Here is a 57,100-nt window from a genome sequence, read left to right as displayed (position 1 = left end):
AGACAAGCAGCTATTCAAAAGCCTTAGTTTAAGGACAAGTTACAAACGTACAGCCCCTCACAAATAGGGTATTTTCAAAACATTCGTTAGCAGCATGGAGCAATGAAATGGAATTGGTGATTGGTAACAACCCAGAATTGATAACGAAAGCACAATCCATTCGTCATCAAGTCTTCGTTGTTGAACAAGGCATACCGCACATATTGGATCTTGATGGGCTCGATCCTGTCTCACATCATGCACTAATCACCGATGAAGATAATTTAGTCGCGACTGCACGCTTGCACATTGATGAATCAGGGCACTCAACTATGGCGCGTGTTGCTGTTCTACAGCCTTATCGAGGATCAGGTATCGCATCTGAAATTGTTATGGCACTTCTAAAACATGCTTCTGAACATGGTGTTAAAGTCATTGAAATCCACGCCCATCAATACCTAAAGAATTACTATGAAAAGTTTGGCTTTGAGTTCATTCGTGAAGTAGAAATCGTCGGGGAACACCAGCTCATTGAAATGAGATACAACATAAGTTCGTAGCCAAATATTCAATAAACAACAAGATATCACTACTTATCTGAACTAAAACTGCTTATCAAATAGCTACCACCTCCACACACCTAAAACCACACTGATAACAATTCTAAATAGCCCTACTTTTGGTTGGTTTTTGTCCTTCCTTGGCTTGGTTATACTGCGGCGGATTTTAATAAGCCAATATGGGCAAACCTGAGTAAATCAAACTCAGTATGTATCATAAAAGGCAACCGCTCTGGATTTACGTTCCAGCTCGCAGAAAGGAAAAACCATGTCTCAATATGTTGTATGTGCTCTGTATAAATTTGTAGCACTTGATGATTACCAAGAAATTCGCCAGCCACTCACTGACGTGTTAGAAGCCAACCAAATCCGCGGTACTTTGCTACTTGCGAGTGAAGGTATCAACGGCACCGTTGCAGGTAAGCGCGAATCTATCGACGCTCTTCTTAAATGGTTCAAACAAGATTCTCGTTTGGCTGATGTTGTTTACAAAGAGTCGTTCAACGAAGAACAACCATTCAACCGCACCAAGGTTAAGCTTAAGAAAGAGATCGTAACCATGGGCATTGAGGGTATCGACCCACGCCACGTTGTCGGCACTTACGTGAAACCAAACGAATGGAACGCTCTGATTTCTGATCCTGATGTAATTCTGGTTGATACTCGCAACGACTACGAAGTCGATATCGGTACATTCAAAAATGCTGTAAACCCAAACACAGAAACCTTCCGTGAATTCCCTCAATACGTTGAAGAAAATCTTGATCCTAAGAAGCACAAGAAAGTCGCGATGTTCTGTACTGGCGGCATTCGTTGCGAAAAATCAACAGCCTACATGAAAGAGCAAGGCTTTGATGAGGTTTACCACCTTGAAGGCGGCATTCTTAAGTACCTAGAAGAAGTACCAGAAGAAGAGAGCATGTGGGAAGGCGACTGCTACGTATTTGATGGTCGTGTTGCAGTAAACCACCAGCTAGAGAAGAGCGGTTACGATGTGTGTAACGCGTGTCGTCTGCCAATCACTGACGAAGACAAAGCCTCTGAGCACTTCGAGAAAGGCGTAAGCTGCCCTAAGTGTATTGATAAGCACAGCGACGAGCAGAAAGCCCGTTTCCGCGAACGTGAAAAGCAAGTTCAACTGTCGAATGCTCGTGGCGAAACCCACGTAGGTGGCGAAGCCGCTCATCTTATCGATCAACGTAAGAAAGAAAAGCTAGCACACAAAGAGCAGCAACGCTCTGGTAAGAAAGCGAAGTAGTTTTTAGTATTACGAAAATAACAAAGGGCATCAGCGAATCCACAATGGAACGTTAATGCCCTTTTTTGATCCTGTTCTCGCTTTGTGTTTTGAGCCACATTTCTTTCGATAAATTGCTTCTATACTGTTAATAATCCGACTAGAGAGGAAGTGCCAATGCTCAATGAAAACCATGCCTTTATCTTAGATTTCCCAGATCTTAAATTAGACATTGTTCAGCTCAACCACGACGACGAAAAATTCAAAGCAGACATGCAGAAATACCACCAACTCGACTACGACATCCGTCAGCTAGAAATCTCTGGCAGCCCTATCGATGACGACAGCATGCACAACCTCAAAGTTGAACGCATGGCGCTAAAAGACTCGCTACACAAACAGCTCACGCGCCACCACGCACTTAAGATCGTTTAACAGAATACACTTGTCCTCAAAAACGTTTTTATAAACAGCCCGTTGACGGGCTGTTTATCACAAATTTACGCAGCTAATTTAGTGAAAATCTGAATGATGGCGGTCGGTAATTCAAAATCTTCAGATACTAAGAAGTTGATAATTGCTAATACTCTCTCAGCTACGTCTAACAAAATACTAATTTTGTTCATCATGAACTGTACTCTCTATTTTATATAAATTGAGCACATTGTTTTTTGCGTGGACTTTGATATGATTCGCCTTGAAACAAGTCATCATAATTGTTGTCCAGAAGTTTTAAGACTTTGTAGGAGAAGACTCTAAACTTTGCTTATTACAACGTGCATGATACAGATAAAAAAGCCTACCTTGTGTAGGCTTTTTTACATCTCAAACATTGTCATTTTCACCTCCTACTTAAATATCAAAAAAACACTATATGTTGTGCATTTACCTTAGCGATAGCACAATCTGATGTACTGCATAACCTCTTCATTTTCCCGTATTTAACGAGAACCACCAACTTTGAGTATTGATTTGGATCAATAAAACTCTCACGCTGATAAAGATCAATCCAATATTCTTACGTTAGTTCTCCATTTAGAAAAAAACCAAGAAAACTAATAACATACCCATTAATTGGTTGAATTTATTGGAAGCGTTATAGGAAAAGGGCTACGTCAACATCTGGGCGCTAACTAGATAGATTCAGTAAATAGTACACAGTATCTATATAAATATTTTAGATAAATGCTCCAAGTAAGCACAAAAAACGCCCAATACATTATGTTACTGTTTGCTTATTCTAGGCGTTTGATAAGGAAGCAAGCCGAGTGGTAATAGAAGAAGAGAACATACAATTCCAGCTCGTTTCAAATCATGAATTCGAAGAACTATTTGCGAGTGTGAAACAAGGTATATTCATACACGTAGATGACGTTTTCGGTTGGGATGATGACTTTCAACGTCAACGACTTTTAAACGATTACCATCCCTCTTGGTTTCATTGGGTATACCGAGGAGAAGAGAGGATTGGACTTGTGTGTTTTAAGCCTTATGACAACGCATACCATATTCATCTGCTGATCATTTCCCCTCAATACCAAGGTCATTCGCTAGGTAAACAAGTCATGTGCCTCATACATAAGAGAGCCACGGAAGAGCGACGTGAGCAAGTCACCTTGTCGAGCTTTAGAAGTAACACTCGCGCCATTAGCTTTTATCGTTCACTTGGCTACCGAGTTGTTGATGAAGGAGATGATGATTTTGTGGGATTGGCTCTCAACCTAGCGAACTCTCAGCCTCGCTAACCATAGAGAAAATACAGATAGCGAGTAGGTAGAGAGCGTTTACTTTAGCGCGCGCTTGAAATATCTAATTTCTCAATCAACGACGGAAAACCCCAACCGTTCTCGCCTTCGACCACAGGTTCTCCGGTCAAATACTCAAACAGCGTTGGCGCTAAAGATCCGTTAGCTTCGATTTTCAATTGCTGAGAGTTATCGCCAATTGGCGCTCCCCAGAATCCGATGAAGGCATCTTTCTCTAAGTAATCCTCACCAGCATGACGCCCTGGCACCTTGGTGTTGTAGCCAATTCCCGCTTTAGGGAACAAGTTAACCGTGCCAGCCCTATCTTCAAGGTAGATATTAGCCAGTTGATTCACTGAATCTGGTCGAGGTGTGGGTTGCGTTAATGAAGTCCACTCAGCACTGCTACACCACGTTGTCACATCCGCTTTAACCGCTCGGTTAATACACTTGTCGACCAATTGAGAATATTGTGAAAAATCAGCTTCGCTTGGCGATGCTAGGTATGGATTTAACCTTTGCGTATTGAGCAAAATCGGCGCTCGATTGTCTTCCAATGACTCATAGAAAAGCTTGTCACCTTCACGTGTGATCAATTCATCGACCCGTTTTAAATCACGATTGCCAATCACACGAACAGCGCAACGTTGTTGATCACATGTGCTTTCTCTTACGACCATATAATCAAGACTTTCAGGCAAGCGTTGCGCTATCTGATTAATGATGTCGATATTCTGACCAGCTGACGCTGCAATCGGAGACCACTGCGTGAGTTCTTGGTAAACAGGCTGAACCTGCCACCCTTGAGCCGAATTAAAGAAATCCATCATGAAGTTACCACCAGCCGTCGAGGCAACCACCACATCCAATTCCTTCGAGCTTGGGTAGCTTAGCGCATTGGTGATTTTAGGCCCCTCCCCCTCGTCTGAAGATATCTTCTTAACCACAATTGGATACTCTAGCTCTGCTTGTAAGCCTTCAAATACCTGCTTTTCGGGATTGAGCGCGTAGAACACCGGCGTTAAACCATGATCCCCAACCATGCCCCATAGCGTTTTATCGTAAACGCCGGCACTGCGGTAGGTCGCTTCAATCTGGCGAATCCAATAGTCCAGTCGGTTAAGCTCTCCAGTCGGCATCAGAATTTCGTCACTAAAAGGGCCGGTAAAGTGCGCGAAGTGATCCGGCCATGGGTTATACACCAAGGTGTAGTCTGGCATCCCTTTCCCATCTAACTCGGCAAACTGAGTGATCGACTGTTTAACCTGAGCTCTCTTTGAAAACTTAGTGAAAAAATCAAAGCCAGATATAGACTGATACGCTTCAATATCTTCAATCAAGGCTTGACGCTTTTCTTGCAAAACCACTTCGACTTCTGAACGTTCTTGAAGCTCTTTCACGCAGCGTTTCTCACCATAATCACGCAGTGACTCACCCAAACCTAGGTTTACTAGCCCGTCGTAAGTGGTGTGAGCATTCCAATCATATTGAGCGTTGCAGTTCAGCGTTTTGAGGTAATCAAGGCGATCAAACATGGTCTGAACCTTGTTGTTTGCCATCAATACATCCAACTGCAGGGCATCATTACCAAAGAAGTAATACGCTCGGTCGATCTCTCGGTCGACAAAGTGGAAATTAGGGATACCCGTACCACCGTTACCAGACACTTTTGCGCCCGTTTTGATGATCGGTAGATTACGTACGCTGATCGTCGGAGTAGAAGAGATACCCACTCGGCTTATATTATTTCGATTCTCTTGATAAAGTTTTTTGAAGAACGGAAGATAATTCGGATCACGGTAGGTTTGTTCAGAAAGAACCTCCATGAACCTCACCTGTTGTTGATGCTCAGGCTCAATCACCGTTTCTAGCTTAGGTTTGTATTGCGCTCGGCTTTTATGATTTTGGTAAGCAACAGAAATGAAAGATGAATCTTCATCGACCAAGCCTTCGATCAACCCCTGCTGTAAACCATCGACAGTCACTTGGACCGCAAAGCGCTTGTGCTGTTGGGATTCTAAGAATTGAATGAGCGCATCAGGCTGGTCACTGAACGCTTGCTGCATCCAATCATCGAGCGCTTCTGCACGTTCTTCTTTAAACACAAACTGTCGGTAAGCTTTAAGCAAGTTTAAGCGCACAAAATCAATGAGAGTGATAGTAAGAGCTTGTGCTTTGTTGTTCGGCTTATCAGCGTTTTCTGGTTTACCATCTTCTGCAATCGCCAACATTGCAGACTTCATGTCGCCGTCATCCATTCCCAGTGCCGCTTTACCGATCAAATCAACGATGATCGGTTGAATCTGAGCGATGATCGCTAGATCTTCAGGGCTATTGGTTAAGTATGTGTAATTCGCAGGGAGCGTGTCCATATCCTGCCAAACACCGATTTCGAATAACGCATCGTAGATAACCACCATGTTGGCAATGAACTGTTCATCGATACGAATACCTTCATGATGTCCCGTTGCTTCAGTCGAGGTATCTGGCTCGTGATGCTCTGAGGTTGGCTTATCTCCAACATGATAGAGGCTATGTTCAAAGCCCTTTAGCGCCTGCTTATCATAAACTGTCGACAAGTAAGATTTGAACACATCTTCACTGCCCAAGCCCGAATAGCGGTCGTAATAACTATAGAGAAAATAACCCAAAGGAATTGAGTACGTCGGGTTAGATAACTGAGCAACGACTCTGGCTTTTGTTTTGACATCTAAAGGGAGAGCGAGAATATACGCATCTAATGTAACGCCACCAATGGTGAAAAGTGCCGCATCGCGAGTGAGTTTGGCAGAATAACTTAAGCTTGAAAGCACCTGATTTTTCAACACTTCACTGGAGCTAAACACGCCACCAATGACGGGCGTTGTTGATATATCAGCGGCACTCGGAGCTGACGCAACCGCCAACGATAAGACACTGAATAAACTGGCGTAACTGCGAACGTGAGAATAAGAGCTCATCAAATTTCCTTTAGATCAACACACTTCTATAAATGCGACTTATTGTTTCAGTTTGCATTTATTAGTCAACCTATGAAAACGTTTGTTTTCTGATTCGAAGAGCTCTTATTGTTATGAAATGTTCATTCTTACTAATATCTCTACGACTTTACCGCATACCCAAAGCCCGAAAGCTTTCTAATGTTAGACGACAGCTATTCCCTTAATTAAACGCTCTGGCCACTCGGCCGTTACTGCTCAATTCGTAATGGCCAATATAGGCTGGGATAAATACCGATTGCCCTTTGGTGAGTGTCAGGTGTTCACCTTTCTGACTCATTAACGTTAAATCATCATCTATCGCCATTAAAATTTCAGCACCGCTTGTGATCACTTCTTCTTGCTGAGGGCGATGAAAGATATTGAAATCAAAATCACTGACAGGAATATCATAACTATCACATTGACCCAGTTTTGAGGGCGCTAACAACAAGCGTTCAAACGGGATCGGTTTGAACTCTGTACAGGCAACCAACTCGGCGACATCAATGTGCTTTGGCGTTAAACCTGCTCGCAAAACGTTGTCTGAATTTGCCATGATCTCGAGCCCAGTTCCCTTAATGTAAGCATGCGGAGTATTCGCATTCAAATACATCGCTTCACCCGGGTTCAATGTGATCAAGTTAAGAAGCAGAACACAAAATAGACCAATATCGTTTGGATACTGATGACTAAGCTCAATAACCAAAGCAAACTCAGATTGACCTTGGTGAGCGGCTGCGTAAGCCAGAAGTTGCTCTAATGCTCGGTGTTTACGTTGGTCGTCCAGAGTTAATAAATCACGGAAAAACGCCTCTAAACCTAGAGAATCAAGGTGGTTGCCAAACTCTTCAACTAAACCAGCCAGCTCGCTCGAATTCAACTTTCTGAACAACCCTAATATTTCATCGAATTCTCGAAAGCCATTCATTGCTTGATATTCAGTGATCGCGTAAACCAATTCAGGTTTGTGGTTAGAGTCTTTGTAATTACGATGTCCTGCAGTCAGAGGGATTCCTGCTTGCTCCTCTCTTGCAAAGCCAACCTCTGCTTGGCGCTTGTTTGGGTGAACCTGAACAGACAACGCTTTTTCTGCTGCCAAGATCTTAAACAAGAACGGCAGCTCACCAAACTCCTGCGCAATATCGCTTGATAGATAGGCCGGTTTATTCTTGTTAATCAGCTCAGAGAGAGGCACCAAGTGCTGGTCAAGCTTAACCATTGAGCAACCTTTTGGATGCGCTCCCATCCAAACTTCCGCTTGCGGCTCTTGTGACTCATTCTGAAAGCCAAACAGTTCACGTATCGAAGAAATGCTCCCCCATGCATAATTTTGGATGGTGTTTTCCATTGGGAAAAATGAGTGTTCTGAGAGGTGGCTGAGTGACATGGCGTTTTCCGTAGTGAGCCCTTTGAACACAATTCAGAGAGCTGATTTCTAATAACGTAAATAATTAGAAAGACTACAGAGCTCGGCTAGAACCCACATGAGATGAGGTCTTAGACGCAATAGGAAAAATTCTTAGAAACAGGTGAGACCGATGAAAAGCGTGAAAATAGTCACATTTGAATATCACGTATAGAAAGCGCCGAAAATAAGATAGCGGCTTGTATCGCACTGGTTACAGCAGCGATACAAGCATCTGAATACAAACACTAGTGACTATCTTGTTATCGTTCCTTAAAAGCTAGAGCGAGCTTCTGCACTTTTCTGAGGTGATTGAGCTTGTAAGAAAGGCAGTAACAGCAAGCCAATAACGGCCGCACAAGTCGAGATGGTAATGAAGAACCCACTCCAGCCGTAAGCTTCTAGAACGAGCGCTAATGGGTAACCAGAAAGTGCTGCTCCCATATAAGCAAACAAGCCAACAAAACCTGTCGCCGCCCCGGCAGAGTCTTTATGTGAACATTCCGCCGCCGCCATGCCAATAAGCATTTGAGGGCCAAAAACAAAAAAGCCAATGCAGAATAGCCCAGCCGCTTGAAACACAAAGTTGGTTAAAGGCATAAGCCATAAAGCCGAAACCGAAAGGAAGATGCCAATCGCAAACAAGATGTTCATTGGACCGCGGTTGCCACCAAACAACCTATCCGATCCCCACCCAGCAACAAGTGAACCAACAAAACCTCCTATCTCGAACAGAGACAAGGCAGCGTTGGCGTTGATCAAACTGTAATCGTGTTCTTCGGTGAGGTATAAATTGCCCCAGTCGTTAACTGCCGTTCTTACGATGTAAACCAACACGTAACTAAAGGCGAGCAACCAAATGTACTTATTGCTGAACACATAGGTTTTCAGGATCTCTCGATAGCTTAACCCTTGCCCATGGCTCTCTTGCGCTAATTCCAGGTGATCACTGCGCCACTTCCCTACCGTCGGAAGTCCCATGGTGGTGGGCTTGTCACGTAAGCGCCAGCAGACAATAAGACCGATAAAAACACCAATCACACCCGGCCAGATAAACCCAGCTCGCCAACTGTATTGGAGAGTCAAATAGCCAACAAGAATAGGGATTAGTGCCCCGCCGACGTTATGCGCCGTATTCCAGATAGCCCAACGAAACCCTCTTTCCGATCGAGAATACCAAGTCGTCAACAGCTTAGAACATGAAGGCCAACCCCATCCTTGAAACCATGCATTGAGCACCCAAAGCGAGATAAACGTAGCCAACGAACTAGAAAAGCCAAACGCTATATTGATCAAGCCTGTCGCAATTAGGCCCAACCCCATGAAGTAACGAGGGTTCGACCGATCCGATATCGTACCTGAGATAAATTTCGATAAGCCATAAGAAAGATAAAAGAGCGTGCCAATTAAGCCGATATCGCCTTTGTCCAAACCTAGATCGGTGATCATTGCAGGCGCGGCGTAATTAAAGGTTTTACGAGTGAAGTAAAAACCCGCATAGCCGACATACATTCCTATCATGATGTGAAGGCGCCAATAGCGATAACTCTGATTGACCTCATCATCAGTTAGAGCATCACTCTCTGACGTTGTTGAGCGCAGAAATCCAAACATATTCGTTCTCACACTTTAGGTAATGTAACGCTGATATTGGTACCCGAAGATGAGCCATTAGCGTTGATTGTCATCTTGCCGCCGAGCGCCTGAACACGCTCTTGCATACCGCGAACACCCATTCCTTTGAGAAGATCTTGCGCTGTAAAACCAATGCCATTATCTGATATCTGAAGATAAGCCTGGTCACCTAAAAGCAGTTCAATTCTGATCTCGCTCGCGTTGGCGTATTTAGAGGCATTGTTTAGAGATTCTTGGCACAGCCTGAAGATAGTGACCTTAAGCGTGTCACTCAAACACGAGTAATCACCTTGCCAATTTAACTGAATATCAACGCCGTGATCCGAAAACTCCATCTCTCGAATAAGCTGTTCCACGGAATCTTTTAGGTCCAGATCGTCCAGCATCTTAGGTCTTAATTTTGTAAGTAGACGTTTGGTGGTGTCATAAACATTCAAAGATAATGATTCAATGGTACCCGCACAGCGAACGCTCATCTCAGCCGCGTCGACACGTTTAATAATGCTTGCCTGAGTACGAATTGCCGTGATGTTTTGGCCGATTTCATCATGCAGTTCACGCGCAATATCACGACGAACCGACTCTTCAGCGGTAACTAACTGACGTGAAAGGTTTTGATTTCTGGAGAGTTCACTTCGCAATTTGGAGTTGAGATCTTTCTGCTTTTGAACCGCTAAACCAAGCAGTATACCTGTGATGGTTTGAGCAGATAGAGACAAGAGTAAGTCGGTAATTTCGAGTTTGGATGTTCCGCTGTGGGCTGCAATCAACGCGACACTATTTAGCATTGTTGCAAGCAGAGCGCCTTGCCATCCGTAACGAACGGCGAGCAAGATAATAGGGATCGCCATACAGAACGGGGCAAAGCGCCTTAGCTCATCAGGCAAACTGGTTTGTATCAAAATACTGGCGACCAACAACACGCTATATAAAGCAATATGACGGATTTTGAACTCAACAACATTGTTGATTAAATAAGAGCTCAGTGGCGCCCACTTATTTTGGAATAGATAGTTCCAGACCAGATAACACATCGGCACCAGCATCAGTCCACCCGTGATACTCGCTAACCACACCATGTAAACGGCTGGTACATGAGAACCGACCACGGCAACATTAATAAATGCTGTGACCATGATTAAGCTCGCCATCACTAACAAGTGACGATTTTGGTCACCAGAATAATAACGCTTGGCAATTAGAGTGGCAGGAATACTCAACCCACTGGCGATGAGTATCGTCAGCCATTGAGGTTCATCAAGTAGCAGAGCTAAAGCAATCGCAAGCCCCCACTCTGCAATATAGATAGCGGGCCAATAGTGAGTGCGAGTGTGCAGCGTCATTCCCAATCGAAGTGAAAACGGGAAAAGCAGAATGGCTAACTCAGGGTCATTAATGAAATAGAAGGCAATAACCCATAAACAGAACCATGCACAGCCAGCCATAAAAACCCCACACAGGGAGGTGGCTAGATAGGAACGCATTAGTACTGGTCTTGTGTGAACAATTTAGCTAACTCGACGTTGTTCTTAACATTGAGTTTGTCCATCGCATTGGCACGGTGTACATGCACCGTTTTATGGCTAACCCCTAGCTCTACGGCAATAGATTTTACATCGAGCCCTGTCGCCAATAACTGACACACTTCGCTTTCTCTGCGGGTGAGCTGATTTAAAGAGGCTTTATTCTTCATGGGCGTCGCAAGCTTTATGGCGATATCGGGCGTGAGATAACAGCCACCATTTGCGCTCGTGTGTACGGCTTGGATTAACTCATCAGGGCTACAGCGCTTGCTGAGATAACCTTTGGCTCCTAACTCTAATGACTTCTCAACCATCGCCGGAGAGTCATGTACGCTCAGCATGATACTGGCAATGCCTGATGGAATCTCTTCCAATAAGCTCAGGCCACTTTCGTCTTGCATTGAGATATCTAAGATCACGACATCAGGGTGACAACTTGGCAATCCTAGGCGCGCTTCTGCCGCAGAGTTGAATTCCCCCACGACCGTAATATCAGCTTCAAGACTGAGTAATTGAGCAAAGCCAGATCGAACAATGACGTGGTCATCAACAAGCGCAACATTAATCATGATATTAACCAAAATTAAGAGTAAGAAAGAAAAATAGCCCCAACAGGAGCTATCTAAAATTAAGTTTATTAATAGAGATGATACTGAATCGAACTAACGATTGGTATGATCTCACGTGCTTTAAACCAATAAAGCACGTGAGACTCGCTACGCGTTTTGAGACGCTAAGTGTATTTTCTTAGCGTGGCGAATCTTCTTCTCTTCCGCAACCGCAACGAATAGCAGTAACACGATACAAATGGCAGCTGACGTATCAAGCGCTGCGAACGTGCCTTTCCAACCCGTTAAGCCAAAAATAGGTGTGCCGTCTGCAATCATACCTAGGCCAAGTTTGGCAAAGCTGTCACCAATTAAGTAAGCAAATGTACCTTTCACGCCATCCGCAACGCTGATTGCTTTCTTAGGCACGAAACCTACTGCAGCAACACCAATCAGCAACTGAGGACCAAATACTAGGAAACCAAGCACAAACAGTGATGCTAGGTACATGAACTCACTGGTTGCATGCTGGTAGAACTCTAGCGAAACGATAATCAGGCCAAGCGATACACAAGCAACCAAAGCACGGCGTCCGTTCGCAAGGTCTGACAGATAACCCCACATTAACGTACCGACCAGTGCACCAACCTCAAACAGAGTGAAGCCTGAAATCGCGGTTTCTTTTGATAGACCTAGCTCTTGATACGCATAAACGGTAGACCATTGATCGATACCGATACGAACAATGTATAAGAAGATATTCGCGAAGCAGAGCAACCAGATCACTTTGTTTTTCAGGATGTATTCAACAAAGATCTCTTTCTTAGTCATTTGATTTTCTTCAGCAGCCGTATCTTCTTCGCTGACTTCTTCATCAAACAACTCTTCAACCGTACCTAGACCATAGGCTTCTGGAGAGTCATTACCAAAGCGCATACCAATAAAGCCAACCACAATCGCAATGATTGATGGGAACACGAACATACCGATCACGTTGCCATCAAAAAGGTAGTTAGCACCGAACAGAGCAACACCAGCGGCACCTGCGCCACCCACGTTGTGCGACATATTCCAAAGGCCTAAATAAGAACCACGCTTGTTACGAGGCGTCCATTTAGTGATGGTCGAGTAGCTTGAAGGACCGCCGGTACTTTGGAAGAAACCACTCAACGCATAGAAGGCAACCATCAAGAATAAGCTAGCACTGCCACCGCCCATACTGAAGCTGAAGCCCAACATAGCGATACCAGAAAGGACAAGCATGAATGGCAGGAACTGCTTGGTGTTTTTACCATCGGCATAATAGGAAACGACGGTTTTACCGATACCGTAAGTGATAGAGAAACCCAGACCGATAAGACCTAGATCCGTCATCGATAATCCATAAGTAGAAATCATGTCGTTTTGCGCGACATTGAAGTTCTTACGGATCAAATACATGGTTAGATAACCAATGAACACGACGAGGTAAGATTGTAGGAATGGTTTAAACCACATTTTTCTTCTAGTTTCGACCGGAAGATCCAGCGTCGGTTTTCGAACCTGATCTAGGAACTTTAACATTGTGAACTCTCTTATTTTTTGTGAGGTCTGCACGGCATAATTGCGGCCATACATTGTTTGTTAGTTGACCGTGAAATAATAAGGAGTCTAAAAATCGACCGCATGAGAGAGGGTCTTAGAATAACTAGGAAAAATTCTTAGTTCAGAATTGGGAGTCAAGAAAGCGTGAACAGCATCACTTTGTTTACGGTCTGTTATGGATTGATATTACGATAACAAAAGTCACTCATTTCAGGGCTGACGAACCTTGTAAATAAACAGAAACGAGTGGATTACTTCACTAAAAAAACACCAGTATCGGTTCATCACCATAAAACTCCATGGTCATGGTGTGTCCGATACTGGTTCAGCATTCATTCTGATTAAAATAGATTCAATAGGCTTGTTACGTTTCGCGTGAATCGTACTACAGTCGCTTGCCGCTACCGTCTTCCCACATTACTTCACATTCATCTTTGATGGCAGCTTTTAATAATTCAACCAGTGGGAACGCTCGACTACCGATATTAACAGGCGCTTCAACCACCTCTTCTTCATTGTCGTCATCAGTATTTTCATGCTCTACGGACTTGCTCTGCTCTGCTGCAATAGCAGCACGTAGATTATCCAGAGCTTGAGGAACCTCTGAAGCATCCATAGCACCTGGGATGGAGCCGCTATGCCCAAGCATCTTGATGAACTGGAGGCCGACTTCACCAAACATCGTGACACTAGCATGAGCTTTACAACTAAAGGTAATTAACATAATGAGCCTTTCTTAATTTTGGTCGTTTACAAACTATGTGGAGTAACTCTCTGGAAAGCAAGTAGATAAACATCAAACAACGGTTACAAGTTTGATGCTTAAATCTAATCTTCTAGAGATGACCAGCACCATCGGTGGTATACATCACTATTTGGAATTGATTGAACAGCCTTTCATATGAAACCTTGATAGTAGTCACACTAAATAGACATCTAAGCCTCTGCATAGCTTGTTATTTAATCTACTATTAACACCATTATCAAAAACTTTGGCACAGATCACATGAAAAGGCTCGTCGGCAGGCACCTAGAAGAAATGGCGGACATACGATCCACCCGCAAGCAAAAAATTGTCCACTCCTTTTCACTGACTGCCGCTGCGTTATTCATTTTCTATACTTGGGCTTACTTCGAAGGCGAGCATTACACGCTGTCAATATTCGAATTGTGCTTCGCCATCATTGCCATTTCTAACGCTTTATATGTAAGAAAAGTCATCAATCCTGAGTATTCCGAATTGATTCTGAGTGGTATTCTTCTAGTTCAGGGCGTCATCCTATTCTTGTACAGTCACGCCATCCCAGATCGCATCCTCTGGCTCTACCCAATTCTGGCCGCGGTCATTTTCATTAATGATTTCAGAATTGGCATAATCTTCAGCACCTCGTTTTGCCTGTTCATCAGCACCTTGATTACAGCAATGCCCAACAATTTTTCTTTACCATTTAACAGCACACACAGATTTTTCCTTAGCTTATTTACCATGAGCTTGGTGTGCCACACATCCGCCTATTACTACACAAAAGCCGTCAGTTATATTCAACGCCTGTATAAAGAAGGCATTGAAGATCTCGCTTACAGAGATCAGTTAACCGGCTTGGCAAACCGTTGGAGCTTTGAACGCTGGGCGACAGAAAAACTAGCCACCGTGGATAGTGAGCGATCACTTACGGCATTGGTCTTTTTGGATATAGATGACTTTAAAGGCATTAACGACAGCTACGGGCACGATGTGGGAGACAGTGTCTTACAGCATTTTGCCAATCGCTTGAGCAACAACATTCGAACCAGAGACAGAAAAAGCCATGAATACGATTATTCCATCGCGCGTTTTGCTGGAGACGAGTTTGTTCTGATGCTCTACGATGTGCCAACTCGTAAAGATCTAGACGGCATTCTAGATAGGATCTGCGGGCTGTTCGAAAGTGGTTGCCAGACAAACGAGAGAATCAAGGAATTGACGCTAAGTGTTGGGGTTGCTTTATACCCACAAGACGCCCAAGAATTACATGAGCTGACGAGATGTGCTGATAAAGCGATGTATGTCGCCAAGCATTCAGGGAAAAACCGATACGCTTATTATCACGACAACCCAGTATCAACCTTGATAGAAGAACTACCAACGAGCCTTGTTAGCTCAGCACCGGATTCATCTGAACTTGAAGATTGCTTTGAAGCGAAGATCGAAGGGAACAATGTTACGCTATTAAAAACGCGCCAACGCTAGCCATTCCTATAACGGAGCGGCGCTGCTAACCTGCAAGGTACATAAGCCAAAGACTCACTAACCCGATCATAATAATCCATATGACTTGACGTGTTCGGTTTGGGTTATTCCCTTTAGGTCGCCTCACCACGGTTTTAAAAGCGGCTTGCTTAGCTGACTGAATAAACGGCGCTTCTATCTCACGTTTTTTCACGCGGCGTTTAACTGCGCTGTTTGCAACCTCTGTAAAGCGCTGGCTTTGCTCCGTTGTAAAGTCGTTATCAAAACCTATCCGACCATGCCTTTCGCCATGTTTTTGCTGAACTGCCATAGCGGCCTCCTTGGCGATATACTCTCTATTGAGTATAGACATAATTTCATATTGTTACCTGTTCAAGATTTTCGAATAAGTCACTCAACGCTGTGCCATCTTCTTTTTAAATCAAATTACATAAACTACAGCTATTCAAGTTTATGAGGGTTTCAAAATGACGAATGTAAGAGCAGTAGATCATTTGATTACAGCACATGCCACCTCAGATGGTGATGGCGTCAAAATCCAACGACTCGCAGGTTTTAATAACGCACGTTTCTCTCCATTTTTAATGATTGATGAACTGAAGTCGGATGAAAGCAAAGACTATGTTGGCGGCTTTCCTCCACATCCTCACCGTGGGATAGAAACGCTCACTTACATGCTCCAAGGTCACTTCCAACACAAAGACCATATGGGGAATGTTGGAGAGCTACGCAGCGGTGGCGCTCAATGGATGGCCGCAGGCCGTGGTGTCATTCACAGCGAAATGCCAATGATGGAAGAAGGTGCGCTGCATGGTTTTCAGATTTGGATAAACCAACCTGCGACACACAAAATGCAGCCAGCTCAGTATCACGATTTCCAAAGTGAAAGCATCGCGGAGCATCAAAGTGAACAAAGTGGTTTGTTAAGAGTGATTGCCGGAGGGTTTGAACTGCACAACCAAACTGACAAGGATTCAGAGGCTTTACGAGCGCAGGGTCCATTACAGAAAACAGGTGTGCCATTAAGCGTTGCGGATTGGCGCTCTCATTCTGGGCAAAAAGTCACGTTAGGGACTAATGTTAATCACAATGCCATGACTTATGTGTACCGAGGCAGTATTAAGATCGGCGACAAAGTCATCAACCAAAGTCAACTTGCCCTGCTCACCAAAGCTGAATTGTTGTCTTTAGAAAGCCTAGAAGATTCAGGTGTACTGATTTTTTCTGGTCAGCCGATTAATGAACCTGTTGTGCACTATGGTCCGTTTGTCATGAACTCGATGGAAGAGATTGAACAAACAATTCAAGACTACAACAACGGTGTGTTTGAGACTTACTGATGTCTTGGCTTTGAGTTGAGCTTTGAAGATTGAAGATTGAAGATACTTTGCAACGAACAACGATTTGGTCATCCATTTGATGACTACAAAAACAAGTGACACTATCCACTGCCGGTTACTATCACTTATTTAACCACGCTCCTAGAGCGTGGTTTTTTTCTATTAAATCAGAGACAAACGATGCCTGATTGAACAAATTTAGACCTGATTACAAGTACTCACATAGGTAAGCAGTCGCTTCTTTTACCTGTAGGTCGAATGAAGAGTCACCCGCAACGTCAAAAGACTCACCAGATTGGTATGTCGTCCAGTCATCATCACCAACACGCTTTACAATCAAAGCACCTTTAACAACGGTCATCTTTTCTGGAGCCGCAGTACCGAACGTGTACTCACCAGCCGCCATTACACCAACACTCACATCAGCACCAGACTGGTTAAACGCTAACGACTTAACGCCACCTTCAAAGTATGTGTTTTCTTTAATCATTGTACTTCCTTGTTATCTTCAAATTGCAATTATTGAGCTCACCGAGTAAGCCTATGCGTAAATTTAGGTGATAATTGTTTTAACCAATTCGAGACTTTCCTACAAGAAATAAATACGCATAGCTTAAGCATTTCTGGAGTTCGCTTTCATTGATAGCGTAAATACTGAGGAGCAAGGCTAAAAACCACTAACGCAACCACATTTATTAGAACATTCGATCCTGCTTCTAACTCTTAGAACAATTTTTGCAAACTAAGGTTTTAATTAATAGAATCTAAAACAATATCAGTCGAAAAATGAAGAGATAATGGCAAAAAAGCCGACTACTAAAAGCAGAGATCTATTTGCCAACTCGTTACTCTACGGCTTCCTATTAGCTGGCTTTATGGTTGCCCTCACCGCCGGCTATTTTGCTTACCAAGCCCACCAGCAATCGGTCAGCCCAAGCAACGTCTATGGCACATGGATAGAGATTGCGGCGCCACCTTACAACACCGACATCCTGACACTTTCAGAAAACGGTGTGATGATGAATCATCGTCTTATCACTACCTCATTCGATTTTGACGGGAAGATCGTCACGATCAACACTGGCTCTGGAACCACCGTTTACACCATCAGTGGTACTTACGATTCGCCTCGCTTAAAGCGATTAGAGCCAAGCGTACCATCTCAGCAATTTATTAAAGAAGGCTACGAAGATACTGCGACTGGTGATACCCATAGTGTCATGCAACAACGACGCGCTTCCTTAGCTGAGCAATTCAAAAGATAACCCTCTTATCCATACTGCCATAAGCATTCGTCTTCAAGTTTACCCGTCGATCGACCCCGCTCGCTCAACATACTTCACTTTGTGATTCAGCTTCAATCCACAGTATTTTCTTATAGTTTGTCGCACCTTTTCATAATTTCATGTCGTGAATTTTCACTTGTGAGATTTTCCTACTGAAGGATGTTTTATTTTATAAAACATGGACTCAGCCTCTCATTCATTAAGCAACAGAATTGTAACAAGATACAATTTTTTAGTTGTCCATCGAAAACGGATTTATTTTCAGTTATGAAATTAAAACTCTCTCGAATACTGACTGGGAAGCTCCTTCAAAACTGATTGGAGCCGTTTATGGGGCCATTGGGTTCTCGTAATCTTCAAGGAATGAGAGAAATAGTATGATTCGTATAAATACCTGTGCTGCAAGCATTGCTCTAGCGCTATCTGGTACAGCATTAGCTGCTCCAACAGCACCTAGCATCGACATGTACGGTTCCAACAACCTGCAATTTTCTAAAATTGAACTCGCGATGGAAACCACCTCTGGCTACAACCAGATGGTGAAATATCACGACCAAGCGAAGGTCGACGTTAAGTTCAACCAATGGAGCGGAACGTCAGGAAACACGTACAACATCTACTTTGATGGCGTTAAAGTGGCCACCGGCCCAATCACTGGCAGCCAAACCACAGCTTCATTCGAATATGGCCAAGGCGGCTTATTTGAGATGGAAATCGAAGCGTGTGATGAAACAGGTTGTAGCAAGAGCACACCTGCTCAAATCACGATCGCTGATACCGATGGCTCACACTTAGCGCCACTTGCGATGAATGTGGATCCGAACAACAAGTCATACAACACAGATCCAAATACGGTAGTCGGTACTTACTTTGTAGAGTGGGGTATTTACGGCCGTGATTACACCGTTGATAACCTACCCGCTGATAACTTGACCCATATCCTTTATGGCTTCATCCCAATTTGTGGTCCGAACGAATCAGTTAAATCAGTAGGCGGTAACAGCTACAACGCACTCATGACAGCTTGTCAGGGTGTTAACGATTACGAAGTGGTGATTCATGACCCTTGGGCGGCTTTCCAGAAAAGCTTCCCTCAAGCGGGACACGAATACAGCTCACCGATCAAGGGTAACTACGCAATGATGATGGCGCTCAAACAGCGTAATCCTGATTTGAAGATCATCCCATCGATTGGTGGCTGGACGCTGTCTGACCCGTTCTTTGATTTCACAACTAAAGCCAACCGTGACACCTTCGTCGCGTCTGTTAAGAAATTCCTCAACACATGGAAATTCTACGACGGTGTCGATATCGATTGGGAATTCCCTGGTGGCGGCGGTGCTGCACCTGATCTTGGTGATCCTGTGAACGATGGCCCTGCTTACATAGCACTGATGGCAGAACTACGCGTGATGCTCGATGAGCTAGAAGCTGAAAATGGTCGCACTTACGAACTCACATCAGCCATCGGTGTTGGCCACGATAAAATTGAAGACGTGAACTATGGAGATGCTATCCAATACATGGATTACATCTTTGCGATGACTTATGACTTCTACGGCGGTTGGAATAACGTATTGGGTCACCAAACAGCATTGAACTGCGGTAACTTCATGCGCCCTGGTCAATGTGATGGCACTGGGCTTGATGAAAATGGCGAACCATACACAGGCCCAGCTTACACCACAGACAACGGCATCCAACTGCTTCTTGAGCAAGGTGTTCCAGCCAACAAGCTTGTTGTTGGTACAGCGATGTACGGTCGTGGTTGGGAAGGCGTATTACCCTCATCACTTTCTGATCCGAGCGACCCAATGACTGGCGTAGGTAATGGCAAACTGACCGGCAGCTCTGCTCAGGGTGTATGGGAAGATGGCGTTATCGATTACAAAGGCATTAAGGCGAACATGCTTGGTACGAACAACCAAGGGATCAATGGCTTCGAATACGGCTACGACGAAATGGCAGAAGCGCCTTACGTTTGGAATCGCACCTCAGGTCAGCTAATCACATTTGATGATGACCGCTCGGTAAAAGCAAAAGGCGCGTACGTTCGTAGTCTTGGTCTTGCAGGTCTATTCTCTTGGGAAATTGATGCAGATAACGGCGATATCCTAAATGCAATGCATGAAGGTCTAGCAGGTGGCACCACCGATCCTGTAAACCGCAAACCAACGGCAGCTGCAGGTACAGACCAATCGGTTGAAGGCCCAGCTTCTGTTTCTCTAGATGGCAGCGCTTCAAAAGACAGCGACGGTACAATCGCGAGCTACGCTTGGTCTCAAGTCGGCGGTACAGCAGTAACACTGGCGAACGCTAATGCTGCGGTTGCGAGCTTCGATGTTGTTGAAGTCGCTCAGCAAGAAACACTAACCTTCAGCCTAACGGTAACGGACAACGAAGGTGCTACTTCTACTGACACCGTTGTTGTAACAGTAAGCCCTAAAGATACAGGCCCAGTAAACACAGCACCAGTAGCAGTGGTTACGGCTCCGGCTGAAGTTAATGCGGGTGATGTAGTCGTGGTTGATGCTTCGGCTTCAAGCGATGCAGACCAAGACACATTGACCTTCACATGGGATGTACCTGCTGGTATTGATGCAACGGTTCAAGGTTCTTCAGTGAGCTTTGTCGCAGCGGAATACACGAAAGATACAACGCTGAACTTCTCTGTAACAGTCAGCGATGGCACAGAGACATCGGTAGCAGCTACTTCAGTGAAAGTTCTTAAGAAAACCACAGGCGGCGGTACGTGTACTAACGCTTGGGATTCAGGCGCGGTTTACACTGGTGGCGACCAAGTGACTCAAGGCGGTAAGGTTTGGGAAGCGAAATGGTGGACAACCGGTGAAGATCCAACAACGACAGGCCAATGGGGCGTGTGGAAAGAGATCGGCCCAGCAAGCTGTGCTAACTAAAAATAGGATTGAGCTAAACACCAACTAAGCACCTAAAAGCAAGGCCAACCAGATAATGTCTGGTTGGCCTTTTTAATGTTTGTTTTCTTAGCTTTGAGCTTACGATCTTTTTACTGGCGTCCTACTGACTTGCGCTCGTTATACCAATCACAGTAAGCAAGTGTTCAAAAAAATAGCGCAGGAAAAAAGCTTGAGAACAAGGCTGCTCTTTTCAATAAATAGTTTCGATAAGTAGTTATTCTACAATCAAAAAATCTAACGACGTTATCGAGATTTTTAACAAGCTAGGGTGAACAGTTATTTACTACGATTGGTATTAGACTTAGCCAATTAAGTTATCAAAGCTCTCGAACACTTGTGGGCACTTCATTACTCGCCCGTGGCCCTGTCCTTGAGTCGCAATTAAAGTAACGCGACCCATTTCATTAGCCGCACGCTGAGACACATCAAACTTAGTAAACTTGTCTTGCTCATCATGAACGATGATCGTCTGAGACTCACGAAGCGCTAGCTTTCCATAGGGATCAACAGACTGAATCGGGTAGTTAAACTGCTCTTCGACTTCTCCAACTACCGCCTCGAACAGTTTCATTGAGTAGCCAGAACGCGCAACGCTGCCAAATAGGTTTTCTAGATAATCCAGTACAGGTGCAATCAGCAATAATGGCTTGTTTTCCAATTTAACGTGCTTACATTCCAACGCAGAAGCCGTGCCCATACTGTGACCGACCAAACCTGCTACCTCACCCACCGAATCGAGAATCGCTTCAAGGCCGTTCACAAACGCAGGAATATGACCATGTACACCATCACTGCCACCATGAGCAGGGTGATCATAAGCCAGAGCCGTAAAACCTTTAGCGGCGATATGTTCCATCAGAGGGAAAAACTGACTCGCGGTGCCAGACCAACCATGAGTCAGCACCCAAACAGGCCCCGTACCCAAAGAATAGGTTTTTAAAACGCCATCACGACCTTTGATTTCACTCTTGATAAGCCCTTGGGGATCAGCATTTTTCTGCTCAGTACGCATTGGAGTGAGCAGCAACTTACGTGCGGTTTTCTTCGCATGACTCGGCGCTAGGATGTAATGAAGATTGGTTGTTGCGCCAATTAAGCTGCGCTTGAAGCTGAATTTGTTCGATGTATTAAAGTAGATTTTGTCACTCATGACCGGTCCTTGTATCGCCATCATCATTGGCGGATCGAGCTCGGCCCTGAAAATCGAACGACCGTGCTATTTGTTAGTATAAAAAATGACGATAGCGCTGTTTATGATTGCTTGCCGCCACTTCTGTTAAAATCTTTTGCAAACCTTAGTTAAGCAAAGTCACATGATTTGCGAGTTAACCTGCTGTATGTATTAAACCGCTCTCCAACTGGCTACCAAGCGCTCGACACCACTCCAAAAATGGGTGTGGCTCGCTTGTTGGCCTCGTAACGAGTAGAACAAGTTCGCACTCAAGTAGAGGCCGTATAACTCAAAGGTTGCCTGTTTAGGATCTAAATCGGCTCTGAACTGTTTGCTCTCAACCGCTTTTACTACCTGAATCGTCAAGTAATCAATCCACACTGAAATGGTTTTCTGCAGTGCTTTCTGAATCACAGACGTTTCACTGCCCGCATCTTTCCATGCATCAATAAACATGCAACTGCCTTGGAATGAATGGTTCCAGCCCAACCAATTGTCGAGCAGCTGTTTCAATTTCGCTTCAATATCACCATCTCCCAGCTCTCTTGCGGGAATGATGACTCTTTCAGTGAATATGGCGTTGGAATACTCGAGTACAGAGAGTTGCAGGTTCTCTTTAGAGTTGAAGTGCGCAAACAAGCCACTCTTAGACATACCACACTGCTTAGCTAATTCGCCAATCGTCAAACTCTCGAGACCATTCTCACTCGCAAGTGCAAATGCATGGCTCAAAATATACTCTTTGGTTATCTTTCCTTTGCTCATTATTCACCAATAATAAATCTGATGCTTTATTTTTAGCACGTTCGTACTTTTTTTCAAGTTTTTTACTTAACCCTTGGTATTCATTTTGTATTATCAAAGAATTGTGGAAAAATGCGACAGTATTCAAAGGAAATTGAAATCGACTAACAAAGGAAAAAGAATGAACACACTTTGGGAACAGTTTGCGTTTTCGGCGTCAGTAACAGGCCCTATCTGTTTAATGCTGTTTCTTGGTGTGATGCTCAAGCGAATCGGCTTGATCAATGACAATTTCATTGATGTCGCATCTAAGGTCGTATTTCAAGTCACCTTACCAGCAATGCTATTTCTTAGTATTGTTCAATCAAATCACAATTTTTCAGCCAGTAGCGCGTTAGTTGCGTTTGGCGTCATCGCTAACTTTATCTTTTTCTTGTTCACGACTTTCTCGACCAAGTTGGTATTCAAAGGTTCGAAAGATCAAGGTGTGATTGTCCAAGGTGGATTCCGCGCTAATACCGCGATCATCGGCCTCGCCTATGTGGCTAATATCTATGGCAACCAAGGCGTGGCATTGGCGGCTATCTATGTCGCATCCCTAACCGTGCTGTATAACATTCAAGCCGTGATTGCACTAACACCCAAAGGCAAAGACACCGGCGCTAAAGCCATTAAAGTAATCGTCAAGTCCATCACCAAAAACCCGTTGATCATCGCTATTTTCTTAGCGGTCGTCTTCTATGCGCTTTCAATTCCTATTCCAAAAATGGTGGCTGACGCTGGGCAATACTTTGCCAATATGACATTACCTTTAGCCCTGCTCTGTACTGGCGGGTCGCTGGATATTAGCTCGCTCAAACAAGAAAAGTTGTCGACGTGGTTCGCCTCTAGCTACAAGTTAATTGCCTCACCGTTACTGATTACATTGGCTGCTGGGTACTTAGGGTTTGAAGGGCTCGATCTCGGGCTTATCTTCTTGATGAGCGCGGCACCAACGGCAGCGGCAAGCTATGTTATGGCTCGTGCAATGGGAGGAAATTCAACCCTGGCGGCTAACATCATCGCGCTCACGACCGTTGTTTCTCTTATCACTTGCACACTAGGTATTTTTGCACTCACCGCAATGGGTTTAATATAGCTGCGACAGGCTTCAAAAAACCGACACAAGCCCTGAAATAAAGGTCATAAGCCTTGATTTAGGACTAACTGGTTGGGCATAAAGGCTGCTAGATTTCGTAAAAATTTTACTAAGAGATCTGATATGTCTTCCGTTCAACATACGCCTTCACAACACATCGCCAGTATCGAGTTAGGCCGAGTGATTGCTATCTTGGCGATCATTGGTTTACACGGCCAAATGGCACTCACTTATTGGCAAATAGATGAAGTGCCTTGGATCGGTTATGTGCTCAACCAAGCCGCTCGTTTTGCGGTACCTCTGTTCTTCCTGATTTCTGGTTACCTTATTCAGCCCAAGTTAGCTGCATCGCCATGGGAAACCGTCCTGAACTACTCTAAACCACTGCTTAAGGTTTGGTTGGCATGGAGCATCATTTGCTTAGTGATGCCATTCAATCTCGCGAAGGTAGAAGAGTTTGGCTATCTAGGTGAACGTGAAGGCTATTGGGGTTTCTTAATGAGCACTCCTCTTAACTCATTCTTAGAGGGAGGTCTGGTTCATTTATGGTTTATTACCGCTCTCGTATGTGCAGTTTTGATCATTGCTTTGATAGTCGAAATGAAACTCGACAAACTGCTATTACCAGCGGCCATTGTACTTTACGTTTATGGTGTTTTAGCGGGCAGCTACGCAACGCTAACCGGGTTAGAAGCACCCTTCTTCACGCGTAATGGCCCGTTCTTTGGCACGTTAATGGTGACCTTAGGTTTCCTTATTCGTCAGAATCAATGGAAGGTGTCATCAACTAAAGCGTTGGGGTTATTAGCGTTAGGCATGTTGATTCACTTTGCTGAGGCGGCATGGCTCACCACGTTCGACGTCGGATTCAATATGAATGATTTCTTGTTTGGCACGGCGTTATGGGGGATGGGTGTGTTCATGTGGCTTTTGGCTAATCCAAACATGGGTAACTACGCTTGGGTTCGTGCCATTTCAAATCGCATGCTGGGTATCTACGTCAGCCATTTGCTGATCATTATCGTGTTGTTCAATGTCTGTGGAGTTTTCGGCATTACGGAATTGGCCAAAGACGTTACGGTATTTTTTGGCACCGTATTGTTGAGCTTCGGGTTGGTTGCTGGAATCGAGAAAACGCCACTGCGACACGTGCTACTTCGTTAGTGTTTATACCTATAACTATCCGCTAAATCAGTTTTAAAGAACCACAAAAAATAAAGGCAAGATAACGGATTATCTTGCCTTTATTTCATCATGTCAGTAACGATACTATGTCACTCGTTGAAGTATTATCGGAACGCCATTGCGCCCTTGCCAACACCTTCATAAGCAACGATTTGTAGTGATTGACTCTCTGTTAGGCTAGGCTCAACTTGATCCGCAATATAGCCTGCCAGTAATTCCACCGTGGTATCCGTCGGCAAGATTTCTGTTTCACTCTTAGCAATCGCTAGCTCAAATTCGCCTTGAGGTGCGGTGTAGCGAAAGCCATAGTGACTTTCATCATTAACACTTTTCGCGTGTTCACTCAGGTTAAGTGATGAAACTGAAACTTGGTCTTCTTTAGAACCTAAATAAATGTCTTCCCAGCGCTGAGCAAATGCCTGTTCGCGTTGTTCGTCACGCTGACCATCAACCAAGATTTCTACTGGAGAACGGTGACCATGGGCGATGCGTTGGCAATTACCATCATGCTTTTTCAAACCATGGGTGTAGTGGTAGAACGCGCCATTAATGTTCTCATGACGAAGGGTGATCTCTAACCCGGTGACGTTACTTGGTAGGTTATCACGCAGAATATGATAAACATGTGCGGTCACACTCTCGATGGTGATCGCTTCTGCATCAATCAGGCAATATGCTTCATCAGGGCAATGTAAATGAAGACTCTTGTCACCACGCAACACATCAACCTTAGAGTAGCCCGCTTTGCTCGCTTGAAGAACAATTGCAGCGCTTTGCATTGGCAGTAGCAAACGGTGATCAACGTGCTCATCAACGAGGTGTTTGATCTGCTTTTTGACCTTGCTAAAATCCAGCACCATGCTCATTTCATTAAGTTCACCAGACATGGTGACATCTAAAATCCAACTATCTCCTACGACCCCTCTGTGTTCACAGATGTATGAAGAATCGATAACGGTAAGGTCTCTTACAAATAGGTTCAAGTTGAACTCCTTAATACTTTAATGAGATACGGGAGGCTGAATAATGTCCAGCAGGCACTTCGTCTCATTGGTGTCTAGATAAAATAGGACGAGCAGGATGTTACGACAAGCTTAAAAAGTCCACCTTTTTAGACCCTCTTTTGAGAAAAGAACAAACTCTGCACAATTTCCGCTAAAACATAGACCAGCCCGATGCGAATAGCCATATCTTGGGTAAGGTTGCCGAGCGTTTCACGATACATTTTGCTTTAGCCAAAGGCGCGGTGACACCCCAGCAACATGCTGAAAAGCGCGTGAAAATCCCGAATAGCTGCTGTAACCCACTTCATCAGCGACCCAGTTGATGGGCTTATTTTGCAATAACAGGGATTGAGCCACTGAGACTCGCCACTTTTGCACATAATCTCCCGGCGTCTCACCGACTTCTCGTTTGAACGCTTCAATAAACTGAGTTCGAGACATCGCGGCCAGTGACGCCATTTCGGCAAATAAACAATGCAAGGCTGCGACAAATGCCTGTGTTCCGTGTGAGCGCTAGACAAGCTCAACTCCCCCGCGCTCAATACATGAAGGTGGCCCTCTTTACCTTGTTGCGCGTTAAATGACGATACTCCACACAGGTTTCCAGAATAGAAAACGCCAGTGCGTATCGAGAAGTGTTCCATTAGTTGTGAAAGCAGATCCATGCATCCTCCGAACGATTCGCTTAGTTTTTAGTTCTTTTGTCCCTCTATAGACCGGACGAGTGGGCTAAATTATTTCAAACAAGATAACCAACACTGACAAGGAACTTGATATGTCACACATGAAATCGACCAGTCAAAAAATCACTCTAATGGCCGCGTTACTAGGCACCAGCTTTTCGTTAATGGCAGCAGACCTTGATATGAGTGTCGACAGCAATAACCTCGCAATTAAAGGCTATGATCCTGTCGCTTACTTTGCCAATGAAGGTCCAGTAAAAGGCACATCTGAGTTCACAGCGACCTATAAGAATGCGATCTATAACTTTGCGAGCAGTGAAAACAGAGATGAATTTCGAGCCAATCCAGAAGCCTATGCCCCTCAATATGGCGGTTACTGCGCGTTTGGAGTAGCCATGGGTAAGAAGTTTGAAACCGACCCTCTCGCTTGGAAGGTGGAAGATGGAAAGTTGTATCTGAACTTAGACAAATCGGTTCAGAAACGCTGGCTGGAGAATACACAAGAGTTCATCCAAGACGCCAACAGCAACTGGACAACCATCAAAACCGTAGAAGCCTATAAGCTCTAGCCTACAGCGCTTATCCATTGCCCAAGAATAAAACGGAAGCGACCGAACGCTTCCGTTTTCATTGGGATTTTCCCCAAAGAGGCCAACCCAAAGCGATTGGCAACACCTACTAAGTCCATTTCTATTCTATACTCCTAGCAGATAAGCTTTTCTTTTTATGGAAGAATAATGACATTACCTAAGATTTTGGTACTCGGCCTCTGCGCCCTATCGACACTGACTTATGCCAACCCATGGCAGTTCGTCAAAAGTGAAGATGGCATCATGATTGATAAAAGGCCACACAGCGAAGGCTTGGTCGAAATACGAGCACAGATGCAAACGCCCACCACTTACTCCGGTTTTTTACTGTTATTGGAAGACAGTGAGAACGTGCCAAACTGGATAGATAATGTATCGCAAAGCCGTGTGTTGATGCAGATATCTGAAGATGAAAACATCGTCTATACCCAATTCAAAGCACCGTGGCCTGCCAGAGATCGAGACATGGTGACCTACTCAAAATACAGCATCGAGGGTGGGCAGTTTGTTTTGTCGATAAAGGATGCGTCGAACTATTTGGCGAAAGAGTCGGGGTACATTCGAATCTACGATGTGGACGCACTTTGGACACTGCAACCGCTTACTAATGGCAATACCTACATCACCTACACCGCGTATGCGAACGCAGGGGGCATCTTGCCAAATTGGTTGATGAACAAGTTATCGATAGGCAGTGCACTGAGCACGTTTAAGGGGCTAAAAGAACAGTTACCAAAGTACCAAGGCCAACAGCACCCTAACCTGCCAAATGAGTCTCGCTAACGATACAAGTCGATAAGTAAATGGAGGCATTAAGGTTAAAGATTAAGGTCTTCTAGCGAGGTCGCGAGCTAAGATAAGCGCCAAGCCAAATACTTGAAGAAACAGGGCGATGTTCTTATAGAAAGCCATTTTCTCATCAAGCCTTTGGATTAACTCAACCAAGGTCAGGTTATCCAAATAGTAATCATCGATTCGAGTTCGTTGCGCTTCTTGTGCACTGTTTATCAGCATCATCAGTTTCGGTAAGTGAGCCAAAGAGATACTTGGCACTTCGCTACTCACCCAACGCCTAAGTTGCCCACGCAGTGCTTCGTCGAGAACCGTGGTCGGCTGCACCGTTTCTAGTTTATCAAGGTGAATCAAAATCGCTTCACGCTTGCGCTCTAGGGTTTCAATCGTATTCCAAGCAAGCTGTATTGAGTACACATTGCCGTATTTGCGATCGTTGTACTCCGCTTTCTCAGCTTCAATTTTATCGAGCACCAAGCTCGACATGACAATCGCCATGATGTTGAGTATCAAGCCTGCGAGGACAATCGCCCAAGCAGGAGGAAGACGCAACGCCATAATGCTCCCTAGAACATTTTATCAAAAGGTAGGTAAGCTAAGTTTAGGACAATCAAAGAGATCATGCAGATAAGCGTTAACACCATACCCACTTTTCGACCTTTGAAGTTCTTCGCTAAGATCCCTTTCGCATGAATCACACGCCCCAGAATAAACGCCACACCAATGACATGAATCAGCCACACACCGGCGCCATTCAGCTCTAACAATCCCATCAAAATAACGGTGATTGGGATGTAATCCATAGCATTACTTTGTGCCGAACGTGCTATCTGTAACGACTCGACACCGCCATCAGCATGAGCAACAAGATTGATTCGCCTTTGCTTGATCACCTCTATTGCTAACCAAATCATTACGATCGTCAGCAAGGCTGCGTAAAGTGCTGTAACCATCATATTTCCCTATTATTTTGTGTTTACTCAGTGTTCTTTGTTATCTGTTCGACAACACCCGCCGAGATAAAATGAAAATCGCACCCGAGTACTTGTAAGAGATCTCTCACACCGAACGTAAGAGATCACAATCAAGCTTCGCAGAAAATTCCTAAAATACAAACCCAAGCCCTTGTTTTGTATGAATCCACGCATATTTCTTTCGATCAGTGGGTACATTTATTTCTTAGGGTGGATTGTGAGCAAAGCCTCTGCAGTGTTTAATACACATGTCGACAGGGAGTTGGCAGGAACAGGAAAAAGCCTAACGGATTAGGTATCTTCAGGATGAAGATTTGATGGCTTAGGATGAGTTATCAGCAAGGAAGTCATGCTCTAGGATAGAGTCGCTTATCAGGATGATGAGTTTGCAAGGACACCGCTAGGACGGCGATGAATTGGATAGGTTAAAGGATTTAGCCACGTCAAGGAACGATGCAGGGAGCACCAGTTACCTATTGAAAGATAAGTAACGCGCAGTAGCAGGATGGCTACGAAAAGAATAGACCCCGTTTGGTGAAAGCCAAACGGGGTTTCCTTTTTTGTAACGTCTGAAAGCTGTTCGCAGCTAACCGTTCAAAGTCACGTTACAAAATAATGTTCATCAAGAACATTGCACCAAACGCATTCAATACCGAAATCGCGATCATCACCGGGATGTAGCGACCTTCAGTACCAATTGGTCCCATAATACGGCCCATGTATTGCACCTGAGAGCCCATCAAGTAGATAGCTGGCGCCAAGATAGCTATATGGTTACCGTTCAGAATACCTTGGTCAAACAGCGTGATAACCACGCCCACCGCGCCACCCATCGACATCCACGCACCGATCAATACCGCTGCCGCTTCGCCAGGTAAACCAAATACCGCCATAATTGGAGCAAATACACTGCCCATCAAATCCAGCGCACCCGTTATCTGCAATGCCTTGATGATCACAAACGCCATCAGAACATTCGGTACCGTAGAGGTAGTCGCAATAACCCAGCCTTTCTTAGCACCTTCAACGAAAATATCAGTAACCATTGGTTTCTTTGCTTTAACTTCGCTCATTATGCTACTTCCTCTTCCAGTTTTTGTTCTTTGTCTGATTTTGGTTTGTCTTCTTTGCCTTCAGTAATGTTGAGGTAAATACGGAACAGATTCGCGCCGACAAACTTAAAGATAAACATCACAGCGACAGCCAAACCAATTGACGATGTCACCGCTAAAGAGCCGTCCATCGCGGTTAGAGTGAACAGCACCGCACCTGAAGAGAAAAAGTTAACGATCGCCGCACCCGCCGTAAACTGGAACATGGTGAACACATCGGTTTCACGCTTAGTCAGATGTCCTTCGTCTTTCAGCTGACGTGTCATCGCTGCGCCAGCATCGGTACTTTGCAAAGAAGCGATCAGTGCCAAGCCTGAGTTACCCGGAATACCCATCAGAGGGCGAAGCAGAGGTGTCAGTAGTTTACGAGCCGCATCCAGTGCACCGTAGTGCTCAAGTACGTTGATCATACCCAGTGCAAACATCACGGTCGGAATAAGTGTCAAAGCAAAAATGAAACCGTCGCGAGCACCACTACCGCCTTTACCACGCAGTGACGTCGTTGCCGCTTGAATACCATCGGCCGTTTCACTCACATCGTAAGCGACCTTACCGAATGAACCGTTGAGCGTTGTAAAATCGAACACTCCATACCATTCATTGGACTGCATTAAGCCTGAAAAGAACACCATCGCGAACGCGAGTGCGATATAGCTGCCGATCGTGACTTTACGATCGGTTTTGGTTGGATTAGTCATAAGGACCTCTATACATCTCGTTTATGTGGAACAGAACACGTATAGATAGTGCAAACTAATGTTCGAAAGGTTAATGACCAAAATCAAATAGCGTATCGGTTTAAATAAAAGAAGCACAGCAACATATAAAACTGTGATTTGGATTTAAAAGCAGGACCATACGCTAAATAAATTAGAATATTTCACATACAAAACTAAAAAATCTTGCTTCAACAGCGCAACCAAAAACGCACACAATCGCCACACAAGTCTGGCTTCTAGTGAGAAGTTTTTACCTAGTGCGATCTCTGATAATGCTGTAAGAGATCTCTTACATTGTTTTTCTGGTCAATTTTAATTCGATTATAATACAGAGACTTAAAAAGTGATTTTGCTTCCAGAACGCAACCGTTTTCCCTTAGTTGATTGAGTTTTGAGCCAAGCGCAAACAGTGAGCCATTTTATAAAGAATTTGAGCTTAATTCGAAATTTCAGCCCTCAGAGGTGCTATAGACTTCGCGCAGCCAATATAGAAGGAGAACGGTGATGACTATGGAAATGAGAACGCTTAAATATCAAGTAATGGGCAAAGGCATGTGGATCACTGCAACAGTATCTCGCGTAGTAGCGGACAAACTTGCGCTTGAATACCAATCCTATGGCTGGCCTGTTGAAGTATGTGCAGCAGAACAAACACTGACGTTTGATCTCAATGCTGCATAATGTTGGCAATTTCGAATAAGCTCTATCGGCACTGAGTCCGGTAGGGCTTTTTCTTTGGTCTTTAGTCTTTAGTCTTTAGTCTTTAACTTAAGTGTGGAAGACAGTAATTTTGAGTATGTAAGACCGTATTTCGTTCACATCACAGTCTATTCCTTTCATTATAATCTATTGAATTATTAAGATATCTATCACACTGCACATGGTTATTTAGGTCTACTCTTTTACCCGTGTTAATAACTTATTAACTTCGGAGCGTAATCCATGTTAGGTATCCAGCTTTCTGCTGTTCTCTCTTTGTTACTCTTTTCTTCGGTAGCAGGTGCTGCCACTTCTCAGTTGGGAGAACCACTCAAGCTCACCAACTCATTCGCTGGCTACCTATCCCTGACCATTTTCGTTGTCGCCTACATCGTGGTGATGATGGAAGAGTACCTAAAGCTCCGAAAATCTAAGCCAGTGTTACTTGCAGCAGGACTGATCTGGATAATCATTGGTTTTATCTACCAAGAACACAACCTTGTTGAAGTCGCTAAGCAAGCACTCGAACACAACTTACTGGAATACGCTGAGCTGTTACTTTTCCTACTCGTCGCCATGACCTACATCAGCGCCATGGAAGAGAGAAGACTGTTTGATGCGCTGCAAGCGTGGATGGTGGGCAAAGGCTTTAATTTCCGCTCTCTGTTCTGGCTAACCGGTATTCTGGCCTTCTTTATCTCACCGATCGCCGACAACCTCACCACAGCTCTATTGATGTGCGCCGTGGTTCTGAAAGTCGCAGGATCTAACCCTAAATTCGTTAACCTAGCCTGTGTGAATATCGTGATAGCCGCTAACGCTGGCGGCGCGTTCAGCCCATTCGGTGACATCACAACGTTGATGGTGTGGCAGGCTGGTTATGTGAGCTTCAGTGAATTCATTCCCTTATTTATTCCTTCAGTGATGAATTACCTCGTCCCTGCAATGATCATGTCTTACTTTGTTCCCACAACCCAACCCGACACGGTGCATCAGCACGTTGAATTAAAACGCGGTGCAAGACGCATCGTGTTGTTGTTCATCATGACCATCGGCACTGCGGTTGCTTTCCATGCCGTACTCCACTTCCCTCCAGTAATGGGCATGATGATGGGGCTGGCGTATCTACAGTTCTTTGGTTATTTCTTGCGTAAGACCTTACCAAATTCACTGGCGAAGAAAAAAGCGGTGGCGATTGCCAACAATGATGGGGGGGCATTGAAGCGACTCGGTTCAGTCGTGCCCTTTGATGTATTTCGAAGAGTGTCCCATGCCGAATGGGACACTCTGCTGTTCTTCTACGGCGTGGTAATGTGTGTAGGTGGCTTGAGTCTACTGGGATACTTGGAGCTTGCCTCTGGCGTGATGTATAGCCAATGGGATCCAATTTGGGCCAACATCATGGTGGGGATCTTATCTGCGATTGTCGATAACATTCCGGTGATGTTTGCCGTGTTATCGATGGAACCTCAAATGTCGATGGGTAACTGGCTACTGATCACCTTAACCGCAGGCGTTGGCGGCAGCTTGTTATCTATTGGTAGTGCGGCAGGTGTGGCGTTAATGGGCGCGGCGCATGGCAAATACACCTTCTTTGGCCACTTGAAATGGATGCCAGTGATCATGATTGGCTATGCCGTCAGTATCGCTGCACACCTATGGCTTAATGGCGATCTTTTTTAATTCGGAGATCTTTTCTAGTTCGAACTGTCTTTCACAGGCTTATCTACAAGTGTCCAGACGTTACTCAATTGTATCGCTGGACATTGGTTGCAAGTTAGCATCTCGCCCTTCTGTTGAATGCGCATCACTAGTCTAGAGTCAGTTCGGCTGCTTCCAGAATTGAATTCAATGGTGATCAAGTCATCATCAACACGATAGGTTCGAGTCACGGAATTATCCGTTGTTTGATAAGTCACTTGCCCGGATTCAAAAAGTAGATAACTGTCATTATCTGCGTTCTCATACATACCTTTGAACAGAGCAAGCTGTGGAACCTCGAAAGGTCGGCTGGTATCAGTTAAACAACCTGTCAGCAATAATGCAGAGCTGCAGCCAGATATTAGTAAGGGGAATCTATTCATTTGGGCATCCTTGCCTAGAGAACATAGTCAAAGAATATGCAACCAAATCGATATTTCCCAGAAAGCGTTGATTTTAATGCAAAGTCATATTTTAAGAACCACTCGCCTTCACCATTAAGTAGTACGAGATATTCAGCCAGCATCTCGACAGGCTCATGGCTAAATCGCTTGCTAGTCTTGCTCTCTTCCCTCTATCACCAATAAGTGCTGTTTACGTTCTACGCCACCTGCATAACCCGTCAGTTTGCCGTTTTTACCAATCACACGGTGACACGGCACAATCACTGAAACCGGATTTTTGCCATTCGCCAAACCCACAGCACGAACGGCTTTCGGATTGCCTATCGCATCGGCCAGTTGTGCATAGCTCCAAGTCTCTCCATAAGGAATGGTCGTCAGCGCCTGCCAAACCGACTGCTGAAATGGCGTGCCCTTGGCTGCAATCGGCACAGAAAACTGAATAGCTTCGCCCGAGAAATAGCGATTAAGCTGCTCGATAGCCAATGCAAAGATCGGAAAGCTATCATCTTGAACACCCAACGGTTCCGGCTTGGTGGTATGTGTCTCGAACCAAAGGCCGAGCAAGCCTTCATCGTTCGCCTGTAACGTCACGGTTCCCAATGGGCTCTCATAGTAAGTAAAACGGTTGTCCATGATATCTCCTAGCTTAGTATTCCGATTAAGACTGATTCCAACAGTGGAACGTGGCGTAACTACCCCAAGGCGAAACACTCTCTGTATTAATCGTAGAGCGATGCTCAATGAACTTCTTCACCACCAAATCGCTAATCAACAGGTGGTTAGGCTCACTTAGCCCTCTGAGCAGCGCGTACTGAATCGTCCAAGGCCCAATGCCCTTTAGGTCAATCCACTTAGAAGGGTGTTCGGCTTCGTTGTCGACCATGTATTCGGCAAAACGCTTTAAAGTTTCCTTACGACTTCCCGGCATTCTTAAAAAGCTCACATCAGCATCAGCTATTTGTTTAGGTGTTGGGAAATACGCTTTCTCAGATGCATAAGCAATTTGTTGTAATTCAGAGCACTCTTGGGAATTAGCCAACTCTTGTAAAACAGAAGCTTGATGCGTACCAGAAATCTCTCGCACCAGTAAGTTGAGTTGGCCGATCGCTGCTGTTACTGAGACTTGCTGCCCTAGAATCGCTCTTACACCAGCCTCCCAAGCACTCCAAACGCCAGGAATACGGATACCACTCTTGGCAACCAAGTTAGGATCAATGGTCATAAAAAAAGCCTCAACCTTGGCAATATCGACATCAAGGTCGAACATACGTCGAATGTTAGCAATCAAACTTCTTAATTGGCTTATATCGTCCAACTCAAATTCAATATCTAAGCGGTTTTCTTTTACTAAGGTGGCCTTGAACCAGCCTTTAGAACCATTCACATTTACCGTGCGCTTATAATAATCTTCGCCAACGCCTTCTAAGCCCTCAATCATTCTTCGTCGATAAAACCTCAACAAGTGGTTCCAATCTAAGGGTCCATGAAAACCAAGCTGAATATGATTACTCTGAGTGTCACTTGGCTTCGCTCGCCTAATTTGGCTTGGCGAAAGCTGCAGCTCTTTTTGAAAGGCATCATTAAAACGGCGCGTACTATTGAAGCCACTAGCAAAGCCGACATCAGTAATGCTCATGCTACTGGTGTGCAGCAACTGCTTGGCAAACATCAATTGACTGTACAGACTATATTGCTTGGGTGACACGCCGATGTAATTGTCGAATAAGGTTCGTAAATAACGATCTGAAATACCTAACCGCGTTGCAAGGTCGACGATAGATCCTGAATTCAGAGCGCCATTATCAATCAACTGCATCGCACGTAAGAAAGTGGTTTCGACGCCCTTCCAAGCCGGCGAAAAAGGTGCGCTGTCTGGTCGACAACGTAAACAAGGACGATATCCCGCTTTCAATGCTTGAGCTTGATGGGAAAAATATTCGACATTTTCTTCTTTGGGTGGTGTGGCTGGGCAAATCGGGCGACAAAAAATTCCTGTCGTTTTCACCGCTGTAAAAAACATCCCATCAAAGCGAGCATCTCGTGCATATCGAGCCAAATGGCACTGCTCACTGGTTAAGCTGCTGTTGTGATTGATCTTTTTCGACATGCCGTACTCTTCCCACTTACCATAGCGTTTGATCCTATACCTAAAAGTTTACCGTGAACCACCATTGTCGCTAGCCACTTTCGGAAGCGAAGGTCAGATAAATCACAAAAAAGGGTTTTAATTTTATTCAATTCGACTAAATTTAACCTAGAGAGGACATTCTTCTCACAACGTCAACGATCGGTACTTAGCACGCCAAGATGCAGAGACCTATCGAATATAAAAAGGAAAAGGCTATGGTTCTACACACATGTCGTATTGTTTTATCAAATCAACAGGTTCTCACCAGTCAATCAGTCGAGCAGTCTCTAAGCTTTCTTGAAGACAAAGCGGACAACGGGATTTCTATGATCGAGATTGACGCAACGGATGGCAATCAAATCCATTCGTACATGTCACACTCTCTTGAAGAGTCTATTGAGAATCTAATGAACCTATAGGGCTTTTAATAAAGGCTACACATACCAGGCTTAAACGATATTTATGGAATTAGAAACGATCTCTAGTTCCGAAAAGAAGTACATTTCTGGTTTAATACCAATCCGGAAAATTAACTGATCAGGTCAGTCCAATCTCTTGTACACATTTTTGTGACGCGATCTTTGCACTCAAGAAATCCATTCCAAGCGCTACAGACCTTCGAAACAATATCGTTATAATCAATGAAGTTTTGGTTTGCTAGATAGTGTTGCCTTAACCAACTCCACACTTGCTCTATAGGGTTAAGCTCTGGTGAGTATGGCGGCAATTTGATAATACTGACATTATCAAATGGGTTAGCAATATCATCGGTATGCCATCCTGCGCCATCCATTATTACCACTGAATGACGGTCTTTTTCTGTGACTTTAGATATCTGCTCTAGATGGTTTATCATGATGTCTTTGTTAACCCAAGGGACGACCATTGCCTCACCAATCCCTCTCGATGGGCACACTGAGCCAAACAAATAAGCGTATTCAAATTGCTGCTGTTTTACTACGCGAGGTCTCGTTCCACGAGTAGCCCAAAGACGTGTTGTTGTGTTCTGCTGACCAAACCTAGCTTCGTCTTGAAACCAGACATCAACACTCTCTAGCCCAATATGGCCGGGGATCTTAAGGATTGTTTCGATTTGGAATTTTTTTAAAATCGTCCTGTATTTGCTGTGATTGTTTAGGGTGTTTGGAACGAGAAGTTATCCAAGAAAAACCCATGTGGTCGAGGAGATAATAGATGGAATTAGGGTGGTAGTGCTTGTCAAAGTGTTTAACGATGTAGTCATGTATATCGCTTCCAACAAGGCGGCCACCAGAAGGTGATTCAGCTTCTTTTTTTATGAAGGCACTGAGTTGAGCCCGCTGCTCATCGGTGAGGTATGCAGGCCTACCAGTCCGAGGTTTTTCTTGAAGTCCTTCTAGGCCTTCTTCAAAAAAAATCCGAACCCATTTATTGACACTGGTTCGACTGACTTTGAGAGATTTTGCAATTTGTGTACGAGAGAGGCCGTCTTTAAAGTGTGCTAGCGCAAGTAAACGCATCTTCATCTGAATGGTTTTTTGCTGGCTCGCAAGCTTTTTGAAGTCAGTGTTATTAAGGCTATCCATGGCTAAATTTCACAATAATTCATCAATCTTAATTAGATCACATTTTTACTTTAATTGGTATAAAACAAAAATGGCTCCCAACTATACAATTAGTTGGGAGCCATTTTTTATTGAATCTAATCAGCAAAGCCACTGCTTACCGCGAATGCCGTTACTCAGGTGCTTGTTCAGCGGCTTGCTGCAATGTGTAAGCCGTCGATGGGTCAATCTCATTAACCAACTTCTCAACCTGCATGATCGCATCAACCGAGGTACTGCTTTTACGGTAGCTCAGATAAATTGGGAGATACCAGTCTTCAACCCCTTTCACCTTGTGCAGCTGACCCGAATCGATAAAAGGTTCGACTAGAGACACCGGAAGATACGCACTGCCGCCTTTCTCTAAAATGAAATCGAGGGCGATACGGGCTGTAGAGGTACGTAGGTACGGTGCTGGCACTTTAGGGTGACGTTCTGCGTGTTCAGAACCAAAGCGCGTTCCCCAATCCACATAAACATACTTATGTTGAAATACAGATTCCAGATCATCTTGCTGCGTTGATACCAACACCAAAACCAAGTCAGCGACTTTTTTACAGTTCAGCTCTTCTGCTTTGATCTGATCGAACGCGAAAGCCATATCTAAGGTTCGTTCTAACAAATTACGGTTCAGTTGCTCGCGCCCCATCACCTCTGCCATAAAGCCGTAACCACCAAAAGAGTCGGTTACCACACTTAAACAGTTTTGCAGATACGCATCCCAAATATTCGGCGTGCCGCCCAGCGTTAACTGCAAGGCTTTACCACTCTCTAACGACAGCTCAAATTTGGCTTGTTGTAGGGTGGACACCATCACTTCGGCATAACCAATCAAACGTTCACCGGAAGATGTGAGTTTGATGTTATTGCGGTCACGAATGAAGAGCTGAGTATCAAAATAGCCTTCAAGCTGTTTGATCCGCGCACTCACCGCCGCTTGTGTTAAATACAAGTTTTCAGCTGCACGCCCAAAATGGCGCACCCTTGCAACCTCAAGAAAGGTTCTAAATACTTTCACATCCATCAAATACATCTCTGTAATAAATCTGCTAACTAGCCGATCTAGGATTGTTTATCGTAAAGGCAAAAACATTTTGTTTCCTATTTTAGCCTTTTAACAATATTTTCGCGTGAGCAATAAACACTAATTTCTATCTAACCACATTACTGAGGCTGATATGTCTGAGACCGAATTCCGACACGGAAAAAAACGTTTTTATGACACCATTAAATTCCCGAGAGGGTTCGCTAAGTCGGGTGATTTTACTCTTTCAGAAGAGGAAATCCTAACCTTGTTTGGTGACACTATGCTTGCACTTGAAACTGGTGAACTAGCACCAATCAATGCAGAAGAAAAACACTTCATTAAAGTGTTGTCTCACCCTCATAAGGCAAAGTCCAAGTTAGAGCGTGTTTGGTTGAAGTACATTCAACTGGCTCGTGGACGCCGTCGCTTTCACACCCTAAACGGCTGCAAACGCGGCGACGTATCTAGGGAAGAATACGAAAGTGAGTTAGTGTTAGAAGATTAGTAAAATCGCTCAAAGTGATACCTCATCACTTTGGGCTTTTTTTTGCCTTCAAACACACATCTTCTTTGTAATTGGTAAGTTTAGCCAACCTATCCATTTTTACCAATATTTAGATACAATTCATAGCGATAGCGTGACTAAAACACAGCTCTCGTTCAATCTTATGGGTATTCATTCCACTGAGATTCATCGTTCTTCATCCTGCCCCTGTCTTTTATCACGATAGCGCTCCATTGCCATCATTATTTTTCTAGTTTCAACTATACGCTCAACGCTTGTTTATACTCGAAACACGTTAATGCACCAAAATTCGTCAATGGTTCGAGCGATGCCATTATTGCAATAATCGTATCAAGGCATAGAAACACACCAACCCTTTCAGGTGCTGAATTAGATCAACATTGCTGTATATGACAAACGTATTAATCTTGTTTAACGCCACCAAATATCCATACAATAATTGTGCAATTTTGAGAGTTCCAGTCACAGTTACGACGAAAAAAGCAAAAACTTGACCTAAAACAATAGCGGAACTGGATAACTTATTTTATAATGCGAATTAATGTTTCAGAACACTATAAAATTTTATTTCTAGGGGCAAAATCAATGAGACTTATTCCATTAAGCAACAAAGCTAAAGTAGGTAAATGGGCTGCTCGTCATATCGCAGATTCAATCAACAAGTTCGCTCCAACGGCTGAGCGTCCATTTGTACTAGGTCTTCCTACTGGTAGCACACCTCTAACTACTTACGCTGAGCTAATTGAACTTTACAAAGCTGGCGAAGTTAGCTTCAAGCACGTTGTAACATTCAACATGGATGAGTACGTTGGCATCGACCCTAACCACCCAGAGTCTTACCGCACATTCATGCACGAGAACTTCTTCAACCACGTTGATATCCAAGCAGAAAACATCAACCTGCTAGACGGCAAAGCTGAAGATATCGATGCTCACTGTGCAGCATACGAAGAGAAAATCCGTTCATACGGCAAAATCAACCTGTTCATGGGCGGCGTAGGCATCGACGGTCACATCGCATTCAACGAACCAGGTTCTTCTCTATCTTCACGCACTCGTATCAAAACGTTGACTGAAGACACTCGTATCGCGAACTCTCGTTTCTTCGATGGCGACATCAACCAAGTTCCTAAATACGCACTAACTATCGGTGTTGCGACTCTTCTAGATGCAGAAGAAGTGATGATCCTTTCTCTAGGCCACAACAAAGCTCAAGCGCTTCAAATGGCTATCGAAGGTTCTGTAAACCACATGTGGACTGTTACAGCTCTACAGATGCACCGTAAAGCTATCATCGTTGCTGATGAGCCAGCTCAACAAGAGCTAAAAGTTAAGACTCTACGCTACTTCCAAGAGCTAGAAGCTGAGAACATCCAAGACCTATAATTCCTATAGTCTTGAATAGCAGGGCGTTTTTATAAAGAGAGCGTCTTGAATAGAAAAAGCCACTGAATGTGGCTTTTTTTGTGCCTGCTGCTTTTGTATTTAATGGGAAGATATTTCGGATATTTTTTAGAAGCACAAAAACAACAAAGCGATTTCTCCAACGAGAGAAACCGCCATCATTTTAATCTTTGTATTGAAACGAACCAACAACTACAAGATATGTAGGGTGTGAAACAAGATAAGCAGGGCTGCAAACTAGAGCTAAGAGCTCAGCGCGTTATCTCGGCACAAGGTAGTGATAATGTCAGTGATAGCTAATACGATCGTCGACTTCACCTTTTGATTATGTCGCCCCAAGAACATTTCAAGCATTGGGCCAGACATGGTTTCCACCATCTCCGCGTCATATTCGATAGGCATAATACGCTGAATCGCGTGCACCTTGTTGAGCTCAAATATCACATCAACTTCTGTGAAGCTGGTGTCTTCACCCTGTATTTTCGCCCACTCTTTCAAGGTAACGAAAACCTCAAGATCGTCGTAGAGTTCTTTACTGATCACGCCAAGCCCGAGTAGCAACTTAGCACGAATCATGATCTCGCCTAACGGCCCACCACTGTTGAGAAGTGGCTCGACAACGAACTTAATTGCAGTGTCGTCTTTCTTAAAGATGTTTTTTAATACGGCATCTACCGTGTCGTCCAATGCATCATAAGCAGCCATTAGGCAGGCGCCAGCACTCTCAGCTTCCGAAAGGGCTTCGAGTAATTCAATTTCATGGCTTGTTTGTATTGGCATAACGGCTCGACAATAAGAAAGTGCCACTGGTGTGGCACTTTGATGGTTTATCATTTCAATGCTAGATAAGCTTCTTCCGCTAGTTTAACAACTTCTGAGTCACTATTCAGCTCAGAATAATGCGCTAATGTCTCAGCAAAGCCTTTTTCTGCGAACATTGCTTGAAGTTCAACCGCTTGAGGGTCGTCTTCGTTCTTGTAATGGAACGCAGCAGCGATTGCTTTTACTAGGTGAGCATTTGGTAGGCCGTACTCTAATGTACCGTTTAGAGGCTTAACTAGGCGGTCTTGCGGGCTCAGTTTACGAATTGGCTGACGACCAACGCGGTCTACTTCATCACGTAGGAACGGGTTAGCAAAACGACCTAGAATCTTCTGGATGTAGGCAGCGTGAGCTTCTGGATCAAAGCCGTAACGCTTAATCAGAACTGCACCACTCTCTTCCATCGTTGCCGTTACTTCAGCACGGATTACGTCATCTTCGATAGAGTCTTTGATTGTCTCGTGACCTGCAAGGACACCAAGGTATGCCGTTACCAAGTGACCTGTGTTTAGCGTGAACAGTTTACGCTCAACGAAAGCCATTAGGTTGTCAGTGCATTCCATACCTGGGATGTTTGGAATCTCACCTTTGAATTGTGTTTGGTCTACGATCCACTCGCTGAACGTTTCAACCGTTACCGCTAGAGGATCTGTTTCGCCCGCTTCTGCCGGTGGAACAATACGGTCAACCGCAGAATCAACAAAACCAATGTGCTCTTCAGTGAACGCTTTCATTTCATCAGAAAGGTGCTCTAACACGGCTACTTTTAACTGGCTAGTACCGCGAACCATGTTCTCTGCCGCGATGATGTTCATTGGTGCAGTGTTGTTTGCTGCTGCACGCTTTTCAATGCCTTGAGCGATAGACTTAGAGATGATTTTAAGAACCGTAGGGCCCACTGCAGTCGTCACAAGATCAGACTCAGCAATGCAATCTACTACTGCGCTTGTCGCTGAGTTTACTGCTGTCACGTTCTTAACAACTTCGACAACACACTCTTCGCCAACAATCTTAACTGGGTATTCTTGGCGTTCAATTAACGCATTTACAACCGTTTCATTTACGTCAGCAAACGTAACCTTCATACCAGCATCAGAAAGAAGCTTACCAATGAAACCACGACCGATATTACCTGCACCAAAATGTAACGCTTTCATAATTTTGACCTTATAAATATTTGAATCTAGATAGCTAACTGCTCAACAACATGCCTTGACGATGTGCCCTAGGCATTAAGCAGTAAGCTATTCAGACTGAATCTTGTTAGAAAGATTAAGACCGAAAATGAGGCCAGTAGGGGGATACCGGCCTCCTTCACTCAGGAGCTTGACTAGAGCTTTTTAGTTTCCGTTGAGAATACGTAGAACATCAGCAGGGTTTGTTGTGTTCTGTAGGCATTCCACAGCTTCTTCATCATCGAGTGAATTGGTAATCGCCATCAGCACCATGTTGTGCTCATCGCCTTGTGCGGCAATACCGATAACCATCTTCGCGATATCATCTTCATCTTCGCCCCACTGAATACCTTCAGGGTACTGACAGAAAACGATGCCGGTTTTTTGTACGTACTGTTTCGCTTCGATTGTGCCGTGTGGTACTGCGATAGACTCACCTAGGTAAGTAGACACAAGCTCTTCACGAGCAAACATGCCATCTACGTATTCTGGTGATACGTTGCCAAGTTTTACTAATTGTTCGCCAGCAAACTTGATTGCGTCTTCTTTTTGAGTCGCTTTAAGGCCAAGGAAGATGCTGTCGTCAGTGAGTGCAAGCTTGTTGCCTTCTTGCGCTGGAGCTGCTGCAGGAGCCGGAGCTTCTACTTTCGCTTCACCACTTTGAGCATCGACAAGCTCGGCAACTAGTTGGTCGTATACGCCGCCGTCTAGGAAGTTGCTTAGAGACATATGCATCGCACCTGGCACAGTGCTACGAGCACGGTCTGTTAGGTCTTTATGCGTAATAACGATTTGCGAATCAGCCGGTAGATTGTTGATTGCGTAGTTGGTTACTTCAATGTCTAGGCCAGCTGTTGCTACTTTCTTACGTAGTAGACCTGCACCCATTGCACTTGAACCCATACCCGCATCACACGCTACATAAACTGCTTTTACATCCGCTAGGTTTACGTTTGCTTCTGCTGCTGCACCTTTAGAAGACGCTTTCATGTCTTTCATTTGTGCAGAAGCTTTCTCTAGTGAATCTTCCTCATCATCTTGCGCTGATGTTTTAAGAAGGATTGACGCTACAACAAACGATACTGCCGTTGCTGCGATAACAGATAGAATCACGCCGATGTAAGAGCCTTTTGGCGTCATCAGTAAGACTGCGAAGATAGAACCTGGAGATGCTGGAGAGATAAGGCCAGAATCGAACATTACGTTAGTGAATACACCCGCCATACCACCTGCGATTACCGCAAGAATTAGACGTGGGTTCATTAGAACGTAAGGGAAGTAAATTTCGTGGATACCCCCTAGGAAGTGGATGATAGATGCACCAGCAGCAGATTGCTTCGCGCTACCTTTACCAAACACCATGTAAGCAAGTAGAAGACCAAAACCAGGACCTGGGTTTGCTTCGATTAGGAAGAAGATAGAGCGACCCATCTCTTCAGATTGCTGGATACCTAGTGGAGAGAAGATACCGTGGTTGATTGCGTTATTTAGGAATAGGATTTTCGCAGGTTCAACAAAGATAGATGCTAGAGGTAGTGCACCCGCTTCTACCATTGCGTTTACGCCAGCCGCAAGTCCGCCAGACAGAATCTTAACCGCAGGACCAATCACGATGAACGCGATGATCGCACAGATCATGCCGATGATACCCGCAGAGAAGTTGTTCACTAGCATTTCGAAACCACTCTTCACTTTACCGTGAACAGCTTCATCGAATTTCTTAATTGCGATACCACCTAGTGGACCTACAATCATTGCACCCATGAACATTGGGATATCAGTACCAACGATAACACCCATTGTTGTGATAGCGCCCACTACCGCACCGCGGTCACCACCAACCATTTTACCACCGGTGTAACCAATCAATAGTGGCAGTAGGTATGTAATCATAGGACCAACCATTGATGCTAACGTTTCGTTAGGCCACCAACCCGTTGGGATGAATAGTGCAGTAATGAAACCCCACGCAATAAATGCGCCGATGTTTGGCATTACCATATTGGATAAGAAACGACCAAAGTTTTGAACCTTAATCTTTGCTTCTGGTGATAACATAGGTAGAACCCCGTAATGTATTGGTTGGTCAAATGACCGAAAGTGTGTACTCAAAAGTCGATTAAAATGTATCACAACATTTCCAAAATGCACCTTAGCCCAACTTTCGTGATAGCCATCACACACGAAAAACACTTTCGGGTTAACAAGCACACCTTAGATCACAAAAACACCATGAATTTAAATTACAAAGCCAAATTAATGAGAATAGATATCATCAACACACGATCTAGATCACATTTTATTTTGTAATACTTAAAAATAAATAGTGATTAAAGTCACATTTAATAAAATATAGCATCTAAGATCTATATAAACCGTATAAAAGAACATCGTGTCACGTATATAAAATATGCACCCAGATGAGCAAAATCGCGATACCTGTAATTTAATTACAGGTTGAGCTACATTTTGCTAAACATACAAAACGAGACCTAACGCTCTACTAAAAACATAGACCACTGAACTGCAGTTAGCATTGATAGATGTGATATGGTATTTACCAACGCTATCGCATCATATATATATCCAACACCCATCAGCTGATCACTCCGCTATTTGAGAAAAGACTATGTCAGACAAAATTTCCACATCCGCACTCGCTAAACAAAAAGGCATAGAAGCTAAAGCTTTATTTAGCGATCTAAAAACAGCGGGCTATATAGTGCGTTCACAAGAGCGTTGGATTCTCACAGAACGGGGAGAAAGCTTTGGTGGGGAATATGTCGAACACAAGAAGTTTGGTGTCTTTATTGTCTGGCCAGAGAAACTGCTTATCGATTTGGACTCATTCTCAGGAAAAACACTCACCGCCACCCAGCTTGGCAGTGCCTTTCAACTCAGCGCAAAGAAAATCAACTTACTGCTCAACGAGCTTGGTTGGATAACAAAAGAAGAAGACGGTTGGCATGTCACCTCTACAGGCTTAAAAGCCGGAGGTGAACAAAGAGAAGACAAAGCGACTCAAAACTTATTCGTGGTATGGCACGACTCATTGGTTCGCAATAAACGTTTAAAGCAGTCTGTTGTTGAATTCCTAGGGCATGATGCTGAAAGCCACTCGACCGATGTGTCATTCTCCAGTTTTCGTCAGAAATTTAAGGCGAAGCACCGAAGCTTAGACGGGCATTATGTTCGATCAAAGGGAGAGCTGATCATTGATAACTGGCTTTATATGGCAGGAGTGGTCCATGCGTACGAGCGTCCGCTTCCGATATCAAAAGAAGTGATCAGCGATTTTTATCTACCAAGTGGCAAAGTATACATCCAGTTCTGGGGAACTGATTCTGCGCCAATCGCCGAAAATAAACGTGAAGCTACGAGAAAAATCTATGAAGAGCATGGTTTTGGTTTAATCGAAATCACGCCAGAAGATATCCCCAACCTAGACAGCGTACTTCCGCCATTATTGCGCCAATATGGTATCAAAGCGTACTAAGCTACTGAATCTAGAGATTCCACCTCCATTAAGATCACACTTATTGAATCATTATGGACATTATTAACCATAGTGATTTGATATGTTCGCTATTTTTCCCGAGTCATTCTTCTATTATCTTACACCCATCGACTTGAGCTACCGCAGATACTCGATTTATTGGGGCATGTTCGCTAACTATTTAGACGTTCAATCTATTGAGATTCGTTTAAATTGGTTATCCGTTTATTGTTGACGTAACTGAACATAAAACCCTACAACATTTATTATTGATAGATATTAGGATTCAACATGACTCATCCAATCATTACTGATCTAAACACTCGTTACACAGCTAAAAAATACGATGCAGAAAAGCGCATCTCTGCGGAAGACATGGAAGTAATCAAAGAAGCACTTCGCTTGTCAGCTTCTTCTATCAACTCTCAGCCTTGGAAATTCATCATCATTGAGAGTGACGCAGCAAAACAACGCTTCCACAATACTTTCGAAAACATGTTCCAGTTTAACCAACCACATGCGAAAGAAGCGTCACACACGATCCTGTTTGCTCACGATCCTAAGTACACTAAAGAGAAATTCGCGAAGCGTGCTGATACAGAAGTAAGCTCTGGTCACTTACCAGCTGAAATGTACGAGCAATTCTTAGGTGCTTACGCATTCGCAGAAATGAACACAGACGAAACAGGTTTCAACGGTAACTGGACTAAGTCTCAAGTTTACATCGCACTAGGTAACACACTGCACACACTAGCTCGTCTAGGTATCGCTTCAACACCTATGGAAGGTGTAGATGCAGCTATGATCAGCGAAGAGTTTGCTGACGAATTAGAAGGTCACGTTGTTGATGTAGCTCTAGCTATCGGCTACCACAAAGACGGCGAAGACTACAACTACGGCAAACCAAAAGCGCGCCTAACTCTTGATGAAGTCGTTACAACACTTTAGGGCGTGTTGACCTTTTGTGGTTAAATTTTGTTCGGATGGGGACGCCTAGTCAAAAGCGTTTTAATCGCGGTGAGGGAGAAGTAGCCTAGTCATTCTAAGCAAACCTCCCTCAACAAAGAGTAAAACGCTTTTTGCGGTGGCGCCCAGCCCGAACCCTTCGGGCAGCGTTTGCTGGTCATTTCTACTGCGTTATCGGCTTCTCATGTAGGCTAGCTACACATCGATGCCTCTGCCTTGTATAAATACCCAGCAACTCACTGCAAAAATCAGCTCGAAAGATCAACACGCCCTAGTTATTGATGTGACAGAGCCCTAACCGCAGGGGTATCAGGCAAGAAAACCTCGATAAACAAGAACAAAAAAAGCCAGTCAACAGACTGGCTTTCTTGTATTCATCTTAGTGCGATAAGCACATTGCGTTTAAGTAAAGGCGAACATTAACCGATAAACGAGATGTAACCCTGAAGGATAATCAGGTTAACGATATCGATAAAGAAGGCACCAACAATTGGCACCACCATGAACGCCTGTGGTGAAGGACCAAAACGGTTCACCAAAGAGCCCATGTTCATTACCGCTGTTGGTGTTGCACCTAGGCCGAAACCACAGTGACCACCTGCCATAACCGCTGCGTCGTAGTTAGAACCCATTACTTTGAACGTCACAAAGTAAGAGAAGATACCTAACACAACCGCCTGAACCGCAAGGATAACCAAGAACGGAATCGCAAGGTCAAATATGTTCCAAAGCTTAAGGCTCATTAGCGCCATTGCTAGGAACAGTGACAATGACACCGTACCAAGAATATCGACCGTTTCGCTGTCAGTCTTATGCAGCTTAGTCACTTCAAACACGTTAGTGATGAACACACCGATAAACAACGCGTAAACGAAGTCAGGAATCATCAACCAAGAAATTTCAAAAGTCGCCACCCACTGCTCTAGGTACTTCGCACCCGTGATACAGATAAGAAGGATGAACAACACTTCAATCACCTTCTTCGCCGTCACTTTGTCTTCTTCATACTCGTTGTAAGTAACAAGTTCAGGGAAGCGTTCATGTGTTTGCGTGCCAGTGCCGTACTCAGATTCAAGCTGGTTTTTATCAATCAGCTTTTGCGCCACTGGGCTACCGATAATACCACCGATGATCAAACCAAAGGTCGCTGAAGCCATCGCGATTTCTAGCGTATTTGCAATGCCAAACGTGTCTGCAAAAGTTTGAGACCAAGCCGCGCCTGTGCCGTGACCGCCCGAAAGGGTGATAGAGCCAGCAATCAAACCCATCAAGGGTTCAAGGCCTAGTGCCGTAGCTAAGGTTACGCCTACACCGTTTTGGATAATGATGTAAACCGACGCTACCCCTAAGAATAGGAATACCTTAGCACCACCTTTTATCAGCTGCGTGTAGTTCGCCGCAAGACCGACCGTTGCAAAGAACATCAACATAAACGTGTTCTGCAGGGGCAAGGAAAACTCAAGATCAAGGCCGTTAAAGTGCAGGGCTGTAATAGCAAAAGCGACAATCAAGCCGCCGACAATGGGCTCTGGAATGTTGTACTTTTTGAGAATCGGAAGCTTTGCATTGACGAAATGACCTAGAAACAAAACACTAATCGCGATTAGGAAGGATTCTAGTGGTCCAATTGAAATTAATTGATTCATATAACCTCTATTTTTTTACGTTCTCATCTTCCCTAATGAGTCTAGTTTTATCTGTAATTATTTGTGCTGCTCTACCTATATTTATACAAACTGGAGAGAAAGTGTGGATTCGAAAAGCGAACACATTACTGCGATCGCTTAGTACCATGTTAGTAGCACGTTAACTTTTATAGGAGATAAAAGGATTTGTGACAACAATCACCTCCTAAAAGTTGAAAACGGCGTGAGTATCTATGCCGCTGACTCTGCTTTCTTAATACCTAAAAAAGCAAAAAGGAGCTATTTCTAGCTCCTCTTTCATCACCATCGCTGGTAATTAGAATTTTTTCGGTGCGTAACCAGTCATAACCTCAATGCGAAGTTCTTTACCGATCTTCGTCATTGGGTGAACAATTACGAGTCCTTTAACAGACTTTTTAAGTTTACCCATATCCGCTTGCTCAGCCTTAGTGATCTCACGGCTAAATGGCATATCAACCAGAGACTTACGCTCTTGGTTCACATCATAGCTTTCTTTGTGTTTAAGCTGGGCAATTTTCTTAGTTAGCTTCTTAATCTCTTCCTCGAACTGACGAACAACAGGACGATCATTACGAGTTTTAGCAGCATCTAACTTGTGGCGACACTTGTCTAGACGGTTGTTAATTTGTTGAAGTTCGTTTTTAACACTCATAATAATTTCCTAAGATTAAACAAGCCAATTCGGATTGGGGCGCGGAGTATAGCACAAGGGTTGTGTTGAACCGAAATTTATCTGTTAATTACCAATAGAAACGAATCACATCGACACCGCTCATTCAGCTTACTTATTCTTTGTGGCGAATCTCTAAGCGGATTATTCATTGATAGGATAGCGCCTACTTCAAAAATTGCAGTCCTCGATGCATCAAAATTCCGTCTAAACTTATACTCTAACGCAATAACTAAATCAGGGTACACAGCTTGGAGTTGTTACCCCCAGCACGACTCTGAATCGCAACGTAATCACAAGGATAGCCGATGACATTATTGAAACGAACATTGACCTGCAGCCTAGCCCTGAGTGCAATGTTTGCCACAACTTATGCATCTAGTGAACAAGCCACCCAAAGTAACCTAATCGTCGAGTACTCTACACCGCAAAATACCGAAGAAGAGCAGCTCAAACGAGAGATTCAAAGCAGTGGCGTTAATGACACCGTGGTCGACCTATCAAACCAACTCTTCATGTTTGAGAAGCCATTAACCATTCAATATGGCGGGGAAGAAGGACCACTCTACGATCCACAAACCCATCAAGTACTGATCCCTTACAGTTTTTACGCTGAGTCACTCAATTACTTTGAGAAGAACCAATACGAAAAAGAGTATGGGAAATCTGCGCAAACCGGCGCTATTGATACCTTGCTGCACACCCTGCTACACGAGACTGGGCATGCGTATATCGAAGATCAGAACATTGCCATATTGGGTAAAGAAGAAGATGCGGTTGATAACCTAGCAACCGTGCTACTGCTTAACTACGTAGAGCATGGGGCCGACGCTGCTATCAGCGCTGCAGACATGTTCGCTTTCGAGTCAGAAGACCGCCCAGAGTATTACGACTTGGGGGAATACATCGACGAGCACAGTTTCGACCTGCAGCGTTACTTCTCCACGTTATGCTTGGTGTATGGCAGCGATCCCGATGCCTATAAGAACTTGCTCGATGAAGTGGAAAACGACTATTTGAAAGACAGAAAAGAGTTCTGCGTTGAGCACTTTGACGTGATCAATGAAAATTGGCATCAGTATTTAAAAAAGAGTGACGATGCTTAGATGCTTAAAGGTTAGTGTCGAGAACTAGGAAAACGGCTTTGGCATCAAATTCCAAAGCCGTCACTCGATAGATTGGCTTAAGTCTTACGTGTTAAGAGTTAAGAGTTAAGAGTTAAGAGTTAAGAGTTAAGAGCTTAAACCCTAGACGTTCACTTTGTACTTCAGATCTTGAGCTTCATCGCCGGTCATCCCTCGAAATCCCCAGCAATGCGATGGCTGTTCCTTAATGGAAATTTCAATATCAATTGGAGAGATAGCTAACTGCTTCTCTATCTCAGAAAATATCTTCTTAATTAAGCGCTTTTTGGTGTTTACCGCTCGACCTTCCATCATATTTATCTCAATGACGGTATAGGCTTCTGTTCTTCCTTCCGGGTAAAAGAAGTCATCTCGTTCCAATGGCACAAACCGATGTGCTCGCTTGTCATCGGGTAAACCCATTTCACTGTTCAAGCACTGCTGCAACACATTAGAGAGCTGCAACTTAATTGGATTTAAGCACTCTTTGATACCATAAATAACAATCATGACCATTCCTTTGATGCGATGTTAGGTATAGAAGAACGTCAGATAGAAGCATCGTCTGGCAACTACCCATTCGCTTACTATTTGTTCATATATTACCTAATGACGCGTATGAGAAAAGGTAAAAACAATGAATTTATGAACAGGTGCAACAAAATATCTATCCCTTTGCGAACATAAGCCGAAGCGAATTGATCGAACACCACCCTCCCCGCGTATATCTTCTCGAATCACATCTGAACTAAGGAGTACTATGTGCCGAATTCACCTAGGAAGACCACGCGGACAGACGCCGAACCAGAAACACCCGTAGAGTCTTCTCTGGAGCTCGCTGTGTTTCCCCTCCCCATCTTCCTTTTACCGGGAGGCAGACAAAGACTGCGCATTTTTGAGCCAAAGTATCTCGCGATGGTCGCTCACGCAGCGCAGGGCGATGGTTTCATTATCGCCACTCAAGACAAATCTAACTCTGATCATCTCAGCTCTTGGGGAACAAAGGTGACCATCGTCGACTTCAATATGTCGGACGACCAGATATTAGAAATTGATGTCGAAGGCGAAAAGTTGGTGCAATTGCATGGGTCGTTTCGAGACGATGATGACCTGATTAAAAGTAAGTTCAGCTTGTTGCCTCACTGGCCTACCGATGAATATAAAGTGCCTAACGTGTTTACCGCTTTTTTGGTTCAGTTGTTTCGCGACCACGATTCGATAAGAACACTCTATCCCACTCCTGATTTTGAGAGCCCACAATGGATCTGTGCGCGATTGCTCGAAATGATGCCTATCCCACTGGAAAAGAAAACAGAATTTACTGAGCCAGCCAGTTTTCCGTCTCTAGTTCCTTTTTTGAATCAAATCATTACGGGGCAATAAGCACTTTTCTTCACTATAATTTTGTATAGTAGAAATTAATTTAAATTAAAGTGATCCCGACTTTCTCCTTTCACGTAGTGCCCATCAAATTCGCATGATGGTTAGTTACTATGCAAGTGGAAAGCAGAAGTTCAGGGAACGGCAAGGAGCATGTCATTATTCCCGATAACAAAGTACCTACAGACAACAAAGTACCGACAGAGCTCTCGAGCTGGCTGGTGTTGGTTGGTACAGACCGAGACAAGCAGGCGTTCACCTGTTTGTTCAAGTTCTTCGCTCCTAAGATCAAGCGTTTTGGTATCAGTAAGTTGGGTGGCGAAGCTGCTGCAAACGAGCTAGTTCAAGACACGATGACTAATGTTTGGAAGAAAGCACATCTCTACAATGTAGATAAAGGCGCTGCGACCACTTGGGTCTACACGGTAATGCGTAATGCAGCATTCGACATGTTGCGCAAAGTGAAAGCGAAAGCCGAACAAACGATAGCCGACGATATCTGGCCAATCGATGCGATGGTAGCCGAGTCTCAAAGCGAAGATTTGCCATTCGGTGACCATTTGATGAGCCGACACGTAATGACTCAAATAGAAAAGTTGCCTCTCGCTCAGAAAACCATCGTCAAAGGCGTTTACTTTCAAGAGCTCTCTCAAGAGCAACTCGCTCAGCAACTTGGCGTCCCACTTGGAACAGTGAAATCACGTCTGAGACTCGCTTTAGCCAAATTAAAAGTTCACATGGGGGAACAAGACCATGATTAAACATCACCCAAACGCGGCAATCTTGAAAGACTTCGTCGATGGCACGTTGGCTGATTCAGTTTCTTTGATTGTTTCTAGCCATGTAGAGCTGTGTGAACACTGCCAACAACAAGTCAAGCAGCTTACAGCTGTAGCAGCGAATAATGCTTTTGACGCAGAGCCAGTATTCTCAAATGAAGATCTAGACAGCTTCTCAATGGACGACATGGACTTTGATTTTGACGCGATAGAGCAAATCACAGCTGATACTTCTCAGTCTGTTGAAGTGACTCCAGAGGTTCAGAAAGTAACTGTTGCTGACACGACATTCACAATCCCTCGCGCTCTAAACTCAGTAGCGAGAAAGGACTGGATGAACCTAGGCAAAATTTCACGAGCAAGACTCGATTTTGCTGACGAAGCACACCACACCAGCTTGTTGCACATCGACAAAGATGGACAAGTGCCTTGCCACACCCACAAAGGCTTCGAGATCACGCTTCTTCTAGAGGGCAGTTTCGAAGACGAAATGGGCGTTTACAACAAAGGTGACTTCATCTGGTTGGATGGCAATCACACTCATCAACCGGCAACAAAAGAAGGTTGTGTCTGTTTAACCGTTTCAAGTGATGCGCTTTACTTCACAAAAGGTGTGAGCCAACTATTCAATCCACTTGGAAAATATATCTATTAACCCAGTTGCAGGCTATAAATATACAGGATGGCATAAAGCTATCCTGTATATCGTCAATACATCTGAATAAAAACAACTACGGTGTCAAAGTAAAAACACACCCAGCTCTGTAAATACGATTAGCAATGTTGAACTATAAGAAAAAGCTCAGAGCAAGAGCAAAGGAGTTGGCCAATGGAAAAGAAAATCAAAATCGGTATCAGTGCATGTGTTGCTGGACATAAAGTACGTTTCGACACAGGTCATAAACGCTCTCGTTTTTGTACAGACGACCTAGCAGACTACGTGGAATTGGAACCTGTTTGCCCAGAGATGGCTGTTGGTCTTCCAACCCCTCGTCCAACCATTCGTCAAACAAGAATGCTAGATGACATCATCCATGTTTCTCGCCCTGATGGCTCAGGTGATGTGACCAACGAACTGATCGAGTTCGGTCAAAACTACTCAAAGAAAAACCAACACATTGCTGGCTTTATTGTGTGTCAAAAAAGCCCAACCTGCGGCATGGAGCGCGTGAAGGTGTACCACCACCATGGTCGCGGCTCTGAATCGACAGGCATAGGCATGTTCACCCAACAAATTATGGACGGCAACCCGTTACTTCCCGTTGAAGAAAACGGCCGCCTTAACGATCCCATTTTGCGTGAAAACTTCATGACTCGAGTGTTCACTTACCAAAAATGGCTCGATCTTGTGGATGAAGGTGTGACCAAGCACAAACTGATTCAGTTCCACAGCGCCCACAAATATCTAGTCATGTGTCACCACGTTGAGGGTTACAAAAGCTTAGGCAAACTGCTAGCGGGTAATGATTTAGATATCGACGAACTAGCGGCTCAATACATCGAAGGCTTGATGACGGCGTTGTCTCATCACGCGAATCGAGGCAGTCACGCCAATACGCTGCATCATTTGCAGGGTTACTTTAAAAAACAACTGAGTAGCGCTCACAAGCAAGAGCTGACCAACCAGATCGCATCATTCAGAGAGGGCGTTGTTCCACTGCTAGTGCCACTGACACTGATCAATCACTACCTGATGGAATACCCGAACGAATACCTAGAATCACAGGTTTACCTAAACCCGCACCCTCAAGAACTTAAACTGAGATACGGATATTGAGCGACATACTATGGATACGACGAGACCTGCGGATTCACGATAACCCAGCGCTCGTCGCGGCAGTTGAAAACGGCGTAACGACCGCCGTTTTCATTTCAACGCCTCAAACGTGGCGGCAACACCACCTTGCGCCGATCAAAGCTGATTTCATCTATCGTCATCTAAAACAACTCGATTCCCAGCTCGCTGAATTCGGGATAACGTTGCTTCACCTGAAAGCTAGCGACTTTGACGACCAATCCAAACAGCTCATCGATTTGTGCCAGCAGCTTGATGCCAAGTGCGTCTACGCTAACTCTGAACCAGAGGTCGATGAACAAGCTCGCGATAAAAAGCTGATTTCAAGCGGCCTAAACCTGAAGATCAGCGATTGTGACGTTATGCTGCCACTCGGTAGCGTTCTCAACAAACAAGGCGAGATGTTCAAAGTCTTTACGCCCTTTAAGAACGCTTGGTTAAAAGAAGTTCAGGTGAAAGGCATCATCTGCAGTCCAGCTCCTGTCGAGTCAGCTGAACGTTCACAAACACAGCTTCCTGACGACTTACAAGCCTTAACCATCTCTGCTGACTATGATTTCGATTTTCCGCGTGTTGATTCGAGTCGCTGGCCATTAAGCCAAGATGTATTGGGCAATGTGATCCCCAATTTCTTAGGCAATAAAGTCAACGACTACGCACGTCTGAGAGATATTCCCTCAGTTAAAGGAACATCGGGGCTATCACCTTATTTAGCGATTGGCGCCGTGAGCCCACGTTGGTTAGCGATTCAATTGATTCAGCAGCAACCCGATCTGTTATTTGATACGCAATTACCGGCCTTTTGTTGGCTCAATGAATTGATTTGGCGAGATTTTTATAAGCATTTGATGTTCCACCACCCTAAACTGGTCAAAGGTGCTAACTTTCAGCAAAAATACAATGGTTTAGATTGGTATCACGATCATCCTAGCTTCAAAGCTTGGTGCGAAGGAAAAACAGGATATCCATTGGTTGATGCCGCAATGCGTCAACTGGTTGAAACGGGCTGGATGCACAACAGACTAAGAATGGTGGTGGCAAGCTTCCTAACCAAGCACCTGCTTATTGACTGGCGTTGGGGCGAGCGTTTCTTTATGTCGCACCTTATCGACGGAGACTTTAGTGCCAACAATGGTGGCTGGCAGTGGGCTTCAAGTACTGGCTGTGATGCTCAACCTTACTTCCGAATTTTCAATCCAATCACTCAGAGTGAAAAGTTTGATCCAAAAGGAATTTTTATTCGTAAGTACATACCAGAGCTGCAAAATATCCCAGATAAGCATGTACATTTCCCACATGACTTTATCGCTAAAAACGGAATAGACAGCGAATACTGGCAACCCATCGTTGAGCATAAAGAAGCACGATTGAGAGCCTTAGCCTTCTTCAAATAATTAGAGTGAATATTATGGATAACTCTCTATGGCTTGATAACTTTCTCAACATGTATCGAGAACTCGGAACCGACAATTTCGACGTGCTTAAGACGGTTTATCACCCTGATATTGAATTCCAAGATCCGCTGCATCATGTCAGCGGTATTTCGGCGCTTACGCACTACTTCGAGAACCTCTACACCCAAGTAACCAGCTGTTACTTTCATATCGAACACACTTTCGAAGCGAACGACGAAGCTTCCGTTTACTGGACGATGCAGTTTGCTCACAAGCAATTAAATGGGCAAAAGCCAATCGAAGTACAAGGGCACAGCCACCTTAAGATGCTCGACGGTCAAGTGGTCTACCACAGAGACTACCTCGACGTCGGCTCTATGTTGTACGAACACATTCCAGTACTGGGCTGCGCGATCAAATCCATCAAAAAGAGGGCGAGCCGATAATGCGTATTATGATTACAGGCGCGACCTCAGGTATCGGCCAATCCCTAGCTAAAGATTACGCTCAGCAAGGGCATCAGGTGATTGCTTGTGGCCGCAACTCAGACAAGCTGCAAGCCTTAGTTGACTCGCACGAGACAGACGTCGCGCATTCATCAATTTCACCGCTCTGTTTCGACTTGACTGATTACCACAACTTCCCAGAACTCGACCAAGACAAGCCGCTCGATCTGCTGATTTTAAATGCGGGTGATTGTGAGTACATCGACGACCCAGTGAATTTTGATGCCGAGCTTTTTGAGCGCGTCATCAACATAAACCTAATTTCAATTGGCTACGCCCTTAAAGCTTGGTTAAAAAACATCAAGCCCGGCGGCCGTTTGGTTTTAGTCAGCTCCAGCGCCAGCTTTTTACCTTTGCCAAGAGCCGAGGCTTATGGCGCTTCAAAGGCAGCCCTCACCTACTTAGGCAGAACACTTTCGGTTGATCTGGCAACGCACAACATTCATGTCTCAATTGTGCACCCTGGCTTTGTTGAAACGCCATTAACCGAGCGAAATACGTTCTCTATGCCTATGATTATTAGTAGTGAGGCCGCAACTCAGCGAATCGTAAATGGTATCGCTCAAGGAAAGAGTGAAATCGATTTCCCAAGACGATTCATCATGTTGATGAAGCTACTAAGAATGCTCCCAACTCCAGTTTGGCAAAAACTCGCTTCAAGGATGGTATAACAATGAAGAAAATCGCCATTATTGGTTCAGGTATCTCTGGACTCACTTGCGCGCATATATTAGATAAGCACCACGACGT

At 44.4% G+C, this 57,100-nt stretch carries 58 protein-coding genes and 1 pseudogene (2 of these 59 running past the window's edge); 29 read left to right on the top strand and 30 right to left on the bottom strand.

The window, feature by feature from the left end; translation table 11 throughout:
• The 4 genes from LMH68_RS17315 to LMH68_RS17300 form a co-directional block, all read left to right on the top strand.
• Positions 1 to 32: the final stretch of a 5-carboxymethyl-2-hydroxymuconate Delta-isomerase gene (locus tag LMH68_RS17315; RefSeq protein ID WP_102501627.1), read on the top strand. It extends 304 nt beyond the left edge of the window; the window shows 32 of its 336 coding nt (coding positions 305-336); its start codon lies beyond the left edge, outside the window; it ends in the stop codon at positions 30 to 32.
• A 75-nt stretch (positions 33 to 107) separates the two neighbouring features.
• The gene (locus LMH68_RS17310; RefSeq protein WP_102501628.1) at positions 108 to 539 is read left to right on the top strand and encodes a GNAT family N-acetyltransferase; all 432 of its coding nucleotides are present in this window, start codon (positions 108 to 110) and stop codon (positions 537 to 539) included.
• A gap of 268 nt (positions 540 to 807) precedes the next feature.
• The gene (locus tag LMH68_RS17305; RefSeq protein ID WP_229647877.1) at positions 808 to 1,797 is read left to right on the top strand and encodes a rhodanese-related sulfurtransferase; all 990 of its coding nucleotides are present in this window, start codon (positions 808 to 810) and stop codon (positions 1,795 to 1,797) included.
• Positions 1,798 to 1,953: 156 nt separating this feature from the next.
• The gene (locus LMH68_RS17300; RefSeq protein ID WP_010432560.1) at positions 1,954 to 2,211 is read left to right on the top strand and encodes a YdcH family protein; all 258 of its coding nucleotides are present in this window, start codon (positions 1,954 to 1,956) and stop codon (positions 2,209 to 2,211) included.
• A 65-nt stretch (positions 2,212 to 2,276) separates the two neighbouring features.
• Here LMH68_RS17300 and LMH68_RS17295 read toward each other — a convergent pair whose 3' ends face one another.
• Complete coding sequence (locus tag LMH68_RS17295) at positions 2,277 to 2,405, bottom strand: hypothetical protein (protein ID WP_258186361.1); 129 nt, start codon at positions 2,403 to 2,405, stop codon at positions 2,277 to 2,279.
• A gap of 660 nt (positions 2,406 to 3,065) precedes the next feature.
• Between LMH68_RS17295 and LMH68_RS17290 the strand changes: the two genes are divergently transcribed.
• Positions 3,066 to 3,521, top strand: coding sequence for a GNAT family N-acetyltransferase (locus tag LMH68_RS17290; RefSeq protein ID WP_320443081.1), 456 nt, complete (start codon positions 3,066 to 3,068; stop codon positions 3,519 to 3,521).
• Between the two features lie 44 nt (positions 3,522 to 3,565).
• On the opposite strand, the gene LMH68_RS17285 is transcribed toward LMH68_RS17290, so the two are convergent.
• The 7 genes from LMH68_RS17285 to LMH68_RS17255 all read right to left on the bottom strand — a co-directional run bounded on the left by LMH68_RS17285 (position 3,566) and on the right by LMH68_RS17255 (position 13,921).
• Positions 3,566 to 6,481 carry an alkaline phosphatase family protein gene (locus LMH68_RS17285; protein WP_229647874.1) on the bottom strand — a complete coding sequence of 972 codons (2,916 nt, stop codon included), beginning with the start codon at positions 6,479 to 6,481 and terminating at the stop codon, positions 3,566 to 3,568.
• Positions 6,482 to 6,683: 202 nt separating this feature from the next.
• Positions 6,684 to 7,889 carry a mannose-6-phosphate isomerase, class I gene (gene manA, locus LMH68_RS17280; protein ID WP_229647873.1) on the bottom strand — a complete coding sequence of 402 codons (1,206 nt, stop codon included), beginning with the start codon at positions 7,887 to 7,889 and terminating at the stop codon, positions 6,684 to 6,686.
• 291 nt (positions 7,890 to 8,180) lie between these two features.
• Complete coding sequence (locus LMH68_RS17275) at positions 8,181 to 9,521, bottom strand: MFS transporter (RefSeq protein ID WP_229647872.1); 1,341 nt, start codon at positions 9,519 to 9,521, stop codon at positions 8,181 to 8,183.
• An 8-nt stretch (positions 9,522 to 9,529) separates the two neighbouring features.
• Positions 9,530 to 10,987, bottom strand: a complete 1,458-nt coding sequence (uhpB, locus tag LMH68_RS17270) for a signal transduction histidine-protein kinase/phosphatase UhpB (protein WP_017072384.1) — start codon at positions 10,985 to 10,987, stop codon at positions 9,530 to 9,532.
• 38 nt (positions 10,988 to 11,025) lie between these two features.
• Positions 11,026 to 11,634: a transcriptional regulator UhpA gene (uhpA, locus tag LMH68_RS17265; protein WP_017061545.1), complete on the bottom strand. Its 609-nt coding sequence runs from the start codon at positions 11,632 to 11,634 to the stop codon at positions 11,026 to 11,028.
• Between the two features lie 147 nt (positions 11,635 to 11,781).
• A complete protein-coding gene (uhpT, locus tag LMH68_RS17260) occupies positions 11,782 to 13,176 on the bottom strand; it encodes a hexose-6-phosphate:phosphate antiporter (RefSeq protein ID WP_017061544.1) in 1,395 nt (464 codons plus the stop codon).
• 406 nt (positions 13,177 to 13,582) lie between these two features.
• Entirely contained in the window at positions 13,583 to 13,921 is a 339-nt protein-coding gene (locus LMH68_RS17255) for a DUF1840 domain-containing protein (protein ID WP_017061543.1), read from the bottom strand.
• A gap of 315 nt (positions 13,922 to 14,236) precedes the next feature.
• Here LMH68_RS17255 and LMH68_RS17250 point away from each other — a divergent pair, with 315 nt between their 5' ends.
• Positions 14,237 to 15,427, top strand: coding sequence for a GGDEF domain-containing protein (locus tag LMH68_RS17250; RefSeq protein WP_136977864.1), 1,191 nt, complete (start codon positions 14,237 to 14,239; stop codon positions 15,425 to 15,427).
• 25 nt (positions 15,428 to 15,452) lie between these two features.
• On the opposite strand, the gene LMH68_RS17245 is transcribed toward LMH68_RS17250, so the two are convergent.
• Positions 15,453 to 15,737, bottom strand: a complete 285-nt coding sequence (locus tag LMH68_RS17245) for a hypothetical protein (RefSeq protein ID WP_017061541.1) — start codon at positions 15,735 to 15,737, stop codon at positions 15,453 to 15,455.
• A 157-nt stretch (positions 15,738 to 15,894) separates the two neighbouring features.
• On the opposite strand from LMH68_RS17245, the gene LMH68_RS17240 reads away from it, so the two are divergent.
• Positions 15,895 to 16,767 carry a pirin family protein gene (locus LMH68_RS17240; RefSeq protein ID WP_102321387.1) on the top strand — a complete coding sequence of 291 codons (873 nt, stop codon included), beginning with the start codon at positions 15,895 to 15,897 and terminating at the stop codon, positions 16,765 to 16,767.
• Between the two features lie 208 nt (positions 16,768 to 16,975).
• Here LMH68_RS17240 and LMH68_RS17235 read toward each other — a convergent pair whose 3' ends face one another.
• Positions 16,976 to 17,257: a pyrimidine/purine nucleoside phosphorylase gene (locus LMH68_RS17235; RefSeq protein ID WP_017057600.1), complete on the bottom strand. Its 282-nt coding sequence runs from the start codon at positions 17,255 to 17,257 to the stop codon at positions 16,976 to 16,978.
• Positions 17,258 to 17,564: 307 nt separating this feature from the next.
• Here LMH68_RS17235 and LMH68_RS17230 point away from each other — a divergent pair, with 307 nt between their 5' ends.
• Entirely contained in the window at positions 17,565 to 18,032 is a 468-nt protein-coding gene (locus tag LMH68_RS17230) for a DUF2850 domain-containing protein (protein ID WP_229647871.1), read from the top strand.
• 398 nt (positions 18,033 to 18,430) lie between these two features.
• Positions 18,431 to 20,971, top strand: coding sequence for a glycosyl hydrolase family 18 protein (locus tag LMH68_RS17225; protein ID WP_229647870.1), 2,541 nt, complete (start codon positions 18,431 to 18,433; stop codon positions 20,969 to 20,971).
• A 322-nt stretch (positions 20,972 to 21,293) separates the two neighbouring features.
• Here LMH68_RS17225 and LMH68_RS17220 read toward each other — a convergent pair whose 3' ends face one another.
• Both LMH68_RS17220 and LMH68_RS17215 read right to left on the bottom strand, forming a co-directional pair.
• A complete protein-coding gene (locus LMH68_RS17220; protein WP_017065066.1) occupies positions 21,294 to 22,142 on the bottom strand; it encodes an alpha/beta hydrolase in 849 nt (282 codons plus the stop codon).
• Positions 22,143 to 22,334: 192 nt separating this feature from the next.
• The gene (locus LMH68_RS17215; protein WP_229647869.1) at positions 22,335 to 22,928 is read right to left on the bottom strand and encodes a TetR/AcrR family transcriptional regulator; all 594 of its coding nucleotides are present in this window, start codon (positions 22,926 to 22,928) and stop codon (positions 22,335 to 22,337) included.
• Positions 22,929 to 23,088: 160 nt separating this feature from the next.
• Between LMH68_RS17215 and LMH68_RS17210 the strand changes: the two genes are divergently transcribed.
• Together LMH68_RS17210 and LMH68_RS17205 are read left to right on the top strand one after the other, a co-directional pair.
• The gene (locus tag LMH68_RS17210; RefSeq protein ID WP_017077041.1) at positions 23,089 to 24,045 is read left to right on the top strand and encodes an AEC family transporter; all 957 of its coding nucleotides are present in this window, start codon (positions 23,089 to 23,091) and stop codon (positions 24,043 to 24,045) included.
• A 123-nt stretch (positions 24,046 to 24,168) separates the two neighbouring features.
• A complete protein-coding gene (locus LMH68_RS17205; protein WP_229647866.1) occupies positions 24,169 to 25,209 on the top strand; it encodes an acyltransferase in 1,041 nt (346 codons plus the stop codon).
• Between the two features lie 125 nt (positions 25,210 to 25,334).
• Here LMH68_RS17205 and LMH68_RS17200 read toward each other — a convergent pair whose 3' ends face one another.
• Positions 25,335 to 26,213, bottom strand: a complete 879-nt coding sequence (locus LMH68_RS17200; protein ID WP_017094221.1) for a 6-pyruvoyl trahydropterin synthase family protein — start codon at positions 26,211 to 26,213, stop codon at positions 25,335 to 25,337.
• 231 nt (positions 26,214 to 26,444) lie between these two features.
• Positions 26,445 to 26,899: pseudogene (locus tag LMH68_RS17195) on the bottom strand (helix-turn-helix domain-containing protein).
• Positions 26,900 to 27,009: 110 nt separating this feature from the next.
• Here LMH68_RS17195 and LMH68_RS17190 point away from each other — a divergent pair.
• A complete protein-coding gene (locus tag LMH68_RS17190; RefSeq protein WP_017067245.1) occupies positions 27,010 to 27,486 on the top strand; it encodes a YHS domain-containing (seleno)protein in 477 nt (158 codons plus the stop codon).
• On the opposite strand, the gene LMH68_RS17185 is transcribed toward LMH68_RS17190, so the two are convergent.
• Positions 27,483 to 27,605 (bottom strand): hypothetical protein, encoded by a 123-nt coding sequence (locus tag LMH68_RS17185; protein WP_017061529.1) that lies wholly within the window; start codon positions 27,603 to 27,605, stop codon positions 27,483 to 27,485. The genes LMH68_RS17190 and LMH68_RS17185 overlap by 4 nt on opposite strands.
• Before the next feature lie 49 nt (positions 27,606 to 27,654).
• Between LMH68_RS17185 and LMH68_RS17180 the strand changes: the two genes are divergently transcribed.
• Positions 27,655 to 28,290: an START domain-containing protein gene (locus tag LMH68_RS17180; RefSeq protein ID WP_017061528.1), complete on the top strand. Its 636-nt coding sequence runs from the start codon at positions 27,655 to 27,657 to the stop codon at positions 28,288 to 28,290.
• 42 nt (positions 28,291 to 28,332) lie between these two features.
• Here LMH68_RS17180 and LMH68_RS17175 read toward each other — a convergent pair whose 3' ends face one another.
• The 4 genes from LMH68_RS17175 to LMH68_RS17160 form a co-directional block, all read right to left on the bottom strand.
• Positions 28,333 to 28,857, bottom strand: coding sequence for a hypothetical protein (locus tag LMH68_RS17175; RefSeq protein WP_017067247.1), 525 nt, complete (start codon positions 28,855 to 28,857; stop codon positions 28,333 to 28,335).
• An 8-nt stretch (positions 28,858 to 28,865) separates the two neighbouring features.
• The gene (locus LMH68_RS17170; RefSeq protein ID WP_229647953.1) at positions 28,866 to 29,252 is read right to left on the bottom strand and encodes an MAPEG family protein; all 387 of its coding nucleotides are present in this window, start codon (positions 29,250 to 29,252) and stop codon (positions 28,866 to 28,868) included.
• Between the two features lie 626 nt (positions 29,253 to 29,878).
• Entirely contained in the window at positions 29,879 to 30,346 is a 468-nt protein-coding gene (locus LMH68_RS17165; RefSeq protein WP_004737023.1) for a YjiG family protein, read from the bottom strand.
• The gene (locus tag LMH68_RS17160; protein ID WP_017061525.1) at positions 30,346 to 31,083 is read right to left on the bottom strand and encodes a nucleoside recognition domain-containing protein; all 738 of its coding nucleotides are present in this window, start codon (positions 31,081 to 31,083) and stop codon (positions 30,346 to 30,348) included. Before LMH68_RS17160 ends, LMH68_RS17165 begins: the two co-directional genes overlap by 1 nt.
• A 525-nt stretch (positions 31,084 to 31,608) precedes the next feature.
• On the opposite strand from LMH68_RS17160, the gene LMH68_RS17155 reads away from it, so the two are divergent.
• A complete protein-coding gene (locus tag LMH68_RS17155; RefSeq protein WP_017061524.1) occupies positions 31,609 to 31,785 on the top strand; it encodes a hypothetical protein in 177 nt (58 codons plus the stop codon).
• A 261-nt stretch (positions 31,786 to 32,046) separates the two neighbouring features.
• Entirely contained in the window at positions 32,047 to 33,486 is a 1,440-nt protein-coding gene (gene nhaD, locus LMH68_RS17150; RefSeq protein WP_017061523.1) for a sodium:proton antiporter NhaD, read from the top strand.
• A gap of 14 nt (positions 33,487 to 33,500) precedes the next feature.
• On the opposite strand, the gene LMH68_RS17145 is transcribed toward nhaD, so the two are convergent.
• The 3 genes from LMH68_RS17145 to LMH68_RS17135 all read right to left on the bottom strand — a co-directional run bounded on the left by LMH68_RS17145 (position 33,501) and on the right by LMH68_RS17135 (position 36,015).
• Entirely contained in the window at positions 33,501 to 33,887 is a 387-nt protein-coding gene (locus tag LMH68_RS17145) for a hypothetical protein (RefSeq protein ID WP_017061522.1), read from the bottom strand.
• Between the two features lie 171 nt (positions 33,888 to 34,058).
• Positions 34,059 to 34,541, bottom strand: coding sequence for a methylated-DNA--[protein]-cysteine S-methyltransferase (locus tag LMH68_RS17140; RefSeq protein WP_017061521.1), 483 nt, complete (start codon positions 34,539 to 34,541; stop codon positions 34,059 to 34,061).
• A gap of 25 nt (positions 34,542 to 34,566) precedes the next feature.
• Positions 34,567 to 36,015 carry a DNA-3-methyladenine glycosylase 2 family protein gene (locus LMH68_RS17135; RefSeq protein WP_065585205.1) on the bottom strand — a complete coding sequence of 483 codons (1,449 nt, stop codon included), beginning with the start codon at positions 36,013 to 36,015 and terminating at the stop codon, positions 34,567 to 34,569.
• Positions 36,016 to 36,251: 236 nt separating this feature from the next.
• Between LMH68_RS17135 and LMH68_RS17130 the strand changes: the two genes are divergently transcribed.
• A complete protein-coding gene (locus LMH68_RS17130; RefSeq protein ID WP_017061519.1) occupies positions 36,252 to 36,455 on the top strand; it encodes a hypothetical protein in 204 nt (67 codons plus the stop codon).
• Between the two features lie 110 nt (positions 36,456 to 36,565).
• Here the strand turns inward: LMH68_RS17130 and LMH68_RS17125 are convergent.
• Together LMH68_RS17125 and LMH68_RS17120 are read right to left on the bottom strand one after the other, a co-directional pair.
• Positions 36,566 to 37,601, bottom strand: a protein-coding gene (locus LMH68_RS17125; RefSeq protein ID WP_141707904.1) for an IS630 family transposase whose coding sequence is annotated in 2 segments (ribosomal slippage) — positions 36,566 to 37,141 and positions 37,143 to 37,601 — 1,035 coding nt in all. Because the reading frame shifts where the segments join, the coding sequence is not laid out codon by codon here.
• Between the two features lie 151 nt (positions 37,602 to 37,752).
• Positions 37,753 to 38,643: a LysR family transcriptional regulator gene (locus LMH68_RS17120; RefSeq protein ID WP_017061518.1), complete on the bottom strand. Its 891-nt coding sequence runs from the start codon at positions 38,641 to 38,643 to the stop codon at positions 37,753 to 37,755.
• Positions 38,644 to 38,797: 154 nt separating this feature from the next.
• Here LMH68_RS17120 and LMH68_RS17115 point away from each other — a divergent pair, with 154 nt between their 5' ends.
• Together LMH68_RS17115 and nagB are read left to right on the top strand one after the other, a co-directional pair.
• Positions 38,798 to 39,151, top strand: coding sequence for a DUF413 domain-containing protein (locus LMH68_RS17115; protein ID WP_017061517.1), 354 nt, complete (start codon positions 38,798 to 38,800; stop codon positions 39,149 to 39,151).
• Between the two features lie 606 nt (positions 39,152 to 39,757).
• Positions 39,758 to 40,558 carry a glucosamine-6-phosphate deaminase gene (gene nagB / locus LMH68_RS17110; protein ID WP_017057618.1) on the top strand — a complete coding sequence of 267 codons (801 nt, stop codon included), beginning with the start codon at positions 39,758 to 39,760 and terminating at the stop codon, positions 40,556 to 40,558.
• A 261-nt stretch (positions 40,559 to 40,819) separates the two neighbouring features.
• On the opposite strand, the gene LMH68_RS17105 is transcribed toward nagB, so the two are convergent.
• From LMH68_RS17105 to LMH68_RS17095, 3 genes are all read right to left on the bottom strand, one after another.
• Positions 40,820 to 41,356, bottom strand: a complete 537-nt coding sequence (locus tag LMH68_RS17105) for an MltR family transcriptional regulator (protein ID WP_229647554.1) — start codon at positions 41,354 to 41,356, stop codon at positions 40,820 to 40,822.
• Positions 41,357 to 41,406: 50 nt separating this feature from the next.
• Positions 41,407 to 42,555, bottom strand: coding sequence for a mannitol-1-phosphate 5-dehydrogenase (locus LMH68_RS17100; protein ID WP_076654078.1), 1,149 nt, complete (start codon positions 42,553 to 42,555; stop codon positions 41,407 to 41,409).
• A gap of 183 nt (positions 42,556 to 42,738) precedes the next feature.
• On the bottom strand, positions 42,739 to 44,631 hold the full coding sequence (locus LMH68_RS17095) for a PTS mannitol transporter subunit IICBA (RefSeq protein WP_017066361.1): 1,893 nt from the start codon (positions 44,629 to 44,631) through the stop codon (positions 42,739 to 42,741).
• Positions 44,632 to 45,202: 571 nt separating this feature from the next.
• Here LMH68_RS17095 and LMH68_RS17090 point away from each other — a divergent pair.
• Both LMH68_RS17090 and LMH68_RS17085 read left to right on the top strand, forming a co-directional pair.
• Positions 45,203 to 46,069: a hypothetical protein gene (locus LMH68_RS17090; protein WP_017065081.1), complete on the top strand. Its 867-nt coding sequence runs from the start codon at positions 45,203 to 45,205 to the stop codon at positions 46,067 to 46,069.
• 291 nt (positions 46,070 to 46,360) lie between these two features.
• The gene (locus LMH68_RS17085) at positions 46,361 to 47,017 is read left to right on the top strand and encodes an NAD(P)H-dependent oxidoreductase (RefSeq protein ID WP_102428129.1); all 657 of its coding nucleotides are present in this window, start codon (positions 46,361 to 46,363) and stop codon (positions 47,015 to 47,017) included.
• Positions 47,018 to 47,454: 437 nt separating this feature from the next.
• On the opposite strand, the gene gltS is transcribed toward LMH68_RS17085, so the two are convergent.
• The gene (gltS, locus tag LMH68_RS17080) at positions 47,455 to 48,681 is read right to left on the bottom strand and encodes a sodium/glutamate symporter (RefSeq protein ID WP_017060972.1); all 1,227 of its coding nucleotides are present in this window, start codon (positions 48,679 to 48,681) and stop codon (positions 47,455 to 47,457) included.
• Between the two features lie 316 nt (positions 48,682 to 48,997).
• Positions 48,998 to 49,354, bottom strand: a complete 357-nt coding sequence (locus LMH68_RS17075; protein WP_017060971.1) for a YibL family ribosome-associated protein — start codon at positions 49,352 to 49,354, stop codon at positions 48,998 to 49,000.
• 326 nt (positions 49,355 to 49,680) lie between these two features.
• On the opposite strand from LMH68_RS17075, the gene LMH68_RS17070 reads away from it, so the two are divergent.
• Positions 49,681 to 50,478 (top strand): DUF4344 domain-containing metallopeptidase, encoded by a 798-nt coding sequence (locus LMH68_RS17070; protein WP_017060970.1) that lies wholly within the window; start codon positions 49,681 to 49,683, stop codon positions 50,476 to 50,478.
• A 141-nt stretch (positions 50,479 to 50,619) separates the two neighbouring features.
• On the opposite strand, the gene LMH68_RS17065 is transcribed toward LMH68_RS17070, so the two are convergent.
• Entirely contained in the window at positions 50,620 to 51,006 is a 387-nt protein-coding gene (locus LMH68_RS17065) for a tautomerase family protein (protein WP_017072356.1), read from the bottom strand.
• Positions 51,007 to 51,258: 252 nt separating this feature from the next.
• Between LMH68_RS17065 and LMH68_RS17060 the strand changes: the two genes are divergently transcribed.
• The 8 genes from LMH68_RS17060 to LMH68_RS17025 form a co-directional block, all read left to right on the top strand.
• Entirely contained in the window at positions 51,259 to 51,879 is a 621-nt protein-coding gene (locus tag LMH68_RS17060) for an LON peptidase substrate-binding domain-containing protein (protein WP_017065084.1), read from the top strand.
• Positions 51,880 to 51,989: 110 nt separating this feature from the next.
• Positions 51,990 to 52,637 (top strand): sigma-70 family RNA polymerase sigma factor, encoded by a 648-nt coding sequence (locus tag LMH68_RS17055; RefSeq protein WP_017060967.1) that lies wholly within the window; start codon positions 51,990 to 51,992, stop codon positions 52,635 to 52,637.
• Positions 52,630 to 53,310, top strand: coding sequence for a ChrR family anti-sigma-E factor (locus LMH68_RS17050; protein WP_017060966.1), 681 nt, complete (start codon positions 52,630 to 52,632; stop codon positions 53,308 to 53,310). Before LMH68_RS17055 ends, LMH68_RS17050 begins: the two co-directional genes overlap by 8 nt.
• Positions 53,311 to 53,484: 174 nt before the next feature.
• Positions 53,485 to 54,432, top strand: a complete 948-nt coding sequence (locus LMH68_RS17045; protein WP_017060965.1) for a YbgA family protein — start codon at positions 53,485 to 53,487, stop codon at positions 54,430 to 54,432.
• Positions 54,429 to 55,844, top strand: coding sequence for a deoxyribodipyrimidine photo-lyase (gene phrB, locus LMH68_RS17040; protein WP_065583940.1), 1,416 nt, complete (start codon positions 54,429 to 54,431; stop codon positions 55,842 to 55,844). The genes LMH68_RS17045 and phrB overlap by 4 nt, the downstream gene beginning before the upstream one ends.
• A 14-nt stretch (positions 55,845 to 55,858) precedes the next feature.
• Entirely contained in the window at positions 55,859 to 56,290 is a 432-nt protein-coding gene (locus tag LMH68_RS17035; protein WP_017061283.1) for a nuclear transport factor 2 family protein, read from the top strand.
• Entirely contained in the window at positions 56,290 to 57,021 is a 732-nt protein-coding gene (locus tag LMH68_RS17030) for an SDR family NAD(P)-dependent oxidoreductase (RefSeq protein ID WP_017061282.1), read from the top strand. Before LMH68_RS17035 ends, LMH68_RS17030 begins: the two co-directional genes overlap by 1 nt.
• A 2-nt stretch (positions 57,022 to 57,023) precedes the next feature.
• Positions 57,024 to 57,100: the 5' end (the start) of an NAD(P)/FAD-dependent oxidoreductase gene (locus LMH68_RS17025; RefSeq protein WP_102428126.1), read on the top strand. Its footprint extends 1,195 nt past the window's final position; the window shows 77 of its 1,272 coding nt (coding positions 1-77); it begins with the start codon at positions 57,024 to 57,026; its stop codon lies beyond the right edge, outside the window.

Origin of the sequence: Vibrio sp. F13 (assembly GCF_020806305.2) — a bacterium.
GTDB lineage: Bacteria > Pseudomonadota > Gammaproteobacteria > Enterobacterales > Vibrionaceae > Vibrio > Vibrio crassostreae_C.
This window is presented reverse-complemented; position numbering and strand designations above follow the sequence as displayed.

Excerpts from the sequence above, each read along its gene's own strand:
- LMH68_RS17185 (WP_017061529.1), bottom strand. The coding sequence starts at position 27,605 with ATGGACTTAGTAGGTGTTGCCAATCGCTTTGGGTTGGCCTCTTTGGGG.
- LMH68_RS17140 (WP_017061521.1), bottom strand. The coding sequence starts at position 34,541 with ATGGACAACCGTTTTACTTACTATGAGAGCCCATTGGGAACCGTGACG.
- LMH68_RS17205 (WP_229647866.1), top strand. The coding sequence starts at position 24,169 with ATGTCTTCCGTTCAACATACGCCTTCACAACACATCGCCAGTATCGAG.
- LMH68_RS17180 (WP_017061528.1), top strand. The coding sequence starts at position 27,655 with ATGACATTACCTAAGATTTTGGTACTCGGCCTCTGCGCCCTATCGACA.
- LMH68_RS17070 (WP_017060970.1), top strand. The coding sequence starts at position 49,681 with ATGACATTATTGAAACGAACATTGACCTGCAGCCTAGCCCTGAGTGCA.
- LMH68_RS17030 (WP_017061282.1), top strand. The coding sequence starts at position 56,290 with ATGCGTATTATGATTACAGGCGCGACCTCAGGTATCGGCCAATCCCTA.
- nagB (WP_017057618.1), top strand. The coding sequence starts at position 39,758 with ATGAGACTTATTCCATTAAGCAACAAAGCTAAAGTAGGTAAATGGGCT.
- LMH68_RS17225 (WP_229647870.1), top strand. The coding sequence starts at position 18,431 with ATGATTCGTATAAATACCTGTGCTGCAAGCATTGCTCTAGCGCTATCT.
- LMH68_RS17155 (WP_017061524.1), top strand. The coding sequence starts at position 31,609 with ATGACTATGGAAATGAGAACGCTTAAATATCAAGTAATGGGCAAAGGC.
- LMH68_RS17100 (WP_076654078.1), bottom strand. The coding sequence starts at position 42,555 with ATGAAAGCGTTACATTTTGGTGCAGGTAATATCGGTCGTGGTTTCATT.
- LMH68_RS17045 (WP_017060965.1), top strand. The coding sequence starts at position 53,485 with ATGGAAAAGAAAATCAAAATCGGTATCAGTGCATGTGTTGCTGGACAT.
- LMH68_RS17300 (WP_010432560.1), top strand. The coding sequence starts at position 1,954 with ATGCTCAATGAAAACCATGCCTTTATCTTAGATTTCCCAGATCTTAAA.
- LMH68_RS17175 (WP_017067247.1), bottom strand. The coding sequence starts at position 28,857 with ATGGCGTTGCGTCTTCCTCCTGCTTGGGCGATTGTCCTCGCAGGCTTG.
- LMH68_RS17050 (WP_017060966.1), top strand. The coding sequence starts at position 52,630 with ATGATTAAACATCACCCAAACGCGGCAATCTTGAAAGACTTCGTCGAT.
- manA (WP_229647873.1), bottom strand. The coding sequence starts at position 7,889 with ATGTCACTCAGCCACCTCTCAGAACACTCATTTTTCCCAATGGAAAAC.
- LMH68_RS17190 (WP_017067245.1), top strand. The coding sequence starts at position 27,010 with ATGTCACACATGAAATCGACCAGTCAAAAAATCACTCTAATGGCCGCG.
- LMH68_RS17235 (WP_017057600.1), bottom strand. The coding sequence starts at position 17,257 with ATGATTAAAGAAAACACATACTTTGAAGGTGGCGTTAAGTCGTTAGCG.
- LMH68_RS17160 (WP_017061525.1), bottom strand. The coding sequence starts at position 31,083 with ATGACTAATCCAACCAAAACCGATCGTAAAGTCACGATCGGCAGCTAT.
- LMH68_RS17210 (WP_017077041.1), top strand. The coding sequence starts at position 23,089 with ATGAACACACTTTGGGAACAGTTTGCGTTTTCGGCGTCAGTAACAGGC.
- LMH68_RS17285 (WP_229647874.1), bottom strand. The coding sequence starts at position 6,481 with ATGAGCTCTTATTCTCACGTTCGCAGTTACGCCAGTTTATTCAGTGTC.
- LMH68_RS17165 (WP_004737023.1), bottom strand. The coding sequence starts at position 30,346 with ATGAGCGAAGTTAAAGCAAAGAAACCAATGGTTACTGATATTTTCGTT.
- LMH68_RS17085 (WP_102428129.1), top strand. The coding sequence starts at position 46,361 with ATGACTCATCCAATCATTACTGATCTAAACACTCGTTACACAGCTAAA.
- LMH68_RS17250 (WP_136977864.1), top strand. The coding sequence starts at position 14,237 with ATGGCGGACATACGATCCACCCGCAAGCAAAAAATTGTCCACTCCTTT.
- LMH68_RS17295 (WP_258186361.1), bottom strand. The coding sequence starts at position 2,405 with ATGATGAACAAAATTAGTATTTTGTTAGACGTAGCTGAGAGAGTATTA.
- LMH68_RS17075 (WP_017060971.1), bottom strand. The coding sequence starts at position 49,354 with ATGAGTGTTAAAAACGAACTTCAACAAATTAACAACCGTCTAGACAAG.
- LMH68_RS17220 (WP_017065066.1), bottom strand. The coding sequence starts at position 22,142 with ATGAGTGACAAAATCTACTTTAATACATCGAACAAATTCAGCTTCAAG.
- LMH68_RS17310 (WP_102501628.1), top strand. The coding sequence starts at position 108 with ATGGAATTGGTGATTGGTAACAACCCAGAATTGATAACGAAAGCACAA.
- uhpT (WP_017061544.1), bottom strand. The coding sequence starts at position 13,176 with ATGTTAAAGTTCCTAGATCAGGTTCGAAAACCGACGCTGGATCTTCCG.
- LMH68_RS17090 (WP_017065081.1), top strand. The coding sequence starts at position 45,203 with ATGTCAGACAAAATTTCCACATCCGCACTCGCTAAACAAAAAGGCATA.
- LMH68_RS17095 (WP_017066361.1), bottom strand. The coding sequence starts at position 44,631 with ATGTTATCACCAGAAGCAAAGATTAAGGTTCAAAACTTTGGTCGTTTC.
- uhpA (WP_017061545.1), bottom strand. The coding sequence starts at position 11,634 with ATGATTAATGTTGCGCTTGTTGATGACCACGTCATTGTTCGATCTGGC.
- LMH68_RS17215 (WP_229647869.1), bottom strand. The coding sequence starts at position 22,928 with ATGAGCAAAGGAAAGATAACCAAAGAGTATATTTTGAGCCATGCATTT.
- LMH68_RS17035 (WP_017061283.1), top strand. The coding sequence starts at position 55,859 with ATGGATAACTCTCTATGGCTTGATAACTTTCTCAACATGTATCGAGAA.
- LMH68_RS17135 (WP_065585205.1), bottom strand. The coding sequence starts at position 36,015 with ATGTCGAAAAAGATCAATCACAACAGCAGCTTAACCAGTGAGCAGTGC.
- nhaD (WP_017061523.1), top strand. The coding sequence starts at position 32,047 with ATGTTAGGTATCCAGCTTTCTGCTGTTCTCTCTTTGTTACTCTTTTCT.
- LMH68_RS17275 (WP_229647872.1), bottom strand. The coding sequence starts at position 9,521 with ATGTTTGGATTTCTGCGCTCAACAACGTCAGAGAGTGATGCTCTAACT.
- LMH68_RS17130 (WP_017061519.1), top strand. The coding sequence starts at position 36,252 with ATGGTTCTACACACATGTCGTATTGTTTTATCAAATCAACAGGTTCTC.
- LMH68_RS17055 (WP_017060967.1), top strand. The coding sequence starts at position 51,990 with ATGCAAGTGGAAAGCAGAAGTTCAGGGAACGGCAAGGAGCATGTCATT.
- LMH68_RS17170 (WP_229647953.1), bottom strand. The coding sequence starts at position 29,252 with ATGGTTACAGCACTTTACGCAGCCTTGCTGACGATCGTAATGATTTGG.
- LMH68_RS17240 (WP_102321387.1), top strand. The coding sequence starts at position 15,895 with ATGACGAATGTAAGAGCAGTAGATCATTTGATTACAGCACATGCCACC.
- gltS (WP_017060972.1), bottom strand. The coding sequence starts at position 48,681 with ATGAATCAATTAATTTCAATTGGACCACTAGAATCCTTCCTAATCGCG.
- LMH68_RS17065 (WP_017072356.1), bottom strand. The coding sequence starts at position 51,006 with ATGATTGTTATTTATGGTATCAAAGAGTGCTTAAATCCAATTAAGTTG.
- LMH68_RS17105 (WP_229647554.1), bottom strand. The coding sequence starts at position 41,356 with ATGCCAATACAAACAAGCCATGAAATTGAATTACTCGAAGCCCTTTCG.
- LMH68_RS17255 (WP_017061543.1), bottom strand. The coding sequence starts at position 13,921 with ATGTTAATTACCTTTAGTTGTAAAGCTCATGCTAGTGTCACGATGTTT.
- LMH68_RS17305 (WP_229647877.1), top strand. The coding sequence starts at position 808 with ATGTCTCAATATGTTGTATGTGCTCTGTATAAATTTGTAGCACTTGAT.
- LMH68_RS17145 (WP_017061522.1), bottom strand. The coding sequence starts at position 33,887 with ATGAATAGATTCCCCTTACTAATATCTGGCTGCAGCTCTGCATTATTG.
- LMH68_RS17230 (WP_229647871.1), top strand. The coding sequence starts at position 17,565 with ATGGCAAAAAAGCCGACTACTAAAAGCAGAGATCTATTTGCCAACTCG.
- LMH68_RS17245 (WP_017061541.1), bottom strand. The coding sequence starts at position 15,737 with ATGGCAGTTCAGCAAAAACATGGCGAAAGGCATGGTCGGATAGGTTTT.
- uhpB (WP_017072384.1), bottom strand. The coding sequence starts at position 10,987 with ATGGCTGGCTGTGCATGGTTCTGTTTATGGGTTATTGCCTTCTATTTC.
- LMH68_RS17115 (WP_017061517.1), top strand. The coding sequence starts at position 38,798 with ATGTCTGAGACCGAATTCCGACACGGAAAAAAACGTTTTTATGACACC.
- LMH68_RS17120 (WP_017061518.1), bottom strand. The coding sequence starts at position 38,643 with ATGGATGTGAAAGTATTTAGAACCTTTCTTGAGGTTGCAAGGGTGCGC.